We start from the raw sequence: 57,671 nt of genomic DNA, 5'->3' as shown, positions 1-57,671 counted from the left end.
CCAAGTTCGGCCTCGTCTCCCACACCGGCAGACCGGGAACGGACAGTACCCCCGCCAACATCCGCGTGGCGGTGAACGGCTCCCTACGGCGACTCGGCACCGATCACATCGACCTCTATTACCAGCACCGGGTAGACCGCGACACCCCCGTCGAGGACACGATAGGAGCGTTGCGGGAACTGGTGGTCGCGGGCAAGGTGCGCCACATCGGCCTGTCGGAGGCGTCCGCGACGACGATCCGCCGGGCCCACGCGGTGCATCCGGTGGCCGCCGTCCAGACGGAGTACTCGCTGTGGACCCGGGACCCCGAAGGCGACGTGCTGAGCACGCTGCGGGAACTCGGCATCGGCCTGGTGCCCTACTCGCCGCTCGGACACGGCTTCCTGACCGGTGACATCCGTTCCCTCGACGGCCTGGACGCCACCGACTGGCGGCGCACCAACCCCCGGTTCACCGGCGACAACCTCACCCACAACCTGCGCATCGTCGAGGAGGTCCGCGACGTCGCCGGCGAGGTGGGTGCCACGCCCGCGCAGATCGCGCTGGCCTGGCTACTCGCGCAGGGTGAGGGCATCGCGCCCATCCCGGGCACCAGGCGCGTCGACCGGCTAGAGGAGAACTGCGCCGCCGACAGCATCCGCCTCACCGCCGATCAGATCGCCCGGCTGAACAGCCTGACCCCGGCCTCCGGCGATCGCCACGCCGCAGCCGACATGGCCGCCATCGAAGGTTGAGCAGGCGTTGGTGGGCCTGGTCGAGGAAGGCGATGTAGTCGTCCTCGCTGAAGTTGCCCCGTTCGCCCGAGCGTCCGCGGTGCAGCCGGGTGCGCCACATCAACCGGCCTTGTTGTCCGGGCTTGAGGCAGACCAGGCCGGCGATCGAGACCCGGCCGGAGCCCTTGCCGCAGACCTCTACGAGGGGCGTGTGTCCACGGCCCGAGGCATCATTCGCTTGTCGAGCGATGACGTCGAGGACGGCTCCAGGCGTACGCCGTAGGTTTGGGATCCGGGGAAACCGCCTGGGCCTGGGGATCAGCCTTCCGGCTGGTAAGGCTCGGGCTGGGGCTTGTCCGTGGAGTCTGCTGCCAGGACTCCTCGGCGGCCCTGCGCGTCTTCCGCAGCAGATGCGGTAACGACCTCGCGGTCCCGGTGGTGAACGTCGGTGCCATACCGGGCGACCATGGTGCGGACGGCTTCGTCCACAACCGCCGTCGTGCGGGCAGGGGTCACCGACCAGTCCGGCAGCAGAAGACGCGGCCAGAACAGGTAGTTGGAGATCATCCCGAGGAAGTGCGTTGCGGCCATCTCCGGGTCGGCGATGTCTGCGGCTCCCGCGTCGCGCTCAGCCAGGAGGTAGATCCGAACGTTCTCGAAGTACGGCAGTTTGCCCTGCGAGAAGTGTGCCTTGGCCAGTTCGGGAAAGCGTGGCAGTTCGGCGATGACGATGCGGAACAGGTCGGTCATCTCAGGCTGGCTCAACAGCGTCGCGTAGTGCTGTCCGAGAACCGTCAGGCCGGTCGTCAGGTCGCCGGCGGGCGGCACGTCGGCGAGGTCGTTCTTGGCCCACGAGTCGACGACGATGGCATCGAACAATGCTGCCTTTGTCGGAAACTGCTTGAACAGCGTTGCTTTCGACACGCCAGCGCTGTCGGCGACACGCGCCAGGGATGCCCGGTCGTAGCCCAACTCGAGGAAGAGCTCGGTAGCGGCTTGCACGATGAGCGCGCGCTTCTCCTCCGCCACGCGCTGGTGATAGGCCGACGGCGCTGGGGTCATGCAGCCATCATAGCGAGGTGAGTGGGTTGACTCACCACTAGCGGGAGCGTAGCTTCGGCAAGGTGAGTCGCTCGACTCACCACCCGGTCTCGGGTTGTCGTCTCGCATACGTACTCGGAGGATCTGATGTCCCGTTTCGCCGATCAGACCGTTCTCGTGACCGGCGGCACCGGCGGGCAGGGGGCCAGCCATGTTCGCGCCCTGCACGCCGAAGGCGCCAACGTCGTCATCGGTGCCATCAATGCCGAGCGCGGGGCTGACCTCGCCGCCGAGTTGGGAGACCGGGCGCGTTTCGTCCGCCTCGACGTCTCCCAGGAGGAGTCGTGGGCCGCCGCCGTCGCGGAGACCGAGAAAGCCTTCGGCGCGCTCACGATCCTGGTCAACAACGCCGGGGTGCAGAACCCGCCGGCCCTCATCGAGTCCACCGACCGGGCTACCTGGGCTCGCATCCTCGACATCAACCTCACCGGCACGTTCCTCGGCATCAAGGCGGCCGCCCCGGCGCTGCGGCGCGCGGGAGGAGGAGCGATCATCAACATCGCCTCCACCATGAGCCTCGGCGGTACCGCCTTCTACGCGCCCTATGTCGCCAGCAAGTGGGCGATTCGAGGGCTCACCCAGACCGCTGCCCTCGAGTTGGGCCGCGACAACATCCGCGTCAATGCAATCCACCCCGGCGTAGTCGCCACCCCGTTCATCACCGAGCCGGCAGCCGGCGCCGATGCCCCGATCGCCGACTTCTACTCGCCCGAGCCGTTCGCCGTCCCGCGACTCGGGGAGCCCGCCGACATCACTGCGCTGCTGTTGTTCCTCACCTCGCCGCACGCGACCTTCATCACCGGCGCCGAGTATGTGATCGACGGGGGACTGCTCCTCGGCCCCGCACTCCGGAAGGAAGCCGCATGAACCCCGCAGACCAGCACGGTGTGCGCCGCGCGCGTGACCCGCTGGCGCACCTGCCGCCCGAGATCAGGAGCGCCATCACGATCACGCCTGCGGCCGGAACCCGCGAACGCTGCGGGGCCTGATCCATCACACGAGTCTGCCGTCGCCGCTGCAACCCGGCACGGCATTTGGCCCATCGACGTGCCCGGCCGTCGACCAGCCCGCCGACGGGGACCAGAACGAGGAGTTGCCGCAGGATTCGGTCCCCCGACCACTCGCCGAACACCACTGCGAGACGGGAACACTCGGCGGCATGACCGCCTGCCCGGTCCTGTGCCGGCGCCGCTCGGGGTCTCGGCCAGGCTGGTACGCCTGCGGCCGCTACAGGTCGCGCACGGTGAGCATGGGAGCCCGGCTCAATGCTCGTGATGAGGCGGCGTAGCGTCCTCGTCGTGGCAGGTCGTTGGCATCCGGAACACGGGCCCGAAGGCTTCCTGGCAGCAACTGCCGATCAGGCACGTCTTGTGCTCGATGCCGAAGAGGGCTGGCCCACCTACGACGCGGGTCTCGATTTCCAAGGGCTCGCCATGGGTGCAATGTCCCAGACCCCTGCAGGCGAGTATCTGCCCGACATACCGACCTCGCTCAACCTCATCTGGGGAGCGCTGACAGATGAGATGGACGCCCCTGGCAGGGGATCACCGGAGCAGGACGCCGCTGCAGTCCGACACATGAAGCAGGCGGCCGCCGAATGGCTCACCGTCGTCGATTCGCCCGTCAACAGGACGACCTACCTTGATCACTGGATGTACGAGGAATGCGGCTACCGACGGAGCCTCTAAACCATCGACATCCCACAACCGGCGAGAAGATCACCGGTCTGACGCCGTTGTGGACCAACCACCTGCAGCGGACCGTGACGCTCGCTCGGCGGCATGAGCGTCCGTTGTCGCCGTCGCCATAGTCTCTTGATGCAGGGGAGACAGAATTGCGGCTGCTGCGCGGAAGACGCTGAGTTACGGTGCTCCGATGCAGGCGTATGCGGCCCAGCGGGCGACACAGGCAGCCATGTCGATCGCCTCGTCGCTCGGCCTGACCGCCTACGACGCCGCCGTCCTGCACAACTCGAACAGACTCACCCTTCGCCTGCAACCCTGCGACATCCTGGCACAGGTGACACCGGCGGCGCACCAGAGCGCTCAACTCGAAGTGGACACCGCACAGCGACTGTTCGAGGTCGGGAGCCCGGTGGCCGCGCTGAAAGCACCCGAGGTCTTCGTCCGGGACGATTACGTCGTCACTTTGTGGACCTACTACGAACCGGTGACTACTCAAGCGATCCCACCCGCGGACTACGCCGGAGCACTCGAACGTCTGCACGCCGGAATGCGGCGGGTAGACCTGCCCACCCCGCACTTCACGGACCGGGTTTCCGAGGCCCACACGCTCGTGGCGGACCACGACCGGACGCCGAAGCTGGCCGACGCGGACCGGACCTTTCTCGCCAGCACGTTGGACCGCCTGCACCGCACGGTCAGCGATAGCGGCCGACCCGAACAGCTCCTGCACGGCGAACCTCACCCGGGCAACCTACTCTCGACCCCGACCGGCCTGCTCTTCATCGACTTCGAGACGTGCTGCCGGGGGCCGATCGAGTTCGACCTGGCCCACGCACCCGACGAAGTCGGGGACCTCTACCCCGGCGTCGACCACCACCTGCTCCGAGACTGCCGAACCCTCATGCTGGCGATGACCACCGCGTGGCGCTGGGACCGCGACGACCAATTCCCCGACGGCCACCGGCTCGGCATCCGGTGGCTGAGCGAACTCAAGAAGGCACCGGCTCGGTAGGTGACGAAGCACTGTCATCGGCCACGACCGGGACGGCTTCGGCGCTGCGGTCGGTTACTCAGCGCACCGCCGCTCGGTGGCAGAAGCGCGGGTCTCGTCGTTCATGTCGCGAAGAGCGTCTCTCGCTGCGGCGGGTCGAGGACATTCCGTAGCGCGATGATGTTCCGGCGCCATTGCTTTCCTTTCGCGGCATCGTTCCACTCGACGGCACGCCAGGAAGACGCTGCGAGGACGTTATCGAGGGCGTCGACGGCCAGCCCTTTCAGCGAGTTCGGGAACTGCGGCATCGGCGTGGACGGGCCGTACACGGGGCAGGCAGCTTCGCCTCCCGGGCATTGCGCAGCGATGAGGGCGGCTGCGGCTACGGCCTTCGGGATGCCCCTGTCGACGTCGTCGTTTGCCGTGACCACACGGTCGAGCACCCTGCCGACCATCTCGATGCGTACGTCCTCCGCCACGGCATCCAGGTCGCCGGCGAAGTCCGCGGCGTCGTCGTTGTCGAAGGGGCCTACGTCCCAGAAGCCCAAGGCCATTACCCCCAACTGATACTTTCGCGATCTTCGGCCAGCTCGATGCTGGTCGTCAACCCACACGGTCTTCGGCCAATCCGTAGGCCGAGGGAACGGCTTGGCCACGTAAGTCGTCCTTCCTGCGTCCGGCTCACTCGGGCGGGTTGCCGACTAACGTCTTCAGGTCGGCGGCGAGCCTTTTGAGCGGTCTCGACGGCTGCAGCAGGTGGATCGCGTTCGCGTCTCGGTAGAAGGCGCGGATCGGGACGATACGCCGCCGATGCTCGACGAGGATCTGTGGCAGCTGATCGCGTTTCTCGGTGAGCCGCTGGTCCTGCCCGATGGCGTCCTCGTCGAGCGTGATCTCGATAACGATGCCTGGCGCGTGGCCGTGTTCGTCGACTGGTTCGGCGTGCCGGCGTGTGCGTGGATAGCCGTACAGCACCCAGCCCTCTGGCGATCGGTTCAGCATGTCCGTGACGAACTCTGCCTGCACCTCGTCCGGTACCAGCGCACGTCGCGGTGCACTGCCGCGCCGGTGTCGGACGGGCATCACTGATCGCCGCAGCCTGCCTCGCCCGACTGGGCGTTCCCCTCGACGCCGCCTGGCAGGTCATCGGAGAGGCCCGAGGTGCGCCGGTCCCGGAGACCGACCAACAGCGACGCTGGCCGGAGAAACGCCAGCGGTAGCTCACCCGTCGCCGCGTACATCGCGCCCTGCACGCCCCAAGGGATAGGCGTGCTCCGAATGGGGTTCGGCGGTCGACTCCAGGTCGGAGGTCGCAGGACCGACGGCCGCATCGAGGTCGTGATCCGCGGCAACGACGAACACACACTCGCCGGCGAGCTCGCCGGGCTGGTCGAATGGGTCGAGGTGACCGGCCCTCCGGGTGTGCGAGCCTACCTGGCTTCGATCGGTGACACGCTCGTCGAGCGATACGGCGGAGACCGACACGACGACAACCGCGGTCATCAGGATCTACCGCACCGATGAACACCGACTTATCGCACGCCACCACGACGAGCGCCATCTACACGGCCCACCTCCTCAGTCTTCGTACGATTAGCCGTCAGCAACCCGTACTCGGCCTCAGGATTGACCCGGACACGGCGCCGCCGCGAGCGTCGGCGCCGTGTCCGGTCGGGCTAACCCTGCCGGTGGTGATCAGCTGGAGCGTGAGAGCAGGTGGTCGGCGGCGCGTTGGATGCTCTGGCTGAAATAGGCGACGTCGGTGTAGACGGGGACCGGTTCCTCACCGATGTCCCAGTCGCAGTCCGAGCCGGCGCTCACGATGCCGACCTGTTCCCAGGTGCCGTTGGGGAGCCGGTGCAGGGCGGGCCCACCGGAGTCGCCGGGGCAGTGGCTCTTCTGGTTCACCGACTTCGCACAGATCGTCGACCTCGGGTACTCGGGGTGTTCCTGCCACCAGGGGTCGTCGAAGCACTGCTCGTCCGGCAGGAACGGCAACTCCACCTTGTTGAGGAAGCGTTCCTGAGGGCCGCCCGACTTCTTCGTACCCCAGCCGGTCACGGTCAGCGTCTGCAACTGACGGGGCTCGGCGGCCAGCCGCACGACGGGCAGGTCAAGTGGCCGCTCCAACTTGATCACCGCCCAGTCCGGTCCATTCCACCACTCGGCTCCGCCGAGATGAGCGGTGGATCTGTTCATCGTCCGGCGTGGGTGCTTGAGGTCGACGGTGCCGGAGACGACGGTCACGCTGTCGCCGGGCTGCTCATCGACACAGTGCTGGGCGGTGAGCACCAGTTGCGGGTGAATGAGGGTTCCACCGCAACCCACCGGCAGGAGCCGGACCATCCAGGGGAACTCACCGGGCACGGCCCGTCCACCGCCGCTGATGGCGGCGGCCGGAGCGGCCGTCACCAGCACGGCGGCCAACGCCACCACGGCGATCAGGAGTCGTTTCAAGCGCATCTGACACCCTTCGAAGAACTACCGGTACGGAGGTAGAACGGAACCGGAGGGCCCTTTCGTTGCACCCCGGGAGCGATCCGTCCGCAGGAACCGGCAGAGCACTGCGCAACGCGAGAGCGGCTGGCTGACGATCTACAACGCGCTGGACCAGAACGGGATTGAGGAGGACGATTCCTCCCCGCGGTACCGCCGACACCGCTTGGGATGAGCCGCAACTGACCCACGACCACGCCGTCAGCGGCAGGTCCGGATGTTCGCGCTCCGTTGCCGCAGCCGGGCCATCCTGTTGGCCGCCGGGCCGGACCCCCTGGCGCTGTCTGAATGCTCGCCAGGTCGTTACGACGGTTCGACGGGCAGCCAGAGATCAGAGGTCACGGTGCCGACGTCACTCGTGGGCCCGTGCACCGCGACGATCTCGGGACCTGGCCGCTTGCGCCACGGGTTGAACGGAAACCACGCTGTTGCGGCCGTGGCCCAGGCCTTCTGCAGGGTCTGCGGATGCGGCCCCGTGGTCCGGATGACCAGCCATCTGCCGGCCGGAACGTCGATGATGTCGAGGTCGCCGGGGACCGGCGTACCCGTCGACACGGCGACCCCGTGAAGGTAGGTCAGCTCACACCCGACACAAGCGGTGCGGAATGTGTCGGGTGACCGGGACCGGCACCGCCGCACGATGGGGGTATGGATGACACGACCCTGGTATCCCGCTTTCTCCGCGACGGCTTCGTCAAGCTGGAGGGCGCCGTCGCGCCGCGCGTGGCAGCGGACTGCGCGCGGCTGCTGTGGCGGGAGACGGGCTGCGACCCGGACGATCCAGTGACGTGGACGCAGCCTGTGCACTGGGTGCCCGGCATGGCGCAGGGGCCGTTCGCCGCCGCTCCCAACTCGCCGTTCCTCCATCACGCGTACGACCTGCTCGTCGGCGCGGGCCGCTGGGAGCCGCGTTACTCGCTGGGCACGTTCCCGCTGCGCTTCCCGCACGAAGAGGAGCCGGCCGACGCGGGCTGGCACATCGAAGGCAGCTATCTCCCGGAGGGCGAGAGCTGGTACTTCACCAATGTGCGCTCCCGCGGCCGGGCACTGCTGATGCTGTTCCTGTTCAGTGAGGTCGGTGAGAAGGACGCCCCGACCCGGATCCGGGTCGGCTCCCACCTGGACGTGCCGAAAGTGCTGGAGAAGTACGGCGAGGACGGAGCGAGCGGACTGGCCCTCGCGCCCGACCTGGTGGCGGCGTCCGAGCACCGGCCGCTCGCCCTCGCCACCGGATCTCCGGGCGACGTCTTCCTGTGCCACCCGTTCCTGGTGCATGCGGCGCAACCACACCACGGCGCGCGGCCTCGCTTCATGGCCCAACCGCCGCTGATGCCAGCCGCACCATACGAGCTGGAGCGGGCTGATGGCGCATACTCACCCGTGGAGATCGCGATTCGTCGGGGTCTCGGACAGGATGCCCTCGGTCCGGACGGGGACGGCACCGACCGCGACGCCGTGGCGACTCGTTCCGTCCGTTCCTGAGCGCCTGGCCGAAGGTCTCCTCGGGGAGCCAGCGGCCGGTGACGTGTGGCAGGCAGGGCATGGGCGAGCACGGAGGCGGGGTTGGCAATGGTGCTGCGAGTGAGTGGCCGCAATGCGCGGTTCCAGCAGTGGGAAGCTCTCCTCGGCAACCGGACCAAGCGGCAGCGGCGTGGCGAGTTCCTCGTGCAGGGCGTGCGTCCGATCACCATGGCCGTCGAACACGGCTGGCAGATCCGGGAGCTGCTCTATGACACCAGCGCTCAACTGTCCGGCTGGGCACGCGAGACCCTGGACGCGGTCCGGGCCGAGAAGTTCGCCGTCTCCCACGACCTGATGCACGACCTGGGAGGCAAGGCGGACGCGGTTCCAGAGCTGCTGGCCGTGGTCGCGTTGCCGGAGGACGATCTGCGCCGTATCCCGGTCGGTCCGACCATGCTCACCGTCGTGTTCGATCGGCCCACCAGCCCCGGCAACATCGGGACCCTCGTGCGGTCGGCGGATGCCTTCGGCGCCGGCGGCGTCATCGTCACCGGCCACGCCGCAGACGTGTACGACCCGAAGGCGGTCCGGGCGAGTACCGGCTCGCTGTTCGCCCTGCCCGTGGTCCGGGTGCCCTCCCACCAGGCCGTCCTATCCTGGGTCGCTGACGTCCGAGCCGAGGGAATCGGCATGAGCATCATCGGAACCGATGAGCGCGGCATTCTGGACGCCGCCGAGTACGACTTCACACAACCCACCCTGGCGTTGATCGGCAACGAGACCACCGGCCTCAGCTCCGGCTGGCGCGAGGCAAGCGACCAGCTCGTCCGGATCCCCATGGTCGGGTCCGCCAGCTCCCTGAACGCGGCGACCGCCGCGACTGTCGTGCTGTACGAATCGGCACGCCAGCGGGCCGCCGCAGCCCGACGGTAGGGCACTGATCACGGGCGGCCTCGCCGTACGCGCAGTTCGGTGACGCGACCGGGTCAGGGGTTGGGTGTCACTCGCGGGTGAGTCCCGGTGGCAGCGCGTCCTCGTCGGGTCGGACCCGGCGGGCGTTGGCCAGGGGGTCGCGTTGGAGGGTGTTGATCAGCGGTTCCGGGCCGCCGACGCAGGTCCAGGTGTCGTCCCAGAGTGCGGAGACCAGCCATGATCGATCGGCGGGGAAGAACAGGTCGGGTAGCGATCCGTCACCGTGGCGCATATGACCGGTGCGCCAGGTGAGTGCCTGTTCGGGTCCGGCCTCGACCAGCACGTAGGACCAGTTCCAGTAGAGCGACACCCTGGGGGCACGGGGAAAGACGATGTCGTGGACGCCGGTGTCGAGGTAGGCCAGCCACCAGGGCTGGTCGGGGGTCTGTGTGATGAGATCCTCGACCAGTGCGTGTTCATAGGCGGCGACGGTGACGCCGTCGGCCTGGTGGGTGGTGGAGTACGCGTCGAAGACCGGCGGGATGGCGGTGGTGATCGACATGCCGGCAGTGGTGTGACCGGCGATCCACTCCACGTCGGCGGCGGCGCCGATCCGCCACTCCCGCCCGTCCTTGCTGACCTGCACACCGCTATTAAAGTCGCTGTGATGACCGTTGGCGCAGGAATCAGGCTGTCCTCGGCGTGGCCGACCGCCTTCCGTAGGATGCGCATCACGGCAGATCGTGCGCTGCTGATCGTCCGTCCTGCGCAGGGCGCGTTCGCTATGACGTGGCGTCCTCCCGCAGGTCGAGGAATGCCAACCGTGGGTCAGGTTCAACGACGGACGTGTTCGACTCGCAGGCCCGCGTGCAGCCGGCCCGGGTCGGCGGTTCCGATCAGCAGTGGTCGGGGTGTGCCGCTGATGAAGCGCTGAGCTGCAACTGCTCGCAGGGCCTGTCAGCTATGTCGGTGGGATGTCGAGGGCGGTGAGTTCGGCTGCGAGCTGAGTGGCTTCTGGGACACCGAGTGTCTGGTACACGTGCAGTGCTTGCCGAAGGTGGGTGGTGGCGGAGGCGACGTCGCCGAGGTCGGTGGCGGCCCTGCCCATACCTTCGAGCGCATGTGCCTTCTCAAGGCGGTAATCATGCTCGTCAGCGATGGTGAGGGCTTCTTGGTGCAGGGCCTGGGCTCGGCCGGGATGTCCGGCGAGTCGGCGCAGGGTCCCGAGGTGGTTGAGGGTTTCGACCTCATCGTCGAGTGCGCCGACGTCGCGTAGGGCGATGAGTGCCCGTGTGAGCAGATGTTCGCCGGCGATGTAGTCGCCGGCCAGGTATCGCACCACTCCGAGGTGGGTGCGGGCGTATGCCTGACCGTGCGGATGATCGAGTGCGTTGTACAGGCCAAGGGCTTGGTGCAGCAGCTCGTCCGCGTCCTGGTAGTTCCCCGTCTGCCAGCACACGATGCCCAGTTCTGCAAGGCAGCCGGCCTTGCCTAGCCGGTCGCCGAGTACGCGATAGAGGTCCAGCGCTTGGTGCAGCAGCTCCTGCGCGCTCTGGTGGTCCCCGACCAACCGACGCACACTGCCGAGTCGGTGAATGGTGTTGACCTGGCCGAGCTGGTTGCCCAATGCGCGATGCAGATCGAGAGCCTGGTGCAGCAGGTCGTCCGCGTCTCGGTAGTCACCGGCCAGCCGCCGCACAGCTCCCAGGGCGTACAGTGCGTTGGCTTGGCCGAGCCGGTGGTCGAGTGTGCGGTAAAGGTCCAGAGCTTGACGCAGCACTTCGGTCCCGCCTGGGTAGTCCCCAGTCCGCCACCGCACGACGCCGAGCTGAGTGAGGGCATGCGCCTGGCCACTCTCGTTGCTGAGAGCGCGGTAGAGGGCCAGCGCTTGACTCAGCAGGTCGGCCGCCTCCTGGTAGTCCTTGGAGACGAGCCGCCGCAGGATCCCCAGCTCGCTGAGCGCGTGGGCCTGGCCGATCTCGTTGTCGAGCGCGCGGTAGAGGTCAAGGGCTTGACGCAGCAGGCCGTCCGCGTCCTGGTAGTTCCCGGTCAGCCAGTGCATGGCCGCGTGGTCGGTGAGCGCGTTGGCCTGACCGATCCCGTCGTTGATCTGCGCCGCTCGGTCGGCGGCTTGGCGGTGCAGGTCCGCCGCAGTGGTCCAGGGCCCTTCGTTGCGCAGCAGATAGGCGAGGCCGGCGGTGAGCACGACCACGTGGTGGTGCTGGTCGCCGATTGTGGCGTGATGAAGGCAGGCGAGCAGGTTCGCCCGTTCGACACGGAGCCAGGTGGCGGCGGTGTCCCACCCAGCTAGGTCAGGCGCGGCCGCCGGTCTGGCGAGGGCCGTGGTGGCGGGGCGTGTGTTGTGGGCGGTCAGCCGGCTGGCTCTGCTGGCGGTGTGCTGGTAGTAGTCCAGCAGCCGCTCCACGGCCCCATCGCGTACCGCTGATGGCTCGACGGTGGCCGCGAGAGTGCGGGTGTAGGCACGGATGAGGTCGTGCATCCGGTAACGCCGGGGGGCGGTTTCGTCGAGCAGGTGGTCGTCGTACAGCTCGTCGAGGTGCTCTTCGGCCTGGTCGAGGGTGGTCCCGGTGAGGGCGGCCGCCGCGTAGGCGTCGATCTCGACGCCCGGGTGCAGCCCGAGGAGCCGGAAGAACCGCTGCCGCTCGGGATAGAGGTGGCGGTAGGAGAGGTCGAACGCGGCCCGCACGGTTGCGTTCTCACCTTTGATCGTCAGCACCCGCTCGCTCGTGCGTAGCTCTGCGAGGAGGTCCGCCATGGTCCACGTGGGCCGGCTGGCGAATCGGCTCGCGGTGATGGCGATCGCTAGTGGCAGAAATCCACACATCTCGACCAGCTCCGCGACCGCGTCGGGTTCGGCATGGGGAACCGTCCGAAGGAACAGTGCTGCTGCGTCGTCGGGGCTCAGGAGCTTGAGGTTGAGGTGAAGGGCCTCTCGCAGGTCAGCCAGACGGGCCCGGGAGGTGATGAGCACCAGGGCGCTGCTGGAGCCGGGCAGCAGAGGCCGCACCTGTGCGGTGGACCTCGCGTTGTCGAGCACGAGCAGGGCCCGTCTGCCGTTCATGCGGTCCCGCCACAGGGCCGAGCGAGCTTGAAGTCCGCCAGGGAGCTGACGGGGGTCGAGGCCGTCGGCGCGTAGCAGATCGGCGAGGGCGTCGGCCGGGTCGGTGGGTTCATGGCCAGGAGTGTGGCCATGAAGGTCGACGAACAACCGCCGGTCCGGGTAGCGACTGGCCAGGCGATGCGCTGCACGGACTGCGAGCGCGGTCTTGCCGATGCCAGGCATCCCATCAATGGCATGGATGGCCATTACGCCACTCGCTGAGGCTGTGCGGGTGACCGCTGCGGTGATCCGCTCCAGTTCCTCGTCCCGGCCGATGAACACCGTCTCTCCGGCCGGCAGCGTGTCCTGCATTGGTCCTCCATCACGGTGCGGGTCGGGTCTGAGTGCCTGGGACGGCCAGACCGTGGCCCGTGCGATGACGTATTGAATGTTGGTCGCATGCGGGCCGGTGGAGGCGATGCCCGGAATGGTGCCGCCGGCCGTGATTGCACCCGGCCCGTCCAATCCCACCATGGCGACGGGGAGGGCCGGTATCACCGGATCACCTTGCCCAGGGGTCGCCCGCCTACGCCGGGGCCGCCAGCTCACCGGCGCTGGATGTTCCTCGCGTGGTTACCGGTCGAAGCGATCCCCATGATGTCCCCACTGACATGTATCGCCCCTGCCTCGGACGCAGAGGCCACCGGGCCAGGACCTGGCACGGACGACCTCGGCGGCGGCAGCACCACCGCAACCACCGCGACTACCAGGCTGGCAGCCCCCGCCAGCCAACTGACGACCTCCAATCCCTGCCGACCGGATACCAACGTGATCACCACCAACCCGGCAGCCACCGCAGAACCCACCCCCGTGATCACCCAGCGTCGCGCCGTCATCACTCCATTATGGGTGGTGCCGCAACCCGCATTGACCCATTAGAGATCGCCGCAAATCGATCAAGCGCCTCTTGCGCCGCTAATGATCTGTGGATTTGACGGCTCCGTCCCACAATCGGTGATGACCGGGCCAGGCACGGAAAGGCCGCTAGATCCAGAGAGCCGTTTTCGACGGGGCCAGGCGCCGGACCACGGCCCGGCACCCGCCGGCACGGGCAGCCTGTGGGCGCCGCACCAGGACGCCTCCGACTCGTCGTGGAGCCCTATGAGCGGGACACGGCTCAGTAGCCGAGCAGGGCGATGATCAGGGAGGAGGCGGCGGCCGTGAGGAGCACGCTGCCGGTGCCGACCCCGGTGACCGCGCTGACCGGCAGGGCTCGGTTGCGGGCCACCGGGACGGCTGCGAGCGAGACCAACGTGATCAGCGCCGCCACCACGTGGATCAGTGGATAGCCGATCAGGGCGGCAACCGGGAACAGGTGTACGCCGACGACGAACGCGATCCAGGCCGGGATGATGTCGCGGCGGCGTACGGCGGCAAGGATGCCGGCTCCGAGCGCGGCGAGTCCGAATTCGATGCCGACCACGATGCCGAAGGTGCGGCTGGTCTCCGCAGTGAACGCCGTGCCATCCGACCAGTGCCGCCAGGTCACGAGCGCCCCGGCCAGCAGCACGAGCACGGACGCGATCGAGGCGGCGACGAGTGGCTTGCGCCAGCGCGGTGGCGGTGCTTCCTGTGCCCACCCGAACCAACTGGAGGCGAAGAATCCGAAGACGACAGCGGTGGCTGCCGCATCGCGGACGTACTCGGCGATCATCAATCTCCATCGGTGGGGCCGGCTTTGCCGTAGGAAGCTACCAGGCGGGCAGGCCCTGACCGGGCGGTCTACCCCGGGCAGCCTGGATGCATCGCCTCGCTCGCGGCCAGGAATCGTGAGGACGATACGACCACGTCTTGCGCCGCTGGCGTCTCGACCTCAAGGGCCAAGATCGAGCTGCCGTACGGTGCCGCGTCCTGCCGATCATGAAATGACCGGCTGCCGCCGTTAAGTTGTGACCGTGCTGGTGGTCAACCTGGTGGAGAAGTTCGGCGCGAACGACCTCCTGGAGCGGTCGTGGGTCCTGCCGCCGGATGTCGTGGAGCCACTTCGGGCGCACGTCGACATGACGCTCGATGGGGGGATCATGAACGTGTGGCCGATGACGTCGGACATCGCGGTCATCACGCAACCCTGGGTCGACGAGCCCGTCGATGTCGGGTCAGGTGCCTGGTTCGTCAGTTCCGTTGTAACAGCCGGGTAGGACGGCGGCACTATTGCCTGCACCCGGACAGCGGAGAGACAGTTCCGCGATCCGGTGCTCACGTACCGGCTCGTAGCTGCCGGGTCCGTAGGTTCCTGATCCGCGAGGCTCTACTCGTGGAGATCGGCGATCGCATCGGCAGGCGCACCGTGAAGCGGGCGCCTCGGGCCGGATGGCCCTCGGCCTCGATGGTGCCGTGGTGGCTCGTGACGACTTCCTGGAGCAGGGCCAGTCCGAGGCCGAATCGGCGGTCTCCGGAGCCTGGGCCGCGGTGGAACCGGTCGAAGATTCGTCTGGCGTCCGCCTGGTCGAACCCTTTGCCGGTGTCGGCGATGACGAGTTCGGCGCAGGTGCCGACGGTCCGCAGCGTCACGGTGATCCGGCCTCCTGCGGGGGTGTGGGTCAGCGCGTTCGCCAGAAGTTCGCCGACCACGCGTCGCAGGGCCGACTCGACACCGGGCACCGGCAGTGGGTCGGTGGGGGTGTCCAGGGTGAGGGTGATCTGTCGTTCGGCGGCGCGTTCGGTCTCGGCGGCGACCGTCGTGGTGATCAGTGAGGTGAGGTCGACTGGCGGGTCTGGTGGCCGGTCGGCGGGGGCGGCGGCAAGGCGGGCCGAGAGCAGCAGGTCGTCGACGACTTCGCCGAGTCGGCGGGTGGTGCCGATCAGCCGTTCCAGGTCGTCGAGGTTCGTGCTGGTGCCGCCGTTACGGGCTCGTCGGGCGATCAGTTGGGCTCGGGTGTGTACCTGGGCGATCGGGGTGCGCAGTTCGTGGCTGGCGTCGGCGACGAAGCGGCGTTGTCGGGTCAGTGCTTCGGCGAGTGGTGCGACGGCTCGGCGGCCGACGATGACACCGGTCAGCATGGCGGCGAGTAGTCCGACCGCTGCGGCGAGGCTGAGGGCGAGCAAAAGGTGTCGGCGGTCGGAGAGTTGGAAGCGGGCGTCGAACACCGCCTGGATCACGCGGTCGCCGCGGGCTTCGGTGCGGATGTGGTAGGTGGTGCCGTTGCGCATGAGCGTGGTGGTCTCGGTGGTCCGGGTGGTCGCCACGGTGTCCAGTGCGTCGGTCAACGGGAAGCCCGGTGGTGGTGGGTTGAGGCCCGTCTGCACGGTCATGCCGTCGTAGTGGAAGATCCAGCTACAGGCGGGTGGGCCGGCGATCGTGCCGTGTGCGGTGCCCCACGCCAGCTCGCGCTGGATCTGTGCTTCCTGGCTGTGGACCAGGAGTGCGTAGGAGATGCCGCCGGCCAGGAGCAGGAGGGCACCGATGGTCAGGCCGACGAACAGGCCGATGCGGAGTCGGGTCCGTCGGAGGATCGCGTGGTCGGTCGCGTCCATCATAGTGTGCCGAGGCGGTAGCCGAGGCCGTGCACGGTGCGTATGACCGCGCGGCCGAGTTTGCGTCGGAGGTAGTAGACGTAGGTGTCGACGATGGATGCGGCGGCGGCTTCTTCGAAGACCTTGCGGCGCAACGTGGTGCGTGGGTGGACGGTGGTCGGTTGGGCTGCCAGGACCCGCAGTAGTTCGAATTCGCGGGTGGACAGGGCTACCCGGGTGCCGTCGGGCAGGACCGCGTCGCGGGGTGCGAGGTCGAGGAGTCCGGCGCCGATGCGGAGTACGTGGGTCGGTTCGGTCGTGCGTCGGCACAGTGCCCGGACGCGGGCGCTGAGTTCGTCGAGGTCGAAGGGCTTGATCAGGTAGTCGTCGGCGCCTGCGTCCAGTCCGGCGATCCGGTCGCCGACGGTGCCGAGCGCGGTGAGCATCAGGGTCCGGGCGGGGATCGCACGGGCGCGGAGCCGGGTGACGAGGTCGAGGCCGTCGAGTGCGGGCAGCTTACGGTCGATGACCATCACGTCGTAGGGTCGGGTGAGCCCGAGATGGAGTCCGCGTTGGCCGTCGGAGGCCCGGTCGACGAGGTAGCCTTCGTGGCCCAGCGTCTCGGTGAGTAACTCGGTCAGGTCGTCGTCGTCCTCGACCAGCAGTAGCCGGTTCGATCTTTCCCCCCGCATGCGTCAACGATCCCATAGATTAGTGCCGATGCAATAACCAATAGTTGTCTCTTCAATTATGTGAAACCGCCATCGTGGGCGGGTGTGTGGTGTCGGAGCGTCGGGCTTCCCGGCGTGCGATCCAGCTCAGCATCGGCGTGGTCATCAGGGTGGTGACCAGCGCGACCAGGACCAGCACGGTGAACAGGGCCGGGTTCACGATGCCCGCCTCCAACCCGACGTTGAGCGCGATGAGCTGCATCAGGCCGCGGGCGTTCATCAGCGCGCCGACGCGTAACGCGACACCCGACGGCTCTCCGCGGAGTCTGGCCGCGGCCCAGCAGGCACCGAACTTGCCGACGATCGCCGCGGTCACGCAGGCCAGCGCGAAGAGCAGCACCGGCGGTGAGCCGAGGAGTCCGAATTCCGTGCGCAGTCCCGAGTAGGTGAAGAACAACGGGAGGAAGAGCGTCGCCGCGACGGGGGTGAGGGTGTTCACCACCGTGTCGGTGTTGTCGGTGCGGGGCATCACCACGCCGACGGCGAACGCGCCGAAGACCGCGTACAGCCCGATCTCGTCGGTGTACCAGGCGACCAGGAAGAGCAGGGCGACGGTGCCGAGCAGTCGGGCGCGGTCGTTGAGGCCACGGTGGGTCATCAGCGCGGTGGTGAGCGGACGTCCACCGAGCCAGAGCAGCAGTCCGAACAGGAGCGTGCCGCCGGCGGTGACGATCGCCGGGCCGGCTCGGCCGGAGACGACGGCCAGGACGGCGGCGAGCATGATCCAGGCGGCCATGTCGTCTATCGCGCCGCTGGCCAGGGAGAGTGTGCCGTGCCGGGTGCCGGCGTGGCCGTGTTCAGTGATGATGCGGGCCAGCATCGGGAACGCGGTGATGGCCAGGGCGACGCCGACGAACGCGGCGGAGACCCCGAGCGAGGTGCCGTCGGCTCTGATCGGGACGGCGTCGGCGGTCACCAGGACCAGCAGCACCCCCAGCAGGAGCGGCGCGGCGACCCCGGCCAGGGAGATCACTCCGGCAGTGCCGGCGAGGCCGGTGACGCGGTGGGCGCTGAAGGCGTAGCCGGCCTGGAACATGAACAGCACCAGGCCGACCTGACCGACGATGTAGAGGACCGGCAGCAGGGGGGCCGGGAACAGGGCGTTCTGCACGTCCGGCAGGAGGAGTCCGAGCAGCGACGGACCGAGGAGTACGCCGGCGAGCATCTCGCTGACCACGGCGGGCTGGCCGGCTTTGCCGAGGAGCCAGGCGACGCCTTTGCAGAAGATCAGGATCACCGTGACGGCGATGAAGAACCGTGGTGCCAGCTCTGTGGGGGTCATCGGACCGCCTTCTCGAAGTAGGTGGTGCACAAGCGTTTCCGGCGGGCGTCGACGACCATCCATGTGCCGAAGACCAGTTGTCGAAGACTGCGGCCCACGTCGGCCCACCGGTCCCGCAACCGCATGGCGACCAGCCGTGGCCGCCCCGGACCGGTGGACCCGGCCGGGGTCAGGTAGGCCGGTCCTCGGCTGGGCAGCGACCGGGTGTGGGAGGCCGAGGAGGTCAGGACGTACCGGCGCAGGACCTCGCGGGTCGCGGCGCGCATCATCACCGGCGCGGTGCCGCGGGCCGGGCAGGCCCGGTTGGCGGGGACGCCGAACGGGATGAAGTGTGCGTCGCCGCGGGCGAGCGTGCGCCACCGGTCCGGGGCGAACCGGCCGTCAGCGACGGCTCCCCCACGGTGGAAGGCCGGATAGTTGAACAGCAGCACCGACCCGGTGGGCAGGGACACCCCGGTGGGCAGGGTGATCGGCGCCGTAGTGATCCGGTGGGCGACGCCGAAGAGCGGGTACACCCGCAGTGTCTCGTCGATGATCCGGTCCAGCGCGTCGTCGTCGGGATCGTGTTGGAGTTCGGGATGGGTGGCCAGCGCCAGCAGCACGTGCGCCATCGCCTCGGACATCTGCACGATCGCGGTGTTGAAGAAGGCGCCCTGGAGGTACCAGGCGGTGTCCTGGGCGGAGAACGGGGGCGGCAGTGTCACCGGACACGTTCCCGCCTCGATCCGGTCGCGCAGGTATCGGGTCAACCGGTTGCGTCGGTGCATGTGTCGCGGCCCGAGGCACTTGAGCGCGGTGACCACGTCGTCGGCGTTGGCGACGATCAGCGCCCGGGCGCCGGGTGTGGCCACCTCGTCGAAGACCAGCTCGTGGTAGACCTCGGCCCACACCGGCATCATCAGGTCGCGCAGCCGGACGTGGCTGGTCCGGTCGGCGGGCAGTTCGTCGAGCGCCCGGCGGGTGGCGGCGGTGGCGAGGGCGTCGGCGCGTTCTCGGCGGATGGCGAGGACCCGTCTGGTGGTGGCGGCGACCGTCCGGTAGCGCTCGCCCGGCTCCAGGTGTTCCTGGTGCATGTGCGGCCCGGGTGCCAGCCAGTACCAGAACAGGTCCGACAGCCCGGCTCCCCGGCTGCGGCCGTCGGCGGCCGGGTCCGCGTACACCCGCTCGAAATGGTCCATGCCGACGATGGGGCCGGGGATCGGAATGCCCTCGCTGCCGTTGACTCTGGCGAAGACCCATTCCCGGAGCCGGACGACGGCCGGTGGCAGCCAGTGCGGGACGGTCCAGGCCGCGCCGCCCACCGCCAGGACGGTCAGGACGGTCGGGGTGCTCATCCGGGTGCCGCCGTGGTGACGAGGTCGGCGGTGAGGTCGCCGGGTCGCGCGGCGCCGGCCAGCGCCAGTGCCCGGTCGAGGTCGGCGTGCAGCAGGTCGAGGACGTGCCGTACGCCGGCGCTGCCACCCACCGCGAGTCCCCAGAGGGCCGGGCGTCCGATCAGCACCGCGGTCGCGCCGAGTGCGAGCGCCATCAGGATGTCGGTTCCTCGGCGGATGCCGCCGTCGAGCAGCACCGGTAGTCGGCCTTCGACGGCGGCCACGATCCCGGGCAACGCGTCGAGGGTGGCGACCGCTGCGTCGAGTTGTCGGCCGCCGTGGTTGGAGACCAGTACCCCGTCGACGCCGTGTGCGACGGCCAGCCGGGCGTCGGCCGGGTGCAGGACGCCCTTGAGCAGGATCGGCAGCGTCGTCAGCTCCCGCAGCCGGCCGATACGCTCCCAGTCCAGTGCGGCGTCCATCTCGATGTCGCGGACCCGGCCGCTCGGGTCGCGCATGTTCTCGCAGACCAGTCCGGTCGGCAGGTCGACGAAGCGGTGCCGCAGGTCGCGTTCGCGCCGGCCGAACACGGGCGAGTCGACCGTGACGACCAGGGCGCGGCAGCCGGCGGCCTCGGCCCGCCGGACCAGGGCTGCGGTGAACCCGAGATCCGACTGTGGATAGAGCTGGAACCACAGCGGCCCGCCGGCGGCGGCGATCTCCTCGACCGGCCGGGTGGCGGCCATACTGACCACCATGATCGTGCCGGCGTCGGCGGCGGCGCGCGCGGTGCCCACCTCTCCCTCGGGGTGGGCCAGCCGGTGGAAGGCGGTCGGCGCGATCAGCACCGGCATCGAGAGTCGACTACCGAGAAGCGAGATCCGCAGGTCGCGGTCGCGGGTCCCGCGCAGGATCCGGGGCAGGATCCAGCGTCGGGTGAAGGCGTCCTCGTTGGCGCGCAGCGTCCGTTCGTCGCCGGCCCCGCCGGCGACGAAGTCCCAGTGCACCGGGTCCAGGCGACGCCGCGCGCCGTCGGCCACGTCGGCCAGGTTGAGCTGCGTCCCGTCCAGCGTGAGCATGTCAGCCCTGTGCACTGCTCAGGCAGCGGTCGAGGAACGCGGTCAGCGGCGCGACGTGGACATCGGGCCGGTCCCACTGGTTCTCCAGGTTCTCCGCCAGGTGGTGGGTCGCCACGACCTGCCCGCCCTGGTGGTAGCGGACGACGGGGTGCAGGTAGGCGGCGGCGTGGGCCTGGCCGACGACGTTCTGGGCCACCCGGCTGACCGTGATGTCGAACGGATCGACCTGGTCGTGCTCGGGGCCGTATTCCAGGGTCACGACGAAGGCGTGCTGGTAGTCGTGGTCGGCGGTGCGCAGGCCGGTCTCGGTGAAGTAGTCGACCGGTACCTCGTCGTGGTAGCGGGCGTGCGGTCCGGCCACGGTGACCACGTCGGCGAGGAAGCCGAACTGCTGCCACAGGGCGGAGGTGCGGTTGACCCGGGCGATGACGGCGTCGGTGATCGACTCCGCGGTGGCGTCGAGCGTGGTCGCCGGCCAGGGCGTGTCGTCGTACCGTCGTTCGAGGATCTTGTGCAGGGCGCGGACGGCGTACCGGAAGCCGTGGATGAAGCCGCTGGTGGAGCGTTTGAAGTCGCGTTGCTGGGTGAGGGTGCCGGCGAAGTACAGGTCGGGGACGTTCACCGATTCCCAGGCGGGGGTCTGGGCCGGGAAGCGGTCCTTGATCGTCAGTTCCGGGCGGCAGGTGTCGTCGAAGATCGACGGGTCGAAGGCGAATCCGGTGCAGGCGAGCACCCGGTCGTACCAGAGTTCCTTGGTCACCTCGTCGGCGCGGGAGAACGCGAACGTGACCCGGAAACCGGTGCCGTCGCGCGCGATGCGTCGGACGTCGCCGTCCAGGATCGCGTTGGCGGACTTCAGTTGGTAGGTGTCCAGGAAGTTGTTGTTGACCGCGCGCAGATGCCCCACGTAGTGGGTCCGCCAGGCCATCCGGACCGAACTCGGCCCGGCGAGATGGATCAGGGTGGTGGTCTCCATCAGGTTGTCCGCCGTCTCGAACGCGGAGTTTCCCTTGCCGATGATCAGCACCTTCTGGTCGAGGTAGTCGTGCGGGTCGACGGACATGTCCGCGTACTGTTCGGCGAGTTCCACGCCCGGGATCGGCGGGGTGTAGGGCCGGGAGACACCGGTGGCGACGATGAGGCGCCGCGCCCGGTAGGTCTGCCCGGCCTGGACCTCGAAGATGCCGTCGACCTTGGCGACCGAGGTCACCCGGGAGTCGTAGCGGACCTGCACGCCCGTCTTCGCGGCGAAGTCGGCCAGGTAGCGCAGCATCACGTCGGCGTCCGGGAAGTACCGCTCGGTGTAGCCGGTGAACCGCAGCGCGGGATCGTCGCTGAGCAGCGAGTTCCAGTCCAGCCGCAGGTTCGCCTCGGGGTCGTCCGAGCCGGTGTGCGGCTTGTTGATGGAGATCAGTTGCCGGTGGCGGGGATAGCGGGCGAAGAACGCCCCGGGGATGTCCGCGCCCTCCAGCACCAGATAGTCGTGCTTACCGTCGGCCTCCAGCAGGGCGGCGAGCTGCAGGCCGGCCGGCCCGGCCCCGATGATCAGGTAGTCAAGCGTCACAGCGGCCACCTCACACGAGAGAGTTCGGAGAAACGTCGACAGTCGCGATGACGTCGGCGGCGCGCCGTACGTCACCGTCCAACGGCCGGTCCGGGTCGACCGGCGGTACGGCCGCGACCAGCGCGGCCAGCACCTTGGCGCAGCCGGGCGCGGTGGGTGCACGCGCACCGACGTACGCGGCCTGGCGCAGGCCCACCGCGAGCGACCCGACGAGCAGGTGCAGCAGCCGGGCCTGGTCCAGCGCCCGCAGTGCGGCCTGGGTGCCCAGCGGAATGACGTCCTGGTTGTGCAGGTTGGTCGGCAGGCTCTGCATGCTCGCGGGCACGGCGTCGCGGCGGATCTCGGCGACCATCGCGGTCGAGGCCAGTTGCACGCCCTGTAGTCCGTGCTGCTGTCCTGGTCCGGCGGCCAGCATCGGTGGCAGGCCGCCGTTGCGGTGCGGGTCGACGAGCAGGTCGAGTTGACGTTCGGCGAGGTTGCCGACCTGTGCCACGACCATCGACAGCAGGTCGGCGGCGAACGCGGCCGGCTGGCCGAAGAAGTTGCCGCCGTGCACGACGAGGTCCTCGTCGGGAAAGAACAACGGATTGTCGCTGACGCCGTCGAGGTCGGCGGTGACGACGGAGTCGACGTAGCGCAGGGCGTCCTCGGCCGCGCCGAGCAGTTGCGGTGCACAGCGGATGCTGTAGGGCTCCTGCAGCGGGCGCTTGCCGGACGGCACGAGCCCGGCGCTGACCCGGCGCAGGTACGCGCCCACGTCGATCGCGCCCGGATGGCCGTAGGCCCGGAGGAGTCGGGCGTCGAGAAACTGCGGGTCGCTGCCGAGCAGGTCGGCGAGCAGGCAGGTGAGCACCTGGACCGCCCGGTGCGAGGCGCGCACCGAGTCCAGGGCGAGCGCCGCCGCCGCGGTGGTCAGCGACGTGCCGTTGACCAGGGCCAGGGCGTCGCGGCCGTCCAGGGGCAGTGGTGTCAGACCTGCCTTCTCCAGCGCCTCGGCGGCGGGCAGTCGTACCCCGTCGAGATAGGCGTACCCGCGGCCGCGCAGGGCCTGGGCGGCCGCGCCGAGTGGGATCAGGTCGCCGCTGGCGCCGACCGACCCCAGCCGGGGCACCGCAGGGACGAACGTGGTCGCGAGCATCGCGATGAGGGCGTCGATGACGTGCGGGGACACCCCCGAGGCGCCCCGGGCCAGCGACCGGGCCCGGATCAGCAGGGTCGCGCGGACGACCTCCGGTCCGAGGTCGGGGCCTTGCCCCGCACCGAGGTGCGCCAGCGTGTTGTCGGCCTGGTCGCGCAACTCGGCCCGGCCCGCGTACCCGACCAGGGCACCGAAGCCGGTGGTGGCGCCGTACACCGCGCGGTCGTCGCCGAGCACCTTGGACAGGAACGTTCGGGCGGTCGCGACCCGGTGCCGGACCTGCGGCCCGACCACGACCGTGACCGGGTCGCGCGCGGCGCTCAGGTCGGCGATCCGCAGCGGGGCGGCGAGATCTACCTCTCTCGTCATGCGACCGGACCCTAGAGACGGAATCTCAGAACGCTCTGAGATCGGGTAGTTACGGTGCGCTGCATGCCGCTCGATTACCTGATCATCGGAGCCGGACCGGCAGGACTCCAGCTCGCCGCCCTGCTGGAACGCGACGGTCGCGACTATCTGGTGCTGGAGGCCGGCCGGGCACCGGGCACCTTCTTCGCCACCTATCCCCGGCACCGGCAGCTCATCTCGATCAACAAGATCTGGACCGGTTCCGAGGATCCGGAGTTCAACCTGCGCGCGGACTGGAACTCGTTGCTCACCGACGACCCGGCGCTACTGTTCAAGAACTACAGTCGGCGCTACTTTCCCGACGCGGACGACCTGCTGCGATACCTCGCCGACTTCGCCCGCGGCCTACGGGTCAGATACGACACCCGGGTCACCCGGGTCGGGCACGACGGTGAGCTGTTCACCGTCGCCACCGACGGGGACACCCTGACCGCCCACCGGGTCGTGGTCGCCACCGGCGTCTCCCAGCTCTACGTTCCGCCGATCGAGGGCGCCGCACTCGCCGAACGGTACGACACCGTCAGCGTCGACCCCGACGACTTCGTCAACCAGCGCGTGCTCATCATCGGCAAGGGCAACTCGGCCTTCGAGACCGCCGACGCGCTCGTCGAGACCGCCGCGGTCATCCACGTCGCCGGCCCCCACTCGATCAAACTGGCGTGGCAGTCCCACTATGTCGGGCACCTGCGCGCGGTGAACAACAACTTCCTCGACACCTACCAACTCAAGTCGCAGAACGCGGTACTCGACGGCACCGTCGAACGGATCACCCGACGCGACGACGGCGGCTACCGCATCGACTTCCGCTACGCCCGCACCGTCGAGTCGACCCGGCACCTCGACTACGACCGGATCATCCTCTGCACCGGATTCCGGTTCGACGCGAGCATCTTCGCCCCCTCCGCCCGACCGCGACTCGTGCACAACGACCGCTTCCCCGAACAGACCTCCGCCTACGAGTCGGTGAACGTCCCCGGCCTGCACTTCGCCGGCACCCTCACCCAACAACGCGACTTCAAACGCTCCACCAGCGGATTCATCCACGGCTTCCGGTACGGCGTCCGCGCCCTGCACCGGATCCTCACCGCCCGCCACCACGACACGCCCTGGCCGTCCACCCTGCTGGACAGCACCCCCGAGGCGATCGCCGACGCCGTCATCACCCGACTCAACCGGACCTCGGCGCTGTGGCAGCAGTTCGCCGTGCTCGGCGACGTCGTCACCGTCTCCGGCGACACCGCGCGCTACCACGAGGAGGTACCGGTCGACTACCTGCACGACGGCGGCCTGGGGCCCGCACCGTTCGCCATCGTGGCCACCCTCGAATACGGACCGGACCACGACCAGGTCGACCCCTTCGACGTCACGGTCCCCCGGATCGCCGAGAACGACGCCGAACACGCCCACGACGCCAGCTATCTACACCCGGTCATCCGGGTCCACCGCGGTGGCCGGCTCGTCGCGGTGCACCACCTCGCCGAGAACCTCGAGAACCACTGGGACCTTCCCGCCGTCCACCATCAGCCACTCGTGCTCTTCCTCAAGGGCGTCCTGTCCGATGCCGACTGAGATCTGGCCACAGCCCGTCCTGGACCTGCTCGCCACCGGCGGCGACCGGCCGGTCTTCTGCGACGGCGACCGGACGGTCACCGCCGCGCAGATGTCCGGACTGGTCCACCGGATCGCCGCCGGACTACGCGCCGCCGGAGCCGGCCCCGGCGTCGGAGTGGCCCTGCAACTCGGGGTCGCCGCCGAGGCCTTCGCGGCGGTCATCGCGGCCTTCGCCGTCGGCGCCCGGGTCTCCGGAATCCGCCCCGACCTGCCTGCGGCACAGCTCGCCCACCAACTCCACGACAACCCGCTGCTCGTCACCGACGCCCACGTCGCCGACCTGACGGCCACACCCGACCCCGGGACCCGGCTGGTCGCCGCCGGACGCCTGCGCGACATCGCCCGGATCACCTGGACCAGCGGCAGCACCGGCACCCCGAAGGGCTGCGCACAGACGTACGCGGCGATGAGCGCGGCCTGGGTCCCGTACCCGGACCGCTGGCCCCCGGCGGTCGCCGACCTCGCCCCCCGCCTCCAGCGCTACCTTGTCTTCGGCTCGCTGAGCAGCCAGGTGATGCTGGAGTACGCCATCCTCGCCCTGACCGCAGGTGGCACCCTGATCGCGGACCGGTCCCCCGCCTTCCCCGACATGATCAGCCGCAACCGGGCGACCGCGAGCGTGATCACCGTCGGCAAACTGCACCAGCTCGTTCAGGACCACGGCGCCGACCCGACCGACCTGAGCAGCCTGCAGGCGCTGCTGGTCTCCGGTTCCCCCCTTACGCCGGGCCGGCTCGCCGAAGCACTCGACGTCCTCGGCCCGGTGATCTTCCACGGTTACGGCCAGACCGAGACCGGCATGATCACCATGGTGACGCCGGCCGAGATGCTGGCCTCCCCCACCGCGCTCGCCTCGGTCGGCCGACCACCTCCGGTGACCGACCTGTCCATCCGCGACGCCGACGGCCGCCCCGCCACCGAAGGGGAACTCTTCGTGCGCACACCGGCGCAGGCCGCCGCCTACTGGAACGACCCAGTCGAGACCGCCGACGTCTTCGTCGACGGCTGGGTCCGTACCCGTGACCTGGCCCGCCTGGACAGCGACGGCTACCTGCACCTGCTCGGCCGCATCCGGGACGTCATCATCGTGCACGCCACCCTCGTGTACGCCGGGCCGATCGAGCGAGTCCTCGCCGCCGACCCCACCGTGGCCGAGGCCTACGTCGTCGGCCGTCCCGACGACCGCACCGGGGAGGCGGTGCACGCCTACGTGGTGCCGGCCGACGGCCACACACCCGACGCGGCACGGCTGCGTGACCTGGTGGCGCAGACCCTCGGGGCACCCTCCGCCCCGCAGACGATCCAGACGATCGAGCGGGTGCCGGTGGGGCCGAGCGGTAAGCCGGACAAGCGCACCCTGGCACGTAGGACCAGCTAACCCTTCAGTGCCGCGCAATGCCTTCGCCGATCTGAGCGACAGTGACAGCCCTGGTGCGGATGTCGCGGATTTCGGCTGCCATGGATCGGCCATGCTGCGCAGCGCGGCGGCGCAACTTCCTCCGCACCGCGTCGTCGAGATCTTCGATGCCGAGGGTTGCCATCGCTTCTCCTCACCTGAGGCAATGAGAGCACCCAGAGCGGATGGCCGGGTGACGACCTTACCCTCGTGGTCAAGGCGTGGCGGAGAGCTCGGCACGGCGTAACGCTTTGCTCGTCAGAGCGGTGAGCCCCGCCAGGGCCGCGAGAGCGGTGCCGCCCAGGAAGGCCGCCGACGGTCCCCATAACCCGGCGACCAACCCGGTGAGCGCGTAGCTGACCGGGATCCCGCCGAAGCCGGCCAGGCTGCTCAAGCTCATCACTCGGCCCAGGTACTGCGGCGGCGTGTTGGCCTGCAGCAGGGCCGTCCCGAGCGCGCCGGCCAGTCCGACGCTGACACCGAGCAGCGCCGCCGCGGCAACCGCCCACAGCCTGCCCGGGGCGGATCCGATGCCGGCGAGCGCGCCACCCGTCACGACGGCGAGGAGACCGACGAGCAGGCCGGCGCGCGGTATCCGGCCGAGCACGGCCACGGTTACGGCCGCCAGCGCCGCACCGACGCCGAACCCGCCGACGATCAGCCCTACCCCGGTGGCGCCCCAGCCGCCCTCCTGTGCCAGCAGCGCGATGCCCACGTTGAACGGTCCGGTGAAGCCCAACTCGGCGAGCGCCGAGACGAGCAGGAGAGTACGCAACAACGGCGAACGCGCGGCCACACCCAGCCCGGCACGTACCTCGGCGCCCATACCCCGGGCACGGTCGGCTCCGACGGCGGCCGTGTCGGTGCGGACCCGGACCGTGGCGAGGGCGAGTACCGAGACGGCGAAGGTGAACGCGTTGACCGCGAACGCCGCCGCGATCCCGTACGCTGCCACGACCGCACCGCCGAGCGGGGCCCCTGCCACGATGGCACCCCGCGCCATCGCGATCCGCATACCCTGCAGCCGGGCAAGATGCTCGGACGCCACCAGATACGGCGGCAGTGCCCCGACAGCGGGCAGGAACACCGCGTCGACGGCGCCGAACACCAGCGCCACCACGATCAGCACCGCGAGGGCAGGTTCGGTGGCAGCGGTGATCACCGCCGCGGTGGCCATCACTGCGCAGCGCAGCGCGTCGCTGCCGACCATCAGCCGCCGGGCACCCCACCGGTCGACCACAGCTCCACCCACCAGGAGCAGCACCAGCCGGGATACCGATGCGGTGGCCAGGACCAACCCAGCCCCTCCCGCGCCAGCAACCTCGGCGGCAGTCCAGGCTAACGCCACGTAGTAGATCTGGTCGCCTATCAGTGACACGCCGAAGCCGGCGAGCCAGCGCAGGACGTTTCCGTCCCGTTGAGGTGGCGGTTGGTGGACGGCGATCGCTTGCCGTGTCATGGCCGGAAGGGAAACGCATGGATGAACATCAGGACGTGTTCCCGGTCAGGCTCGCCCGGCCGGGCCTCGGCGCCGGCTCGCCCACGTTCGGCCCACTTGTGCAGTACCGCGGTCAGTTCGGCGCTCAGCTCGGCCAGCTCGGGCGCGGTGAGCCGGAGCAAGGAGTCGCTGGAGAACGCCGCGTCGGTCCACGCCTCGCCCCAGGCGTGGTCCTCGTCGATCCACCGTTCGAGCCGGCTGATCTGATGGGCCAGCATGTGACGTTTGGCTGCAACCGCGACGGCCCGAGTTTGAGGGTCGTCGGTGAACTCCGACCCCGCGAAGCTGAAGCCCTCGTGGGCCTTACGCCACCACCGCTCCCGCTGGTCACCGGAGCGAGACGGCACCTCCTCGATGAAGCCGTGCGCGGCCAACTCCCGCAGGTGATAGCTGACAAGTGAGATCGACTCGCCGACCAACTCGGCGAGTCGGGACGCGGTCGCCTCGCCCTCCACGGTCAGGGCATAGAACAACCGCAGCCGCAGTGGATGGGCGAGCATCCGCAGCTCGGCAACGTTCTTCAGTCGCCGGTTCGATCCGGGTGGCATCCATTCACGGTAGTAGCTCAAAGGTTTTTGAGCAAATCTTTGTTCTAATTCCATGCCGAACGGGGCTCACGCAGGCCCGACCCCGCATTCTGATCCGCTCGGTCGCCGGGTCTCGGGTATGGGCCGATGGGCTGAGCCCGCCGCCCGCCCCGGCTCTCGCCGACCGGCCGACGCCGGGCAGCCGCCAGCCGGTGGACGAGTCACCAGATCGTCGACGGCACTCCGACCAGAACCGCCGACTACCGTCCCGCCCGGCCGAGCGAGATCGATCTCCGGCGAGGGCCTTCGATCCCGATGGTGATTGCCTAGACCTCGAACAGCGCCACACGCGCTGGCCCACGCCACCTGCCACCACAATTCATGCATGATGAGCGACTCGCAGCGACCCACCCCCGGCTCCGCGCGCTTCATCTCGCCGCGGCGACCTGAATCGGCACTGTCGGGAACGGATGCTGCACGAGAGTTGCCGCTGTGGCGCAACCGGATCACCCTTAGCTAACAGCAGATTCTGCCGCCTGTTAATCGGCGGTAGACGCCGCGTTCGGGCAGTGGCATCGGGGCCTCACCGCCGGCAAGTCCGATGCCATCGAAGATCTCGTGCGAATCGTCGGCGGCGTGTCCTTCCGCTGCTGTCGTGACGGCCGGTTCGCACCGACTCAGCAGCAGACCCTCGTCCGCGATCGCAGGAAAGCCGCCCCGGGGCATGGTCAACGCCGCCGCCGGTTGCGAGACTGCTTCAATCTGCGTCAACGCGGGCAATCGGGGCTCTCGACACATCGGCAACCATGCGTACCGACCGGGCGACACCACGTGCCCAACGGTGGGCCGAGGACGGATCCCGGGGCCGGCCCGGCGTCGGCACGACCCGGACGGAGGAAGGAATGTCCAGCACGCCGCTGTCCCTGCCGCAGCCAGCCGCGCGGGCGCCCGAGTTCGGCCGGGACGCGCTCATCGTCTGCGAGAACCTGGTGCGGATCTATCAGACCGGTTCCATCGAGGTGCAGGCACTTCAGGGACTGGACCTGGCCGTGGACAGCGGGGAGATGGTCGCCGTCGTCGGTGCCTCCGGGTCGGGCAAGTCGACACTGCTGTCCATCCTGGCCGGCATCGACGCCCCGACCGCCGGGCGGGTCCGGGTCGACCGGTGGAACCTGCTCAGCATGTCCCGCGCGGACCGGGTGCACTACCGGCGGCGCACCGTCGGGTTCGTCCGGCAGCAGACGGCGAGCAACCTGATCCCGTACCTCACCGCGCGGGAGATGGTGGACCTGCCGATGACGGCGGCGCGTACCGCGAAGGCGGAGCGCCGGGACCGCGCGGCCGAGTTGCTGGACGGCCTCGGTGTCGCCGACTGCGCCGACCGGCGACCCGGGCAACTCTCCGGCGGGCAGCAGATGCGGGTCGCGATCGCGGTTGCGCTGGCCAACCAGCCGCGGGTGCTGCTCGCCGACGAACCGACCGGTGAGTTGGACGCCGCCACGTCCGCGGAGGTCTTCGGCGTGCTGCGGGACGTCAACCGGCGCTACGGCGTCACCGTGGTCGTGGTGACCCACGACCCGCAGGTCAGCGGCCAGGTCGAACGGACCGTCGCGATCCGGGACGGGCGCACCAGCAGCGAGGTGCTGCGCCGCGCCACCACCGACGCGGTGGGCGACACGCACATGATCGCCGAGGAGTACGCCGTGATGGACCGCGCCGGGCGGGTGCAGGTGCCCCGCGACTTCCGTCAGGCGCTGGCGCTGACCCGACGGGTCAGGCTGGCCCTGGAACCCGACCACATCACGATCCGCCCCTCGGGAGACGACGAATGAGCGGTGAGCCGCTGCTGCGCGTACGCGACGTGCACCGGCGCTTCCGCACCGGGCCGGGCGTCGTACACGCCCTGCGCGGCGTGTCGTTCGACGTGGCCGCCGGGTCCATGGTGGCGCTGGTCGGCCGGTCCGGGTCGGGCAAGACGACCCTGCTCAACACCATCGGCGGTCTGGACCGCCCGGACTCCGGCACCGTGCACGTCGACGGCAGCGACGTCACCGCGCTCGACGAGGACGGTCTGTCCCGGCTTCGGCGCGAGAAGGTGTCGTACATCTTCCAGAGCTTCGGGTTGATCCCGGTGTTGTCGGCCGCGGAGAACGTCGCCGCCCCGCTGCGGCTGGCCCGCGTCGCCCCGGCCGAGCGCGAGCGGCGGGTCGCGTTGCTGCTGGAGCTGGTCGGGCTGGGCGATCACGCCCGGCAGCGGCCGGCCGAGCTGTCCGGCGGCCAGCAGCAGCGGGTGGCGATCGCCCGCGCGCTGGCCGCCTCGCCCCGGCTCCTGATCGCCGACGAGCCGACCGGGCAACTGGACGCGGAGACGGGCCTGTCGGTGATGGCCCTGCTGCGCGGCGTGGTCGAGTCCGAAGGCGTCACCGCCCTGGTGTCCACCCACGATCCGGTGATGATGGCGTTGGCCGACCGGGTGATCCGGATCCACGACGGGCAGCTCCACGACGAGGCGGCCGGGCAGCCGGACGAGCCTGTGCCGGACGCCGGGTGACGCGCCGATGCTGAGGCTGGTCAGCCGGCGCGCCCGCGCGCAGTGGCCGTTGCTGGCAGCCCTGATCGGGGTCGTCACGGTCGGCGCGACCCTGCTGGGCACCTGCACCCTGCTGAGCACCCGCACCACCGAGCGGGCGCTGGAGGTCGCCATGGCCCGCGCCGCCCCCGCCGACGTCGACGTGACCGTCTACACCGGCACCGTCGAGGGTCCGGACGCGCGGTCCGTCGCCGCCGACACCCGCACCGTGGTGACCGCCGCGCTCGCCCCGTTCCCGGTGACCACCACCGCGCGAGCGTCGACGGTGCTGCGGGCGCTGCCGCCCGGGCTCGCCCCGGGCACCACCGTGCCGGCCCAGGCGTACCTGTCGGGGCTCGACGACCTGCCGACCCGCGCCGAGCTGGTCACCGGGCGCTGGCCGCGCGAGCGTGGGGACGCGGTGGTGCTGGAGTCCACCGCACAGTTGCTCGGCCTCACCCCCGGTCGCCGGGTGCGTCTCGGCGCCGAGCTGGCCCACGATCCCGTCCCGGCCGTCGACGTGACCGTCGTCGGTGTGGTGCGCCCGGTGCCGGGGCGTGGCTGGGACCGCGATCCGCTGGCTGCGGCAGGCGCCGCGACCGGCTACCAGGACGGCCGGTTCCGGCAGCCGGTCAACGCCTACGGCCCCTTCCTCGTCGACCTCGGCGACCTGCTCACCACCGGTGCCACCGTCGACCGGATGGAGGTCACCGCCCATCCGGACCTGTCCCACGCCACCCGCCGTGACCTGGAGATCGTGGCCGGGGCCGTCCGCAGTGCCGACGGTCGGCTGGCCGGCACCCTCGGCGACCGCGTCCGGCTCGCCCGGGTCGCCTCCGACCTGCCGCTGACCCTGCGCTCCGCCGACGCGCAACGGCACGCCACCGCCGCTCTCGTGCTCGCCATCGCCGTCCTCGGCGGTGTCCTGACCGCGACGGCACTCGTCCTCGCCGGCCGGCTGACCGCCGGCATACGCGCCGACGAGACCGCCCTGCGGACCGCCCTCGGCACCAGCCGCCGCCAGCTCGCCGCCACCGCGACACTCGACGCCGGGTTCGTCGCCGCCGTCGCCGCTGTGCTCGCGATCCCGGCCTCGTCGGCCCTGCACGCCCGCATGACCCACCTGCCTGCCCTGGACGCCGCCGGCCTGACCGCCCGGCCCGCCGTCACCGGCACCCAGGTTCTCGCTGTCGCCGGCGGTGCGCTGGCGCTCGCCGCCGTCCTCACCGTCCTGGCGATCCGGCCCGGCCCGGCACCCGGCGACCGACGCACCCGCCGTGAACTGCTGGCCCGATCGGGTGCCGACCTGATGCTCGCGGCCCTCGCCGCGACCGCCTGGTGGCAGCTGTACTCGCAGCCCACCACCGCCAGCCCCCGCGCCGACGCGGTCCGGATGCTCGCACCGGCGCTGCTGCTCGCCACCGGCGCCGCCCTGGCGCTGCGGGTGGTCCTGCCCGCCCTGCGCGGCGCCGACCGGCTGGCGTACCGCGCCCGTGGGCTGGCCGTGGTGCTGGCGGTCGCCGAGGCCGCCCGCCGACCCCAGGCGGTCGCCGCCGGGCTCCTCGTCGGGCTGGCCTGCGCGGCGGCGACCTTCGGCCTCGCCTTCGACACCACGTGGCACCAGTCGCAGCGCGACCAGGCCGCGCTCTCCGTCGGCACCGACCTGGCACTGTCCCTCAGTGCGACGCCGTCGCCCGGAGACGGCGCGGACGTCGTCGCGGCCACCTCAGGGGCGGTGAGTCCCGTCCTCGACCGGGGTACCGCCGTCGGTCAGTGGCTCGGCACCGCCGGCGACGCGCCGCGCCTGGTCTCCGTCGACACCACCCGCGCCGACACGCTGCTACGCGGACGACTCGACCACGACCGCACCTGGACCGACGTCGGCGCAGAACTCGCCCCGCCGACCCGCGCCACCGGCCTCCCCCTCGCCGCCGGTGCCCCGCTGCTGCTGAGCGGCACCGCGACCGGCGACACTCCTCTCGCCGTGACACCGCAGCTGCTGCTGCAGGACGCCACCGGTCTGCGCCTGCCCTGCACCGGTCCCCCTGTGCCGCTCGACGGCCGGGCGCACCGGCTGCCCGCGTGCGCGACCGCCGACGGACTGCACCTCGTCGCGGTGTCCCTGCCGATCGCGGCCGACCCCGACGCCGCAGTCGGCAACCGCATCGCCATCGCCGTCACCCTCACCGTGCCGTCCACCGGATCGGCGCAGGGACCGGAGTGGACCGCCACGTCCGCGCCGCCGATCCCGACCAAGCTGCGCGACCCGACCGTCGTGCTCGCCGCCACGCCGACGCAGACCGCACTGCGGCTGGCGGCGACCGTCGACCTCAGCGGCGCGGACGCCGCCCGCACCCTGGTTGCCACCGCCTTCCCCGACCCCGGTCCGGTGCCCGTCGCCGTCTCCGCCCGCTTCGCCGACGCGGTCGGTGACATCGGCAGCCGGCTCAGCGTCACGGTCGGCACCACGCCGGTCCCGATCGTCGTCACCGAGGTCGTGCCGACCGTGCCGTCCGCCCCCGGCGCCGTCGCCGTCCTGGCCGACCTGGACATGCTGTCGCGCGCCCGTGCCGTCACCGGTGACCTGACGTTCCCGGTCGACGCCTGGTGGGTCGGTCACCCCGCCGGTCCCGATGTCGCCGAGCGGGCCGCCGCCCTGCACCTGGGCACCGTCACGACCCGCGAGGCGGAGACGACCCGTCTCACCGGCGGCCCGCTGCAGGCCGCGCTGCCCGCCGCGCTGCGGCTCCTCGTCGGGGCCTCGGCGCTGCTGCTGCTCGCCGGTGTCGTGCTGCACGTGACCTGCGATCTGCAGGTCCGCGCCGTGGAGGTGGCGCGGTTGCGGGGCCTGGGGATGACCCGGCGCAGCATCCGGGTGGTGCTCCTGGGTCAGCACACCGTCATCCTGCTGCCCCTGCTCGCGGTGGGCGCGGCCGTCGGCGCGCTCGGCACCGGCCTCGTCGCTCCCCTGCTGGTCCGCTCCGACACCGGCGCCGCGCCGATCCCGGCCGTCCAGCCATACTGGCCGTGGCCGGCCGAGGCCGCGCTGCTCGCCGTCCTGCTGGCCGGCTGCCTGCTGGCGGTCGCCGCGGTGGTCAGCGTCCAGGTCCGGCGGGCCGACGCCGCGCACCTGCGGGTGGCACCGTGAACCGGTGGCTGACCCGCCGGCGGCCGGCGCCGCACTGGCCCAGCGTCCGTGGCCGGGGCCGTACCGACGCCGGGGCGCTGCTGCTCACCGCTGCCGTCATCGCGGCCGTCGCGCTGCTCGCCGGGGCCGTACCGGCGCTGGTACGTGCCGCCGCCGACGACGCCGTCCAGGACACGGTCCGCCGCGCCGGCACCGGCTCCACCGTCCTCGTCCACGCCGACTGGGAACGCGACGACGGGCCGACCGGCGGACGGTTCCGGATGTCCCGCCTCGCCGAGGACGTCGACGACTTCCGCGCCCGGGCGGCCTCCGCGCTCGGGCCCGACCTGGACGCGGCGCTCCTGCCGCCCATCGCCGTGGTCAACGGCCCGATCCTGGGCATCACCGATGGCAACCTGCCGCGTACCTTCCAGCTCACCTACCTGGCCGATGACCGCGGCGGCCCGGACGTGACCTGGATCGCCGGCAGCGCTCCTGGCCCCACGGTCCCCGAACGGTCCATCGAGATCCCCTACGACGGACCGCCCTGGCCGGTGCAGGTCGGCCTCTCCGAGGTCGACGCCGCCGCGCTCCGCCTCGGCCCCGGCGATCGCCTCCCGGCCCAGGACGGCCAGGGCAACGACAAGGACGTCCGGATCAGCGGGATCTACCGACCCACCGACAGCGCCGACCCCGCCTGGCGACTCGCCCCGGCGCTGCTGCGTCCCCTGCCCGGTGCCGATGGGGTGGGCACCACCCGGTTCGCCGGACTGCTGTCGCGCGAGTCGCTGCCGGACGCCCGGCTCGCCTTCGACCAGGACCAGCTGCGGCGCGCCGTCCACTTCGCCCCCGAGCCCGAGGCGCTCACGTGGGGCACCACCGCGACGCTCGCCCGCCAGGTGGTCAAGCTCAAGGCGGCCTCCGGCTCGTCAGCCGTACGCGACGATTCTCTGAAGTGGGAGTCGCAGCTCGACAGCGTCCTGCGCGACACGCGTACCCAGATCAGCGCCGCTTCCGTCCAGGCCGCCGTCCTGCTCGCCGGCGTCCTGACCGCCACGGTACTGGTCCTGCTGCTCGCCGCCGACCTGCTGGTCCGCCGCCGTACCCCGGCGCTGGCCGCTGCCCGGCAGCGCGGTGCGGCGCTCCCCGACCTCGGTACGGAACTGATCGTGGAGTCCACCGTGGTGTCCGTATCGGCCGCCGCCGTCGGGCTCGCACTCGCCGGCGCGGCCGTACCGGGTGTGTCCTGGACGTGGGCCATCCCTGTGGTCCTGGCCGGTGCCGTCGCGGGGCCGGTGTTCGGCATCCTCGCCGCTGCCCGCGCCAGCCGCGACCGGCGCCAACCTGCCAACCCGGCCGCGCGGCGTTGGATCCTGGCCACCGGCCGGCTGCGCCGCGCCGTCGTGGAGGCCGCCGTGGTGATCGCCGCGCTCGCCGCCGTCGTGACACTGCACCAGCGCGGGCTCCTGCCCGTCGCCGCCGACGGCGAGGCCGGTGAGCTGACCGGCGACTTGGTCCTCCCGATCAGCGCCGTCGCGCTGGGCGCGCTCGCCGGCGCACTCGTCGTGCTGCGGCTGGTGCCGGTCGGAGCGCGGTTCGGGCTCCGACAGGCCCTGCGTTCACGCCGCCCGCTGGCCGTGTTCGCCGCCGCCCGGGCGGCCACCACTGCTGGTCGGGCGCTGCCGCTGCTGGTGCTGGTCAGCGCCACGGCGCTGGCGTCGTTCGCGCTTGTCGTCGGCACCACCATTTCCCGGGGCCTGACCGACGGCGCGTGGAGCACCGTCGGTGCCGACGCCCGCCTCGACGTCGGCGCCGACGTCGAGGCCGCGACCCCCGTACTCGCCGAACGCATCGCGGCCGCACCCGGGGTCGATCAGGTCGTCGTCGCGCAGGTGACCGACTCGGCACGCGTCTTCACCGAATCGACTCCACTCACTCCACGCCTGGTCATCGTGGACGCCGCCGCGTTCCAGCGTCTGCTGGCCTCCACCCCGCTGCCCGACGCGCCCGCGCTGGCCCGGCTCACGACATCCGAGGCCGGCCCCACGGGCGTCCCCGCGCTGGTCCGATCGGGCACCGGCGACGTGCCCACCGGAACCCGGCTGCAGTTGTCACGCGAGGATGCTCCGACGATCCATCTCACCGCGGTCGGTACCGCTCCCCCCGTCGGCGGTGCCGGCGACGTCATCATCGTCGACGCCGCTGCTCTCGCCGAGGCGGGACTGTCCGCCGTTCCCAACACCGTCTGGGTGACCGGCCCCGGTGCGGTGCAGGCCGTGTCGAACAGCGGCGTCGCCGCCGACGTCGTCCTGCGCACGGACGTGCAGCGTGCGCAGCGAGTGGCGCCGCTGACCGCAGGGACACTACGGCTGGCGTGGACGGCTGCGGTTGTGGTGCTGGCGCTGGGGCTGCTCGGCCTCACGCTCGCCGCCGCCGCGGGTGCAGCGGAGCGGTGGCAGACCCTGAGTCGGCTGCGGACCCTCGGCCTGCGGCCACGCGACGCCCGCTGGGTCGCCGCCGGAGAGGTGCTACCGCCGGTCGTGGTCGCCGCGGTGTCCGGCCCGCTACTCGGGGCCCTGCTCGCGCACCTGATGCTCGGCCCGCTCGAACTGCGGATGCTCACCGGTCAAGCCGCCGACCCGGCGACGGTCCTGCCGTGGTGGCTGCTCGGCATGGTGGGTGTGGCGCTGGTGGCGGCGGCCGCCGCAGTCGTACCCGTCGAGGCGGCGCTTCGGCGACGCGACCGGCTGAGCGAGGTGCTCCGCGCCGGCGAGTGACCGGCTGGGCCAGCACGTCGAACCCCCGATCCTGGTCGACCGTGGTGCCGTGGTTCATCGTCGCGTGGTGGAACATGAACACACCCCGTTGAACGATAGACTTCAATATATACCGCAAGTAGCATCACCTTCACCCACGGTGTGGCAGCGGGTGCGACACCGGCCTCGCGGCACACCGCAGCCGGATGCGGAGGTCGGAGATGCAGGATGAACAGCACCGTCGTCGGTCGGTGAGTCGCCGGGACGTGATGCGGGGCGCGGCCGTGCTCGGCGGTGCCGCCGCAACGGTCGGGTTGGCCGCACCGGGCAGCGCGGCGGCGGCTCCCGGCTCCGCAGCGGTGCAGCCGGCACGGGCCAGCCTGGCCGGGCTCGACGACTGGCTGGGCTCCCTGGTGCAGGTGGCGAGCGTGGCGGCGAACGTCCTGCCGATGCTCGTGCTGGCGCAGCGGGGGCAGACCTCCGACCCGTACCAGACCGGTGGCGTGCAGTTCGAGGTGATCAACATTGATGGTGAACCGAACCTGTACGCGCACAACGTCTCCGGTGACGACGTGGGACTCTCCTACACGTTGACCCAGTCGGAGCCGGCGACGAACACGAGCGTATACCAGCCGCTGCCCAAGGGTGGCGCGTACAAGTGCGAGTCCGACCTGCACGCATTCACCGACGGCCAGGTCTTCGTGGCCCCCAACCCGGCCTCCACCGGGTTTACCGGAGGGCTGGCCCGCACGCTGAGTTTCGCGGTGCGCGGCCTGACGATCGGGGCCGTGGTGCAGGTCGTCGGTGGCGTCAAGCTCTCGGTGACCAAGGACCCCGCGACCGGATCGTTCACCGCGGTCATCGAGGCCACCGGCACCCCGAAGACGCTGCGGGCCCAGGTCGAGGCGACCGGCCCGGACGGCAACGTAGTCCGCGCGGTGTGGGACGCCTCCGGCTCACCGAATCGGCCCAACAACGACACCATCAACCTTCCGCTCCCGGCCGGGGTCAACCTCGACCCGGTGGTGCAACTGCTCCAGCTCTACGTGGACCTCGACGCGCCCGGACTGGACGCGGTCACCGCCGACCGCCGCAGCCGGGTGGTCTACCTCTGATCGATGGGCTGCGCCGACCCTCGCCACGCGGGCTCGGCCGCTCGGAAACGGACAGACGGTACGGCGCAGGCGCCTCAACAGCTGGCGAGCGTTTCGGTCAGCACCTCCAGCAGTTGCCCATGTGCCGGCGCCGGACCGTCGATCCACCCAGGAATACCGTTCACCGAGACCAGGTCACGCAACTCGTCCATCCGGGGAATCCAGTACATCCGGTGTTCCGGGTTCGCCTCGCAGCAGGCCACATCCTCCAACGCCTTCCCCCAGGAACCCACGGGCCGTGGCTTCTCGGCCTGCTCCACGGTCATTCCCAGCGCCGTGGTCACCGCACCGAACACGGTCGCGTTCCACCGGCCGTCATCGACTCGCCCCCGCTGCTCACCGAGCACCCCCGCAGCCAGGAGCCCTGCCCGATCACGAGCTCGCGGGTCCAGATACATCAGCCGCAGCAAACGGTCATCCCAAGGCTTGCGGTGCAACGGATCAGGCTTCGGCTCCAGATAGTCAAGAGCGAAGGTCACCGACAACGGCCCCCGCACCCCGCCGAACGGCTCCACCGCGTACGGCCCCGGAGCGCGATACCGGGAGTCGGCCGGATCGACCGCGCGGCCGTTCTCCCCCACCAGGTCAAGAATGGTCTTGAAGACCGGCAGCAACCGGTTGGCCGGATCCTGTTCACTCAAATGCACCAACTCTTGCCGGATCTGCGGATGCAGCAGATCGCTGGTGTTCTCCCGGAGGAAACTCTCCGCCGCCGGCCAGTCGGGCTGCGCCAACCACTGCGTCAGCACCTCGGAATCGGCACGCTGAACCGCACTCGACGACACCTCACCGGCGGCCGCGAACGAGGCCATGCTGAACGCCCGGGCCGACGAGTGCACCACTCCATCCGGAGCGACAACCTGCCACCTCGCACCGGGACCCGCACCATCCGGACCGATCACCGGCAACCCGTAACGACCCACCACCGTCGCTACCTCGAACACCAGCCCCGTCGCCACCACCAACGGCTGCACTCGACGACGACTGAACTGCAACAACACCATGCCGAGGGCAGACAGCACCGCACTGCGTGGCCCCAGGCCCTCGCCCACATCGACCACCACCACCGGACGAACCGTCGACCGCGCCGCCACCACCGCCGAAGTCTCCGACCACGCCCGCCACCGAGCCATCTCACCCACCACCAACACACCCCGGTCGTCGGCTACCCCACGGCGGCCATAGGCGACCGGCAGCTCGGCGACAGCGGCACCCTCGTGAACGGCTACCGTCGTCTGAGCACTCACGGTCGGGCCGAGCGAGACTGGCAACTCGCGAGGATCCGCTGGGCTGCCGTCGAGCTCAGGCCAGTCGTCGGAGACCATCAGGTAGTTGGGATCACGCCAACCATCCACCACCACCGGACCTACGGCAGCCGGGACAAGAGCCGGATACGGGTACGTGACCATCGCCTTCCGACCATCACGCCACCGCACCCACACCGTCGTCGCGTCGAACCGGTAGGCCACCACGGCCCGTGGCGATCTTCCACCGATCCGCTGCCCGAAATACACGATCAGCTTGTCGACTGACATCTGACCCGCGGCACTGATCGTGCCGAGCCGGGCCGGCGTCGCCTGCTCACTCGGCTCCTGCGGCCAGCCCTCCATGACCACCGGCTTCCGTGCCGCCGGATCGAAGACCGGGTACGGGTACGTGACCGTGGCCTTCCGACCATCGGGCCACCGCACCCACACCGTCGTCGCATCCACCGTGTAATCGACCGTGGCATCGGGATAGCGCTCCCCGATACGCACGTTGCGGTTGTGCGCCTTCAGAACTCTGTGCTGCAGGGCGGCGCGGACGAACCGCGCCGACGGGCCCGGTTGGCGTGACCAGCCGTCCTCCACCACCGGCCCGGCAGCAGCCGGATCGAAGACCGGGAACGAATAGGAAGCCATGACCTCTGTGCCACCACCCGGTGAACGCGCCCACACCGTCGTCGCGTCGTACCGGTACTCGATCTCACCCCCGGCCGCGAAGTGTGCGCCCAGCGACACGCGGCGGCCGTCGAGACGCAGCTGGCCACCGCTGTCCGGCTTGCCGGACCGAGTTGCCGCCGCCAGGTCACCCGGCTGCTGCGGCCAGCCCTGCACCAGGGTCGGCGTGGCACCACTCGTGCCGAAAGTCGGGGTCGGGTAAACGACCATGGCCTCGGTGCCATCCGGAAGCCGTACCCATACCGTCTTGTCGTCAGTCCAGTACTCGACGGTGCCGCTGCCGTGCCTCGACCTCAGCTGCACGACGCGACCCTGGATTATCAATTTTCCGTTGCGGAGTTCGCCGGTGGACGCTGCCTCCTCGGGAGGTGGCAAGCCTGCCCAGTTCGACGCCGGCCGGACGGTCGCGTTCAGCGGCTCGTCCAGATCCATCGGAACGGGCAGCGATGTCGCCGGACCACCGTCCCACTCGGGCGAGCGGTCAGAGGACATCAATGAGTTGGGATCACGCCAACCATCCACCAGCACGGGGCCGGCAGCGGCCGGATCGAGGACCGGGTACGGCAACGTGACCATGGCCCTCCGACCATCACGCCACCGCACCCACACCGTCGTCGCATCGAATCGCAAGCCGACCGGGCCCTCGGTCGACTTGCCATCGTTTGTCTCTCCCAGCGCAATCGTGCGCTCGTCCACGGACAGTTGACCGCCGTGCGTCACGGTGCCGCGCCGGGCCGTCGCTGCCCCTGGGCCCGGTTCCCGCGGCCAGCCCTGCACCACCACCGGCTCCGCGCCGGGCGGATAGAAGACCGGGTACGGGAAGGTGGCCATCGCCTGTTTGCCATCCGGCAGAGTCAGCCACACCGTCGTCGCGTCGAACGCGTACAGGACCTCAGCATCGGGGTACTTGTCGTCCCCGAACTTGACCCGCCGGTCGTTGACCCACAGTTCTCCTCGTGACAGCTTGCCGATGCTCCACTCCGTCGTCGCGTCCGGCTGTCGTGGCCAGCCATCCTCCACAGAAGGTCCGGCAGCAGCCGGGATGAGAGCCGAGTACGGATAGGTGGCCATGGCCCTTTCGCCACCCGGCAGAGCGAACCACACCGTGGTCGCGTCATACCGGTACTCCACCTCGGTATGGCGGTATCTACCCACCGACACCTTGCGGCCGTCGATAACAAGTCGACCCGCACTATTCGTCAAGCCGCGCCGAGCCGCCGTCGCCTGCGTGCTCGGCTCCCGTGGCCAATCCTGAACAAACGTCGATCTAACGCCGGGCGGGCCGAACACCGATTGTGGGTAGACGACCATGACTCGATCACCGTCCGGCAGAAGCAGCCACACGGTGGTGTCGTCGGTCCAGTACTCGACCCAGACGTTGGCGTACCTCGACCTCGTCCGCACCTCACGGCCCATCACCATCAAGGTGCCGGCAGAGAGCCTGCCAGCGGACGCCGTCTCCTTCGGCGGCTGCCACCGCTCCTCACTCAGCTGACTCGGCTCGCCGACCACTGTTTCCGCGTCGCCCACACCCACAGCCGACACTGCCGGGGCGTCCGCCATCGATAGATCAGCCGGACTCACCACGGACATGGCGACCGGGTCCATCGTGCCGCCCGGACCCGTAGGGGCGGAGGACGCGGTCTCACCGCCCTGCCACATACGGTCCCAGTAGTCGTCGTCCTGGCGAAGCACGTCGAGCGACACCGGGTCCTCAGCCGGATCCACCGGACTTCCGTCCCACTCCAGCAGACCGTCCGGGCCCTCCGGGTCGTCCATCAGATGGTTGGGATCGCGCCAGCCCTGCACCAGCACAGGACCCGCTGTACCCGGATCGAAGGCCGCGTAGGGGTAGGTCACCTGGGCCTTCTTGCCGTTGCGCCCACGCACCCACACCGTCGTCGCGTCATATCGGTAGGCGACCAGACCCGGGGACAGCTCGCTACCGATCCGCCGCAGTTCTACCCGACGCCCACCGACCTGGAGCCGCCCGTTGTGCTCCAACGTAGTGAGCCGGGCCATCGTCGCCTGCCCGCTCGGCTCGCGCGGCCAGCCTTGCACGACCACTGGCCGCCCGGCGGTCGGGTCGAAGACCGGATACGGATACGTGGCCATGACCTTTCTGCCATCGGTCCAACGCACCCACAACGTATTCCCATCAGACCAAAGATCGACTGCCGCATCCGGGTAGGTCGTCCCTATCCGCACTACGCGGTTGTCCACCCACAGTCGTCCCTTCGACAGCCGGCCCGAGCTGAGCTTCGCCGTCGCACTGGGCTCCCACAGCCAGCCATCCACCACCGCCCGTCCTGAATCAGCCGGATCGAAGATCGGAGATGGGGACGTGGCCATGGCGGTGCTGCCGTCCGGCCAACGCACCCACACCGTCGTCGCGTCATACGTGTACTCGACCTCGACATCCGGAAATCTCTTCGATCCCAGATCCACCCGTCGGTTGTTCACCCAGAGGCGTCCTCCCGACAGCTTGGTGGTGTCGAACTCCGCCGTCGGGCTCGGTTGCCGGGGCCAACCTGCCACCACCTCCGGCCCGACGGCAGCCGGGTCGAACGTCGGGTACGGATACGCGACCATGGCCTCACGGCCATCCTGCGAACGCACCCACACCGTCGTCGCGTCATACCGATACTCGACCTCGGCCCTGGCCGCGATGTGTCCGCGCAGCGTTACCCGGCGATTGTCGACGACCAGGTCTTGCTGGGCGGTCACCGTGCCGGTCCGGACCGCCGCCAGCTCACTCGGTTGCCACCGCCAGCCCTGCAGCACTCTCGGTTTGGCGCTACTCGGGCTGAAGATCGGGTTCGGGTAGACGACCATGACCCGTGTGTCACCCGGCAGCCGTACCCACACCGTCGTGCCGTCGGCCCAGTAGTCGACTGTGGCACCTGCGTGACTCGACCTCAACCGCACGTCGCGACCCTTGACCGCCAAGTTCCGGTTGCGGATCTTGCCGGTGGACGGTGCGCTCTGCGGCGGCTGCCACGGATCCTCGCTCAGTTGACTCGGCTCGTCATCGCTGGCTTCCGCGTCGCTCACACTCGCCGCGGGTGTTGCGGAGGCATCCACCATCGACGTGTCGGCCGGATCCACCACTGGCACGGCATCGTCGTCAGCCGTTCCGCCCAGGTCCATCGGGGCGGGCAGTAACTCCTCCTCATTGTCGTGCCACATGTCCACCCGAAACTCCTCGTCCTGGCGAAGCACATCGAGCGAGACCGGATTCTCACCCCGATCCACCGGACCACCGGACCAGTCGGGCCAGTCGTCAGAGACCATCAGGTAGTTGGGATCGCGCCAGCCATCCACCACCACCGGACCTGCAGCAGCCGGGGCAGCAGCCGGATAGGGAAAAGTGACCATGGCTTTCCGGCCATCACGCCACCGCACCCACACCGTCGTCTCGTCAAACCGGTACGCGACCGCACCCTTGGTCGATGTCCCACCGATCTTCGCCCCGAAGTACAGGAGGAGCCGGTCGACTGAGATCTGACCGACGGCACTGACTGTGCCGAGCCGGGCCATCGCCGCCTGCGCGCTCGGTTCCCGTGGCCAGCCCTCCTCCACCTCCGGCTTACGGTCAGCCGGGTCGAAGACGGGATAGGGATAGGTGATCATGACTTTTCGACCATTGGCTGAACGCACCCATACGGTCGTCGCGTCATACGCGTAGTCGAGCGGGCTGTCGGGGTACTTCCTCCCCAGCTGCACGACACGGTTGTTGATACGTACCTGTCCCTGCACCAGCTTGCTGCTTCTGAACTCCGCCATCGCGTTCGGCTGCTGGGGCCAGCCCTCCACCATCAGCGGTCCCGCAGCCGCCGGGTCGAAGATCGGATACGGATAGGTGACCATGGTTTCCCGGCCGTCCTGCGAACGCACCCACACCGTCGTCGCGTCATACCGGTACTCGACCTCGGCCTTGGCCTCGAGGTGACCGGCCAGCAGCACGACGCGGCCGTCGACGGCGAGCCGCTTCTGCCTGTCCAGAGTGCCGGGACGAGCCGCCGACACGAGCCCACTCGGCTGCCGCTCCCAGCTTCCGATCACCGTCGATTGATCGTAACCGGAGCCGAAGACTGGATTCGGATAGACGACCATGGCCTTTCTGCCATCCGGCAGAAGGACCCACAGCCTCGTATCGTCAGCCCAGTACGTGACCTCGGTATCGCCGTACTTGGTTGGCAGCCGGACCGAGCGACCCTTCACGGTCATCTTGCCGCTATGGAGCATTGCGGAGGACGCCGCCTCCTGCGGAGGTATCCAGCCATCGCCCCTCAGCCGACTCGACTCGCCACTGCCCACCGCCACGCCGGTGGATCCCGCCACCGGCACCACCGTCGCCTGCAGTGATTCGTCCAGCTCCATCGGACCGCCGCCCGGCTCGGGCCAGTTGTCAGAGACCATCAGGTAGTTGGGATCACGCCAACCATCCACCACCACCCGACCCGCTGCCGCCGGACCGAAGACCGGATGCGGGTAGGTGACCATGACCTTCCGGCCATCACGCCACCGCACCCACACCGTCGTCTCGTCAAACCGGTACGCGACCTGACTTCTGATGGAGCTCCCATCGTGTATCGGCCACAACGGAACCTCCCGCCCGTCGACATCCAGACCGCTGTCACCGGCGGTCCCGAGCCGGGCCATTGCCGCCTTGCCGCTCGGTTCCCGCGGCCAACCCTCCTCCACCACCGGACTGGCACCAGCCGGGTGGAAGGCCGGGTATGGATAGGTGACCATGATTTGCTGTCCACTCGGCAAGATCAGCCACACCGTCGTCGCGTCATACGCGTACCGGACATCGGCATCGGCATCGGCATCGGCATCGGCATCGGAGTAAACGTCGGACCCGAAAACCACTCGTCGGTGGTTCACCCAGAGTCGACTCCCCGACATCTTGCCGCTGTGCCACGTGGTCGTCTCGCCCGGCTCGCGTGACCAGCCCGCCTCCGTCACCGGCCCGGCCGCCGCCGGGTCGAAGACCGGATGTTGAATGGGTAGCCATGATCTTTCTGCCATCGGGCAACAGCAGCCACACCGTCGTCGCGTCGTACCGGTACTCGACCTCAGTCCCGCCGAGGCCGGTCAGCGTTATCCGGCGACCGTCCACAGAGAGCCGACTCTTACTGTCCGGAATGCCTCGCCGAGCGGCCGTCGCCTCCACTCCGGGCACCCGCCGCCAGCCCTCCGTTATTCTCGTTCTGGTGCCACGCAGACCAAAGACCGGGTGCGGGTAGACGACCATGACCCGACCGCCATCCAGCAGCTGAACCCACACCCTCGTGTCGTCGGTCCAGTATCCGACCGTGGTGCTACGGCTCACCGGCCTCAGCTTCACGAGGCGGCCCATCACCGCCAGTTTCCCGGTGGTGGAGAGCGTGCCGACAAACGCCGCTCTCTGCGGGGGCTGCCAGTGCTTGTCCGAGTCGAGGACCGGCAGCAGGACCGGATCGACCACCGGCAGAAGTGCCGGATCCACCGTCGCGTCCACGTCCATCGGGACTGGCAGCGAGGCCCGGTCGCCGACCCACATACCCTCCCAGAATTCGTCGTCCTGACGAAAGTCGTCGCCCGGCATCCCGCTGCCCCCAAACAGGCGAGCCCGCCATTCACCGTCGACCAGACGAAAGTCCCCGGTCCGCTCGTTGGTCTCCGGATGCAGGCCGTGGACGCCCGTCCCATCGACAAGCACCGGCACATTGACCCAACCCGGACCACCGTCTCTCCACTGCCGCACCCTGATCTGACTGACCAGACCGATCTCGGTCGCCTCGACCCGGAAGTCAGTCGCGATCCTGGTGAGCTCGGTGATACGGGCGCGCAGCCGGGCGATCTCCGCCTGCAGAGTTCGCTCCCGCCCGGCCAGAACGGCAGCCTCAACCGACGCTGCCGCAGTCCCCGCGTCCCTGTCCGCTCCGGTTGTCACCATCTCAGTGCGCAACGTCGTCAGCTCACCGGAGCGCTCGATCAACATCCGACGCAACTCGGCGAGACGAGGTCGCACCACGTCGGAGACCTGCCCGGACGCCGGAGCGGATCGGGCCTGCGCGATGATCGATTCTGTCGCCCTGGCTGGTCGAAGGCGCACACCACCGCTGTCCAGCAGCACCGCCGTGAGGCCGCCGCGCAGCGCGGTCAACCTTCGGTCGTCGATCGATCCGATGAGGGTTCCCGCACCCTGCGACTCCAACGCCCCGATCCACCGCACCTCCGCGCCGTCCCCGAGCAGCCACGCCACCGTCGGTGCCCCACCGGGCTGCCGCAACCACGTCAGGGCGACCGAACCCGGGTTGTCTCGCAGGGCGTCGAGCAACACGGTGGCGTCCACCGCCTCCGGAGCCTCACCGACCACCTCCGGCAACTCCGAGACGGCGACCGGCAGCACCCGCCGCACCAGCTCCGCCGCCTGCGTTTGAGTGCCGGCCCACGCGAGGTGGACGGCGGCCGCCAGAGACCCTGGCGGAATCGCTACCCGCAAGCCCTGCTGAATCCTCGCCAGATCGGCCAACACGCCGTCCAGCCGCCGCCGACCCGCTTCTTCGCCCGCCACGACACGGGCGTACGCCGCCTGCACCACCGCCCGTCCCGCGACCTGCGACCACGGCAACACCCGTACCGCGTCGGCGTCCGTCCACGACGACTCCCGACCATCCACGCTGACCGGAACGATCTGAGGCGAACGGGCACTGCCCACCGGCACCTGCACCTGCATCCGGTACAGATCGGCCAGGCCGCCCAGCGCCTCCGGGTCATCCGGAAGCGGGCGTGGTCCCGTCGCCCAACGATCGATGTCCCCCGGGACCAGCACCATCGCATCGGTAAAGGGCTGACTGCGCAGATGGTCCAACCCCACCGCCGAACGCGGCGACTCCTCGATGAGATGCACCAGCGTGCCCTCGGCCGGTGGTGGCGTGGCAATCGACACGGCCAACGCGTTCGAGTGGCGTTCCTGGGTCATCGCTCCGGTCAACACGAACCGGCCAGGAACGACCATGATCTCTTTGCAGACGATCCCGCCGCGCACCAGGTACCTCGCCTCATCACCGTCATCACCGGAGCGGCGTGACGCCGGTACGCCTCCCCACCGACCAACATGACATCCCTGGGGACCTGCGGCTCAGCTAGATCGCCGTGCGGGCGGTGCCGTGGACCGTTCGAGCCGCCGGTGGGTGCCGACATCGGTGGCGGTCGTCAGGGTGCGTCGGTGCGCTGCCAGCGCAGTGGGTCGTCCTCCAACCCGGCGCGGTCCCAGTGGCCGAGGTTCGCGGCGGCCTCGTAGCTGGTGCGCAGGAACTCGGCGACCGCGCGGTCGGGGTCCGGTGCGGTCCGGGCGGCCTCGTAGGGCAGCAGGAACTGCTGGAACTCGGTGCTGAAGTAGGCGCCGTCGGGGCCGACCGGCTGTTCGGCGAACCCGTCAGGTGTGGGATAGGCGTACGAGTAGAAGGCGCCTTCGGCACCGCCGCCGGGCCAGAACCCGCAGCTGGACAGCTCGCGGGAGTAGCCCTCGACCATGACCCAGTCCCCGCAGTTGGGCACTCCCCCGGGGTGCGGCGGGGCCGAGCGGCCGGAGAAGCGGGTGCAGGCGAGATCCATCCCGCCCCAGAAGAAGTGCACCGGACTGACCTTGCCCACGAAGTGCGACCGGAACTCGCCGATCACCCGGTTCGCCTGCACCAGCTGTCGCCAGAACAGGGCCGCCGCCTCCCCCTCGTAGGAGGCGTGCTGGTGGTCCTCGGCGAACGGGATCGCCGGGTCGACCTCGTTGGGGCGCGGTCGGATCGGTGCCTCGATCCCGAGCTCGTCGAGCATGGCCATGACCCGCGAGTAGAACTCGGCGACCGGCATCGGCCGGAGCGGAAGGCTCCGCGTGCCGCCGTCGCTGCTGCGTACGTCGAGCCGGTGGCCGATGAAGTCGAACTCGATCTCGAAGGCTCCCGTCCCGTACGGGATGGCGGACGTCGTCAACCCGCGCGGGCTCACGTACAGCGTCACCTGCCACCAGTGATTCAGCAACGGGGCATGCGCCATGCGGATCTTGCCCACGATCTGGGTCCACATGTGCAGGGTGTCGCGGGTGGCGGTCCAGTCCGAGACCCGCAGGCTCGGCCAGCTCGTCGTGTGCGGGCTTGTCATCGCTACTCACATCCTTGGTGCTGTCACGAGAGGGTGACGGTCGTCGTGGTCGGGTCCTCGGTTCGGCCGGCCGCACCCGTCGAGCGCACCCCGAGCGTAGGCGTGTCCGGTGGGTTCCACGGGGCGAACGCTGCGGCCTGCTCCGGATACCCGGTCGAACCAGGTGCACGGTCGGGCTAGCGCGGCAGGTCGAGCAGAACGACCACGCCGATCTCCACGACCTGGGCCCGGGAGCGCCAGTTCCACGACCCCGGAGGTGCCTCGCCGGACCGGAGTTCCCGGAGTTGGGCGAGGTCCGGCGTTAGACTCGCCGGCCATGGGACTGCTCGTCTTCAGCCTCAACCTCACCCTGGACGGTTGCGTCGACCACCGGGAGGGGATCGCCGACGATGAGACGCACGCCTTCTTCACCCGTCTCATGGACGACGCCGGAGCCATGTTGTGGGGTCGCGTCACCTACGAGATGATGGAGAGTTCCTGGCCGGCCGTCGCCCGCGGCGACGAGCAGGCACCGCCGGCCCTGCGCGAGTGGGCGGTCAAGCTGGAGGCCAAACCCAAGTACGTGGTGTCGTCGACGCGCAACGACTTCCCGTGGGCCAACAGCCACCACATCGCCGGCGATCTACGCGAGGGCGTGCAGAGGCTCAAGGACACGACCCCGGCCGGGGTCCTGCTCGGAAGCGGAAAGCTCGCGACCGAACTCGACCGGCTGGACCTGATCGACGAGTACAAGCTGCTCATCCATCCCAGGATCGCCGGTCACGGCCCGACGCTGTACGAGGGCGGGCTGCCCGGCACCCGCCGGCTCGAGCTGGTCTCGGCGGAGCCGCTCCGCAGCGGCGTGGTGGCCGTGCACTACCGTCGCGCGCACTGAGTCACACGGAGTCCATCGCCGCCAGGTCGCCGGTAGCGCGGCGTCCTCCTCGCGCTCGCCGTGCGGGGTGAACGGCTCCTCGAAGGCGAGGACGGTGTGATTTCGACGGTCTCCGGGCTGGTGGACAGGCGCGGGGATGCGTCGGAGGCCGCGCGGTGCGTACAGTTCCGGGTCGGACTTGGGGTGGGCCGGATAGATCCGGCGCAGGGAACGGGACGAGCAGCGACGGCATGACGGCAGACAAAGATACGGAAAACGGTCAGTACCGCATTGACCCGTCCCGGCTGGAGACCTGTCTCAGCGTCTTCGAGGCGTTGGAGGACCTGCCTTCCGATCACCCCGACGTGGTGCGGGTGCAGCGGGCCACCGCGAGGCTCTACAAGACGATCAAGCAGCGGCGGCGCGAGGAACGGCGGGACGCCATCGCGGCGGCCGACCGCGCGGTGACGGCGGCCACCGCCACCGGCGCCCCGGGCCGGATCGACGATGAGACCCAGGGCAACCCGCTCGTCTCCCCCACCGCGGGTGCCACGGCCGGCGTGCTGCACAAACCGCGCGGCTGCTACATCTGCAAGCAGCGCTACCGCGATGTGGATGCCTTCTACCACCAGCTCTGCCCGCCCTGCGCCGCGCTGAACCGGGAGCGCCGGGACGCCCGTACCGACCTGACCGGCCGACGCGCGCTGCTCACCGGCGGCCGGGCGAAGATCGGCATGTACATCGCGCTGCGGCTGCTGCGCGACGGCGCGCACACCACGGTGACCACACGGTTTCCCCACGACGCGGTCCGCCGATTCGCCGCGATGCCCGACAGCGGGGAGTGGCTCCACCGCCTGCGGATCGTCGGGATCGATCTGCGCGACCCCGCCCAGGTGATCGCCCTCGCCGACTCGGTCAGCGACCAGGGACCACTCGACATCCTGATCAACAACGCGGCGCAGACCGTCCGCCGTACGCCCGCCGCGTACGCGCACCTCGTCGCGGCGGAGGCGGCGGCCCTGCCGGACGGCCCACTCCCGGAGATGATCACGTTCGCCAAACCGGCCGGCCGGGGCGACCCGGCGGGCAGTCTGATCGCCCCACCGAACTCGCCCACCATCACCCCGCACGCGCTCACCGCACTGGCGCTCACCAGCGGCTCCGCCTCGCCGGAACGGATCGCGACAGCCAGCGCCATCGACGCCGGCGGTCTGGTGCCGGACCTCGACCCGGTCAACAGTTGGGTGCAACGGGTGCACGAGGTGAACCCGGTCGAACTGCTCGAAGTGCAACTGTGCAACGTGACCGCGCCGTTCGTGCTGGTCAGCCGACTGCGACCGGCGATGGCCGCAGCGACCGCCCGCCGCAAGTACGTGGTGAACGTGTCGGCGATGGAGGGCCAGTTCGGCCGTGGCTACAAGGGGCCAGGGCACCCGCACACCAACATGGCCAAGGCCGCGCTGAACATGCTGACCCGGACCAGCGCCCAGGAGATGCTGGCCGACGGCATCCTCATGACCAGCGTCGACACCGGCTGGATCACCGACGAGCGGCCTCACCCGACGAAGATGCGGCTGGCGGAGGACGGCTTCCACGCCCCGCTGGACCTGGTCGACGGCGCGGCCCGGGTCTACGATCCGATCGTCCGTGGCGAACAGGGCGAAGACCTGTACGGCTGCTTCCTCAAGGACTACGCGCCCTGCGCCTGGTGATCCGTTGCTGCCCCTGCCGACGCACCCGTTGCCGACGTTCTCCTGCTCCGACGCTGGTCGTCGAGGGACCGACCGGTTCCGCGACGACCACGCCCTCGTCCCGTCAGCGGCGGCCCGCGTCGAGGCGGCCGTCGAGCCGTCGCGGGATCTCGGTGTAACCGTCGCGTAGTTCCTCGGGCAGCAGCCACTCCGGCGCGTTCTGCCAGGCCAACGGGCGCAGGAATCGGCGGATCGCGGTGGCGCCGACCGGGACGAGCATCCGCCGGACGTCCAGTGCCGGGCCGAGCGCCGGCTCGGCGGCACGGTCGACGGCGGCTTCCAGGTACCCGCCGTCGCGGAGCACGTCGGCGAACATCCGGAACTGGACGGCCGAGCGGGTGAGCTCGCCGTCGAGCCGGGCCGCACCAGCGAGTGCAAATAGTGCGTCGAGCGGTGTTCCGGTCGGCGCGCACGGCCGCCACCGCCACACATGCCTGTGCTCTGGCCCCGTCGCGGCGAACGACGATCTCCGCCAGACCCAGGCTCATCGCGGGCACGGCACCTCCGTTGCCTGAGCGCGGAACCGGGTGTCAGGGCGCGTCGACCTGGCCCGACCGCAGGGCCCCGGCGACCTCACGCTTCTCCTGCGGCTCGGAGGTCTCCCGATCCTGGGATCGGGAGACCATTGTTGTCCCCTCCACGATGGTCCAGCCTCGATCGCAACGAACGACCCGAGACCCGGACCGGCGGCAGTCCATGACCCAGTGAATGGCGACGCCTCCAGCCGGTTCAGCTCCCGAGCGATAGTGGGCAACACCTGTGTCATTTCTTCTCGAGTTCCTGCGCAGCCCTCTGACTGTCGGAGCGATCCGGCCGAGCGGTCCGGCACTGGCCGAGCTGGCCACAGCCTCGGTGCCGGCGACGGGCTGTCCCGTTGTCCTAGAACTCGGCCCTGGAACCGGCGCCTTCACCGCGCCCATCCAGCAGCGCCTGGCCGGATCGGGCCGACACCTCGCGATCGAGATCAACCCTCGCTTCGCCGAGCGACTGGCCATGCTTCATCCCGCTGTCGAAATCGCGGTCGCGGACGCCGCGTCCCTCCGCGAGGTGCTCGTGCAACGCGGCGTCGACCGGGTCGACGTCGTGGTCAGTGGCCTGCCATGGGCGGCTTTCGACGAAGAACTGCAACGGAACGTACTGTCTGAGGTGGTAACCGTGCTGCAGCCGGCCGGCGTCTTCACCACATTCGCCTACGTTCACGCCCGGTGGGCCCCATCGGCCCAGCGATTGCTGGCGTCTCTCCGGTCGCGGTTCGAGGAAGTGGTCATCAGCCGGACGGTGTGGACCAACCTGCCACCCGCCCTGGTCTATTTCTGCCGACGTCCAATCACGGTTGTCGACGAAAGCTTCGGAGGGCGTTCGATTCTCGGCCCCAGACGAGCCGAATGGCCAGTCCTGCAGGCTGCATCCCGATGCGCGGACGGCAGATCCCTGGAATGGAAGCGACTTCAGGTCCGTGGCTGCCGATCCGCCGGGCCGGTGGAGACGAGGCGGCTCGATCGAAGGGAACGCACACGGCAGAGCACTGGTGGCCGCACCCCTTGATCGACACCTTGACCCTGGCACCTGCGAACGCGTCGGTGCCGTCTCAGGCGCGTCGCCTCGTCGACCGGCGCGCGACGTCACCACCGCGCCGATCTGAAGCGGCGCCCCCGTCCGGTGCCGGAAACTCCTTATCGGCCTCAGGGGGCGTCTGGGATGACGTCGGTCAGCGGGTCTTCTTCGTTGCGCGTTTGCGGGGTGGGGTCAACAGGTCGGCGACCGCAGCGATGGCAGACGGCACGAGACGGTAATACGCCCAGACACCACGCTTGTCCCGCTCAAGCAGACCAGCCTCGGTGAGAATCCGCAGATGATGACTCACGGTCGGCTGGGAGAGTCCGAGAGGCTCAGTCAGATCACTGACCGACGCCTCCCCCTCCGGAGCCGACTGGATCAAGCTGAGCAATCGCAGCCGAGCCGGATCAGCGAACGCCTTCAACACCCCCGCAAGCCGCTCGGCATCAGCACGCTCGAACGGCTCACCGGCAAGGGGCGAGATGGCGGGCGTCACAGTCTTCACAGTTGCCACGCCCTGCATCGTTGCAGGAAAACCCATCAATCCGCTGGTGAACGAGGGCAGGATCACCCGGAGCTCGTGTGGGAGCTCATCGCTTCTGCCGTATCTCGGCATGATGATCTACGTACCACCGGACGCGTCCAGCACGGCGTCACGATCGCCGAACCCGGCGACCGGCCACCTACGCTTCAATCCTCTGACCGGCATCACCACCCGGGACTGGCTGTTGCCGACCAGGCCGGAGCCGCCGGATCGGGCGGGCGGCGGCGGGCCGCGCCGGACAGGTGCCCGACGCGGCCCGGAGATCGGTGCCGACCGACACCGGGTGTCAGCAGGCCAGGGTGGAGATCGGTACGCCCGTCAGGCCGTCACCGCGGACGAAGCCGGTGACGCCGGTGCTGTTGTTCCTGACGTAGTACCAGCCCCAGCCGTCGTCACCCACCGCGCCGCACCGCAGGGTCGCGCTCTGGCCCGCGTAGCCCAGGCCCAGCACGGTGCAGGTCGTCGACGGGCCGGTCCGCAGGCGGATACCGGCGCCCGAGAAGCCGACGCTGTACGGTTCGTTGGCGCCGGGCAGCCAACCACAACGCGGCGCCATCGCCGTGGTCGATTCGGTCGAGGTCTGCGGGGCGGTCTGCGCGATCGCCGGGCCGGCGGCCACGACCGGTAGGCCGAGGGCCACGGCGCACGCGGTAAGGCGTGCGGCGGTGGTGAGTTTCATCTACCACTCCCTGTCTCGTAGTCGTCCCCGCCGATGCGGCGCTGCCCGGAGCAGCGAGAACGGTGGCGGAATATCGAGTGACTTCACCCTAGGGCGCACATCGACATCGATCACAGTCATTTCTTTCTGGCGGCGAAGAGGTGAACAGTGACCTCGTTGCCGACGGCCAGCGCGTCGAAGCGAGTGGCCCACCGCACGGTTGCGTTCGAGCCGGTTGACGCCGCGCTCCACAGCGTGGCGATGCTTGTACCGCTCAGGTCACAGGCCGTGACCGGCGGACGTTCCCGACGAGCTCCAGCTCGTCCAGGACATCGCGGATGCTATCGGCCCGTCCGAAGCGAGCAGGCCGTCTCCCGGCTTGAACGGTTCGCCCTTGGCTAGGGGGTGGCGAGACCTCTGACGAAGCGGGTCTTGGACGCGTGTCGGTTGGCTCGTGCTGTGGATCAGGGCTGGGACGCCGGGGTGAGCTTTGCGATGTCTGGGGCGTAGACGGTCATCCAGTGCGGATGCAGCCGGTAGTAGACCACGTCGTTGTCCCAGTCGAAGGGGTCGTCGCCGTAGAAGTCCTTCAGGTACGCGAGTACGTCCGGCCAGTCCGTGGCCTGGTCGCCGTTGCGGGGGTTGAGGATCTCCACCGTGCCGTGCGTGAAGACGCCGAGGTCCTCACCGCGCATGTGTGCGGCGCTGGCGGCGGGTCGCGCCGCGAGATGGCGCGCCTTGGCGGCGTCGCGCGCCGTGCCGAAGTACCACTTGCCTCGCAGGAAGTGCCCGTCCACACCGCTGATCCGCGGCTCGCCCTTCGCCGTCACGCTCGACAGAGCGAGGGTGCACATGCCGGTGAGGACCTGGGTGAGCTGCTCCGCGTTCAGTGTGCGTGCGGCGTTGATGATCGAGCGGAGGTGGGAGGTGGAGCCGGCGAGGGAGGCGTTAAGGAGGGCTTGGAGCTTTTCGATATCTTCCGGGGTTTCGCGCATGGAGGTCCCTGTCTCTCCGTATCAATCTGTGCCCTGGTCCGCGCCCATCACCGGCGCCGACCGATGAACCTATGCTCCACCGAGAGCCTGACACCTTGTGTCATATTTCTTCTACTGGCGTGCGGACGCCAGGTGAATGTCATCGCGTGTCGAGCACGACGAGGCGGGTGTGTTCGGAGAGTAGCCTGCTCGCGGTCAGTCCGAACATGGCGTGGAAGCTGTCGCTGAAGTGCCCCGGCGAGGCGAACCCGGCCTCGATGGACGCCCGGGTCAGGTCCATACCTTCGCCGACCGCGAGCGCGACGTGCAGCATCCGTGCCCACAACCGGTACCGGCGGAAGCTGGTGTGGGCGTTCGCCGAGAACAGGTGCAGAAACCGTGACGTCGACAGGTGCACCTCGGCAGCGAGCTGCGCCGCGCTCATCTTCTGGTCAGGCTGAGCACGCATGATGCCGATCGCGGTGCGAATCCGCTCGTCCATCGCGCCAGGGTTCGGAGGGTCGACGAATTCCCGTAGTCGGGCCGGATCGGGGAACGAGGTTTCCTGTACGTGACGAATCAGCGACGATTCGTGCTGATAGTCAAGCCCGACCGAGGAGGTGCGTTCGGTCATCCGAGCGCGAACACCCTCCGCCAGGCCCGAGCCAGGGTCGAGGTAGAAGAACAGCATCCGGCCGTCGTCCGCGATGACCCGGTGTCGTGTTCGCGCCGGAATGAGGGCGCTGCGGGTACGCCGTTCACCGATGTCGTCGGCTTGTAGCGTGAACGGTGCGTCGACGCCCAACGCGAAGCAGTGCACGGAACCGGAGTGCGCATTCAGCCTCAGCGAGGGCCCCAGATAGGCCGCCTGTCCGAGCCAGATCCAGATCCTCGCCTGCTCGGCACGACACGTTTCTGGAAGCGGGACATCGGCCACGTGGCCGATGATCGCATGTGTGCTCATAACCGCAGAGGAACGGCCAACGCGCGTGCTGCGCCCGCCAGGACGAATCAGGCGGCGACTGGGGCAAGGGCTCCTTGTGGCGGCCGGATTGCTCAACGTACTGCCCGGCGCTGGTGCCGTATCGCCGGCCTGGGCCCGTTCGGCCTACGGCGTGGACGTCACGGGCGCGGACCTGGAGACACTCATGCGGCATCGGGCGATCCTGCTCGCCCTGGTCGGCGTCACCGTGATCGTTTCGGCGTTCCGCCCGCACCTGCGCCCCGCCGCGGTGGCCACCAACGCGGCCAGCTTCGGCACCTTCCTGCTTCTCGTGCTGACCACCCCATCGCTGAACCAGCAGGTAGTCCGGGTGGCGCAGGTCGACGCCGTCGCGTTGCTCGTCCTGTCGGCGGGGACGGCCCTGCTCGCGTCCGGCCCCTGCGGGCGCCGCACGACGCCAGCGGTTCGAGGGCGCGAATGACGACAACGGTCATCATCATCGTCGGGATGTTCTTCTTCGGCATGGGCGTCTACGCGCTCGCCGCGCCTGCGGCACTTGCCCGTCCCTTCCGCATCGTCATCGATTCAGCAGAAAGCCGATCCGAGATCCGTGCGGTCTACGGCGGGTTCGGCCTGGCGATCGCCGCCGTACTGGCTGCCGCAGCGCTCGACATCGGCGATATCCGGACCGGCGCGGTCATCACCGTCGCAGCGGCCCTTGCCGGAATGGCCCTCGGCCGGTTGTTCTCCCGGATCGCCGACAAGGCCACTGCGTTTTATCCAATCTGGTGGTACTTCTGGATCGAGACCATCGGTGCCGCCCTGCTGTTCGGCGTCGCCCGACCCTGATCCTGACGAGTCGTATGGCAGACAGGGAAGGCACCGCAGCGTCGCTGGTCGCCGTGCTTAATGAGGCATTATGCCGATCGTGGTGAGGTGGCCTTTGCCGATGGCGTGTGCCAGAGATCCACCATCGTTAAGCAGCCGGTCGATGCGTGCTGGTAGTCGCACGCGAGCGCTGATCTCCCCGGCCGGGTTCACCATGATGATGTGATGACCGGCGCGGGCGAAGAGTGCACCTCCGGACACGGGGACGCCCTCACTGGCAGCACCGGGCGGGAGAGGCGGCACCCTTGTACAGGCACTGCGGTCGAGATCGATGAGCGTGACGCCGGTCTCTTCGGCCAGCCACAGCCTTCGACCGGTGAGGAGCGGTGGCAGCGACGGCAGGTCACGGTCGTGCCGCCACAGGATCTCCACGCCGCCGGTGGGACGCAGGGCCATGACGGTGCGCCTGCCGCTGAGAAAGATGATGCGGCCGTCGTCGCCGACGGTGAAGGCGATGCCGGAGTCGGGAAAACGCACCGGCGCCGGCAGCGACCACTCACCCCTGGCAACGCCGGTCCGCGCGTCCAACAGCAGCAGTGCCGCCTGTTCGGCAGTGGCGATGAGGATCGCGTCTCCTGCGAAGGTCCGCTCCGAATCCCACCGCAGGGGCAGCGGCCAGGCCAAGCTGCTGCCCGGCGCGGGTCCCGGGAACCGGCCCGGAAGAGGCTCGCCGGTTACCAGATCCACCCGTGTCAGCGGAGAGTAGCCACGCCACCCGCCGAGGAAGGCGACGGCCCCACTGACACTGATGTAGCGGCGCAGGCGCAGCTTCGGTGTCGACCACGCCCGCTGCCCACTGTGCGCGTCGAAACAATGCAGGACACCAGCCTGACTCAGATAGAGACAGCGATCGCCCGCGACGACGGTCGTGCCCCAGCAGTCCTCCACCTCCTGCTCCCATAACGGCACCCCGGTCTGACGGTCCAACCCCACCAGACGCGAGTGCCGCTCCGCCACGACAAGGACCCCGGACCCCACCGCCAACGCCACCGGGCTCGAGCGCACGTGCAGAAGCCGCGACCACAACACCTCCAGCGCTTGATCCACGAGCCCAGTGTCACGCACGAACCCGAGGACGAGGCGGCACGCCGTCGTCAGACGGGAACGGCAAGGAGATCGCTACCGGTTCGACCCGGAAGGCACGCCATCCGGCGCACCCGGTGCCCAGCAGGCCCCCCGGCCGCGGTGATGGTGAAGGACTCCCGGCCGGCCTCGATCGGCGCCCTGCCGATCGCGCCGAGTAGCCGCATCGGCGCCGACGATGCGAGAGTCCCGTTCCCTGCGGATGGGTGTTCTTCGACCTCAGCCCGTGCTCGGAGTTCTCGG

48 protein-coding genes (1 of these 48 only partly in view) are annotated in these 57,671 nt (G+C 69.7%); 21 read left to right on the top strand and 27 right to left on the bottom strand.

Annotated features, from left to right (window positions below):
• Positions 1-734, top strand: partial view of an aldo/keto reductase gene (locus tag ABT008_RS22570; RefSeq protein ID WP_350698201.1) — the 3' portion only. It extends 238 nt beyond the left edge of the window; 734 of the gene's 972 nt are visible here — the last part of the coding sequence; its start codon lies off the left edge, out of view; the stop codon is at positions 732-734.
• Positions 735-1,031: 297 nt separating this feature from the next.
• Here ABT008_RS22570 and ABT008_RS22565 read toward each other — a convergent pair whose 3' ends face one another.
• The gene (locus tag ABT008_RS22565; protein WP_350698200.1) at positions 1,032-1,775 is read right to left on the bottom strand and encodes a TetR/AcrR family transcriptional regulator; all 744 of its coding nucleotides are present in this window, start codon (positions 1,773-1,775) and stop codon (positions 1,032-1,034) included.
• Positions 1,776-1,901: 126 nt separating this feature from the next.
• Here ABT008_RS22565 and ABT008_RS22560 point away from each other — a divergent pair, with 126 nt between their 5' ends.
• The 4 genes from ABT008_RS22560 to ABT008_RS22545 all read left to right on the top strand — a co-directional run bounded on the left by ABT008_RS22560 (position 1,902) and on the right by ABT008_RS22545 (position 4,511).
• Complete coding sequence (locus tag ABT008_RS22560) at positions 1,902-2,681, top strand: SDR family NAD(P)-dependent oxidoreductase (protein ID WP_350698199.1); 780 nt, start codon at positions 1,902-1,904, stop codon at positions 2,679-2,681.
• Positions 2,678-2,803, top strand: coding sequence for a hypothetical protein (locus ABT008_RS22555; protein WP_350698198.1), 126 nt, complete (start codon positions 2,678-2,680; stop codon positions 2,801-2,803). The genes ABT008_RS22560 and ABT008_RS22555 overlap by 4 nt, the downstream gene beginning before the upstream one ends.
• A gap of 309 nt (positions 2,804-3,112) precedes the next feature.
• The gene (locus ABT008_RS22550) at positions 3,113-3,502 is read left to right on the top strand and encodes a hypothetical protein (protein WP_350698197.1); all 390 of its coding nucleotides are present in this window, start codon (positions 3,113-3,115) and stop codon (positions 3,500-3,502) included.
• 187 nt (positions 3,503-3,689) lie between these two features.
• Positions 3,690-4,511 (top strand): phosphotransferase family protein, encoded by an 822-nt coding sequence (locus tag ABT008_RS22545; RefSeq protein ID WP_350698196.1) that lies wholly within the window; start codon positions 3,690-3,692, stop codon positions 4,509-4,511.
• Positions 4,512-4,612: 101 nt separating this feature from the next.
• Here ABT008_RS22545 and ABT008_RS22540 read toward each other — a convergent pair whose 3' ends face one another.
• Complete coding sequence (locus ABT008_RS22540; protein WP_350698195.1) at positions 4,613-5,146, bottom strand: DUF4259 domain-containing protein; 534 nt, start codon at positions 5,144-5,146, stop codon at positions 4,613-4,615.
• Between the two features lie 25 nt (positions 5,147-5,171).
• A complete protein-coding gene (locus tag ABT008_RS22535; protein ID WP_350698194.1) occupies positions 5,172-5,516 on the bottom strand; it encodes a nucleoside/nucleotide kinase family protein in 345 nt (114 codons plus the stop codon).
• Positions 5,517-5,768: 252 nt separating this feature from the next.
• Here ABT008_RS22535 and ABT008_RS30505 point away from each other — a divergent pair, with 252 nt between their 5' ends.
• A complete protein-coding gene (locus ABT008_RS30505; RefSeq protein WP_502890487.1) occupies positions 5,769-6,014 on the top strand; it encodes a WCX domain-containing protein in 246 nt (81 codons plus the stop codon).
• A gap of 171 nt (positions 6,015-6,185) precedes the next feature.
• On the opposite strand, the gene ABT008_RS22525 is transcribed toward ABT008_RS30505, so the two are convergent.
• Positions 6,186-6,953 carry a S1 family peptidase gene (locus ABT008_RS22525; protein ID WP_350698192.1) on the bottom strand — a complete coding sequence of 256 codons (768 nt, stop codon included), beginning with the start codon at positions 6,951-6,953 and terminating at the stop codon, positions 6,186-6,188.
• 336 nt (positions 6,954-7,289) lie between these two features.
• Entirely contained in the window at positions 7,290-7,625 is a 336-nt protein-coding gene (locus tag ABT008_RS22520) for a GyrI-like domain-containing protein (protein WP_350698191.1), read from the bottom strand.
• A gap of 9 nt (positions 7,626-7,634) precedes the next feature.
• Between ABT008_RS22520 and ABT008_RS22515 the strand changes: the two genes are divergently transcribed.
• Positions 7,635-8,468, top strand: a complete 834-nt coding sequence (locus ABT008_RS22515) for a phytanoyl-CoA dioxygenase family protein (RefSeq protein ID WP_350698190.1) — start codon at positions 7,635-7,637, stop codon at positions 8,466-8,468.
• An 81-nt stretch (positions 8,469-8,549) separates the two neighbouring features.
• Positions 8,550-9,380: a TrmH family RNA methyltransferase gene (locus ABT008_RS22510; RefSeq protein WP_350698189.1), complete on the top strand. Its 831-nt coding sequence runs from the start codon at positions 8,550-8,552 to the stop codon at positions 9,378-9,380.
• 67 nt (positions 9,381-9,447) lie between these two features.
• On the opposite strand, the gene ABT008_RS22505 is transcribed toward ABT008_RS22510, so the two are convergent.
• The 3 genes from ABT008_RS22505 to ABT008_RS22495 all read right to left on the bottom strand — a co-directional run bounded on the left by ABT008_RS22505 (position 9,448) and on the right by ABT008_RS22495 (position 14,134).
• A complete protein-coding gene (locus ABT008_RS22505) occupies positions 9,448-10,005 on the bottom strand; it encodes a hypothetical protein (RefSeq protein ID WP_350698188.1) in 558 nt (185 codons plus the stop codon).
• Positions 10,006-10,320: 315 nt separating this feature from the next.
• On the bottom strand, positions 10,321-12,792 hold the full coding sequence (locus ABT008_RS22500; protein WP_350698187.1) for an ATP-binding protein: 2,472 nt from the start codon (positions 12,790-12,792) through the stop codon (positions 10,321-10,323).
• 805 nt (positions 12,793-13,597) lie between these two features.
• On the bottom strand, positions 13,598-14,134 hold the full coding sequence (locus ABT008_RS22495) for a hypothetical protein (protein ID WP_350698186.1): 537 nt from the start codon (positions 14,132-14,134) through the stop codon (positions 13,598-13,600).
• Between the two features lie 241 nt (positions 14,135-14,375).
• Here ABT008_RS22495 and ABT008_RS22490 point away from each other — a divergent pair, with 241 nt between their 5' ends.
• The gene (locus tag ABT008_RS22490) at positions 14,376-14,618 is read left to right on the top strand and encodes a hypothetical protein (protein WP_350698185.1); all 243 of its coding nucleotides are present in this window, start codon (positions 14,376-14,378) and stop codon (positions 14,616-14,618) included.
• Positions 14,619-14,676: 58 nt separating this feature from the next.
• On the opposite strand, the gene ABT008_RS22485 is transcribed toward ABT008_RS22490, so the two are convergent.
• Genes ABT008_RS22485 through ABT008_RS22455 form a run of 7 tightly spaced genes read right to left on the bottom strand, consistent with a single transcriptional unit; the run spans position 14,677 to position 23,409 of the window.
• The gene (locus ABT008_RS22485) at positions 14,677-15,954 is read right to left on the bottom strand and encodes a sensor histidine kinase (RefSeq protein WP_350698184.1); all 1,278 of its coding nucleotides are present in this window, start codon (positions 15,952-15,954) and stop codon (positions 14,677-14,679) included.
• Entirely contained in the window at positions 15,954-16,625 is a 672-nt protein-coding gene (locus tag ABT008_RS22480) for a response regulator transcription factor (protein WP_350698183.1), read from the bottom strand. Before ABT008_RS22480 ends, ABT008_RS22485 begins: the two co-directional genes overlap by 1 nt.
• 52 nt (positions 16,626-16,677) lie before the next feature.
• Entirely contained in the window at positions 16,678-17,946 is a 1,269-nt protein-coding gene (locus ABT008_RS22475) for a cation:proton antiporter (RefSeq protein WP_350698182.1), read from the bottom strand.
• Entirely contained in the window at positions 17,943-19,280 is a 1,338-nt protein-coding gene (locus tag ABT008_RS22470; RefSeq protein ID WP_350698181.1) for a cytochrome P450, read from the bottom strand. The genes ABT008_RS22475 and ABT008_RS22470 overlap by 4 nt, the downstream gene beginning before the upstream one ends.
• Positions 19,277-20,338, bottom strand: coding sequence for an alpha-hydroxy acid oxidase (locus tag ABT008_RS22465; RefSeq protein WP_350698180.1), 1,062 nt, complete (start codon positions 20,336-20,338; stop codon positions 19,277-19,279). The genes ABT008_RS22470 and ABT008_RS22465 overlap by 4 nt, the downstream gene beginning before the upstream one ends.
• A gap of 1 nt (position 20,339) precedes the next feature.
• Positions 20,340-21,902: an NAD(P)-binding domain-containing protein gene (locus ABT008_RS22460; RefSeq protein ID WP_350698179.1), complete on the bottom strand. Its 1,563-nt coding sequence runs from the start codon at positions 21,900-21,902 to the stop codon at positions 20,340-20,342.
• A gap of 10 nt (positions 21,903-21,912) precedes the next feature.
• Positions 21,913-23,409 (bottom strand): aromatic amino acid ammonia-lyase, encoded by a 1,497-nt coding sequence (locus ABT008_RS22455; protein WP_350698178.1) that lies wholly within the window; start codon positions 23,407-23,409, stop codon positions 21,913-21,915.
• Positions 23,410-23,472: 63 nt separating this feature from the next.
• Here ABT008_RS22455 and ABT008_RS22450 point away from each other — a divergent pair, with 63 nt between their 5' ends.
• Positions 23,473-25,017, top strand: coding sequence for an NAD(P)-binding domain-containing protein (locus ABT008_RS22450; protein ID WP_350698177.1), 1,545 nt, complete (start codon positions 23,473-23,475; stop codon positions 25,015-25,017).
• Entirely contained in the window at positions 25,007-26,437 is a 1,431-nt protein-coding gene (locus ABT008_RS22445) for a class I adenylate-forming enzyme family protein (RefSeq protein ID WP_350698176.1), read from the top strand. The genes ABT008_RS22450 and ABT008_RS22445 overlap by 11 nt, the downstream gene beginning before the upstream one ends.
• A gap of 4 nt (positions 26,438-26,441) precedes the next feature.
• Here the strand turns inward: ABT008_RS22445 and ABT008_RS22440 are convergent, their stop codons facing one another.
• The 3 genes from ABT008_RS22440 to ABT008_RS22430 all read right to left on the bottom strand — a co-directional run bounded on the left by ABT008_RS22440 (position 26,442) and on the right by ABT008_RS22430 (position 28,501).
• The gene (locus ABT008_RS22440) at positions 26,442-26,600 is read right to left on the bottom strand and encodes a FitA-like ribbon-helix-helix domain-containing protein (RefSeq protein ID WP_350698175.1); all 159 of its coding nucleotides are present in this window, start codon (positions 26,598-26,600) and stop codon (positions 26,442-26,444) included.
• A gap of 69 nt (positions 26,601-26,669) precedes the next feature.
• Positions 26,670-27,914 carry an MFS transporter gene (locus ABT008_RS22435; RefSeq protein WP_350698174.1) on the bottom strand — a complete coding sequence of 415 codons (1,245 nt, stop codon included), beginning with the start codon at positions 27,912-27,914 and terminating at the stop codon, positions 26,670-26,672.
• Positions 27,911-28,501 carry a helix-turn-helix domain-containing protein gene (locus tag ABT008_RS22430; RefSeq protein WP_350698173.1) on the bottom strand — a complete coding sequence of 197 codons (591 nt, stop codon included), beginning with the start codon at positions 28,499-28,501 and terminating at the stop codon, positions 27,911-27,913. Before ABT008_RS22430 ends, ABT008_RS22435 begins: the two co-directional genes overlap by 4 nt.
• 881 nt (positions 28,502-29,382) lie before the next feature.
• Between ABT008_RS22430 and ABT008_RS22425 the strand changes: the two genes are divergently transcribed.
• The 5 genes from ABT008_RS22425 to ABT008_RS22405 all read left to right on the top strand — a co-directional run bounded on the left by ABT008_RS22425 (position 29,383) and on the right by ABT008_RS22405 (position 38,047).
• Entirely contained in the window at positions 29,383-30,312 is a 930-nt protein-coding gene (locus tag ABT008_RS22425) for an ABC transporter ATP-binding protein (RefSeq protein ID WP_350698172.1), read from the top strand.
• A complete protein-coding gene (locus tag ABT008_RS22420) occupies positions 30,309-31,031 on the top strand; it encodes an ABC transporter ATP-binding protein (protein WP_350698171.1) in 723 nt (240 codons plus the stop codon). The genes ABT008_RS22425 and ABT008_RS22420 overlap by 4 nt, the downstream gene beginning before the upstream one ends.
• A 7-nt stretch (positions 31,032-31,038) precedes the next feature.
• Entirely contained in the window at positions 31,039-34,197 is a 3,159-nt protein-coding gene (locus ABT008_RS22415) for an FtsX-like permease family protein (RefSeq protein ID WP_350698170.1), read from the top strand.
• Positions 34,194-36,953, top strand: coding sequence for an FtsX-like permease family protein (locus ABT008_RS22410; RefSeq protein ID WP_350698169.1), 2,760 nt, complete (start codon positions 34,194-34,196; stop codon positions 36,951-36,953). Before ABT008_RS22415 ends, ABT008_RS22410 begins: the two co-directional genes overlap by 4 nt.
• A 200-nt stretch (positions 36,954-37,153) precedes the next feature.
• The gene (locus ABT008_RS22405) at positions 37,154-38,047 is read left to right on the top strand and encodes a hypothetical protein (RefSeq protein WP_350698168.1); all 894 of its coding nucleotides are present in this window, start codon (positions 37,154-37,156) and stop codon (positions 38,045-38,047) included.
• A gap of 74 nt (positions 38,048-38,121) precedes the next feature.
• On the opposite strand, the gene ABT008_RS22400 is transcribed toward ABT008_RS22405, so the two are convergent.
• The 3 genes from ABT008_RS22400 to ABT008_RS22390 form a co-directional block, all read right to left on the bottom strand.
• Positions 38,122-44,919 carry a hypothetical protein gene (locus tag ABT008_RS22400; protein ID WP_350698167.1) on the bottom strand — a complete coding sequence of 2,266 codons (6,798 nt, stop codon included), beginning with the start codon at positions 44,917-44,919 and terminating at the stop codon, positions 38,122-38,124.
• Positions 44,828-47,068, bottom strand: coding sequence for a coiled-coil domain-containing protein (locus tag ABT008_RS22395; RefSeq protein ID WP_350698166.1), 2,241 nt, complete (start codon positions 47,066-47,068; stop codon positions 44,828-44,830). The genes ABT008_RS22400 and ABT008_RS22395 overlap by 92 nt, the downstream gene beginning before the upstream one ends.
• 167 nt (positions 47,069-47,235) lie before the next feature.
• On the bottom strand, positions 47,236-48,177 hold the full coding sequence (locus ABT008_RS22390; RefSeq protein ID WP_350698165.1) for a DUF5996 family protein: 942 nt from the start codon (positions 48,175-48,177) through the stop codon (positions 47,236-47,238).
• 316 nt (positions 48,178-48,493) lie between these two features.
• Here ABT008_RS22390 and ABT008_RS22385 point away from each other — a divergent pair, with 316 nt between their 5' ends.
• Both ABT008_RS22385 and ABT008_RS22380 read left to right on the top strand, forming a co-directional pair.
• Positions 48,494-49,051: a dihydrofolate reductase family protein gene (locus ABT008_RS22385; RefSeq protein ID WP_350698164.1), complete on the top strand. Its 558-nt coding sequence runs from the start codon at positions 48,494-48,496 to the stop codon at positions 49,049-49,051.
• Between the two features lie 230 nt (positions 49,052-49,281).
• The gene (locus tag ABT008_RS22380) at positions 49,282-50,742 is read left to right on the top strand and encodes an SDR family NAD(P)-dependent oxidoreductase (RefSeq protein WP_350698163.1); all 1,461 of its coding nucleotides are present in this window, start codon (positions 49,282-49,284) and stop codon (positions 50,740-50,742) included.
• Between the two features lie 103 nt (positions 50,743-50,845).
• Here the strand turns inward: ABT008_RS22380 and ABT008_RS22375 are convergent, their stop codons facing one another.
• Positions 50,846-51,211: a hypothetical protein gene (locus tag ABT008_RS22375; RefSeq protein WP_350698162.1), complete on the bottom strand. Its 366-nt coding sequence runs from the start codon at positions 51,209-51,211 to the stop codon at positions 50,846-50,848.
• 329 nt (positions 51,212-51,540) lie between these two features.
• On the opposite strand from ABT008_RS22375, the gene ABT008_RS22370 reads away from it, so the two are divergent.
• Complete coding sequence (locus ABT008_RS22370) at positions 51,541-52,326, top strand: class I SAM-dependent methyltransferase (protein ID WP_350698161.1); 786 nt, start codon at positions 51,541-51,543, stop codon at positions 52,324-52,326.
• A gap of 163 nt (positions 52,327-52,489) precedes the next feature.
• Here ABT008_RS22370 and ABT008_RS22365 read toward each other — a convergent pair whose 3' ends face one another.
• The 4 genes from ABT008_RS22365 to ABT008_RS22350 all read right to left on the bottom strand — a co-directional run bounded on the left by ABT008_RS22365 (position 52,490) and on the right by ABT008_RS22350 (position 55,478).
• Positions 52,490-52,861, bottom strand: a complete 372-nt coding sequence (locus tag ABT008_RS22365; RefSeq protein WP_350698278.1) for an ArsR/SmtB family transcription factor — start codon at positions 52,859-52,861, stop codon at positions 52,490-52,492.
• Between the two features lie 307 nt (positions 52,862-53,168).
• Positions 53,169-53,561, bottom strand: a complete 393-nt coding sequence (locus ABT008_RS22360) for an SH3 domain-containing protein (RefSeq protein ID WP_350698160.1) — start codon at positions 53,559-53,561, stop codon at positions 53,169-53,171.
• A 443-nt stretch (positions 53,562-54,004) separates the two neighbouring features.
• Complete coding sequence (locus ABT008_RS22355; protein ID WP_350698159.1) at positions 54,005-54,535, bottom strand: pyridoxamine 5'-phosphate oxidase family protein; 531 nt, start codon at positions 54,533-54,535, stop codon at positions 54,005-54,007.
• A gap of 139 nt (positions 54,536-54,674) precedes the next feature.
• Positions 54,675-55,478, bottom strand: coding sequence for a helix-turn-helix domain-containing protein (locus tag ABT008_RS22350; RefSeq protein WP_350698158.1), 804 nt, complete (start codon positions 55,476-55,478; stop codon positions 54,675-54,677).
• Positions 55,479-55,554: 76 nt separating this feature from the next.
• On the opposite strand from ABT008_RS22350, the gene ABT008_RS22345 reads away from it, so the two are divergent.
• Together ABT008_RS22345 and ABT008_RS22340 are read left to right on the top strand one after the other, a co-directional pair.
• Positions 55,555-55,938 (top strand): hypothetical protein, encoded by a 384-nt coding sequence (locus ABT008_RS22345; RefSeq protein WP_350698157.1) that lies wholly within the window; start codon positions 55,555-55,557, stop codon positions 55,936-55,938.
• The gene (locus ABT008_RS22340; RefSeq protein WP_350698156.1) at positions 55,935-56,306 is read left to right on the top strand and encodes a DUF4345 family protein; all 372 of its coding nucleotides are present in this window, start codon (positions 55,935-55,937) and stop codon (positions 56,304-56,306) included. Before ABT008_RS22345 ends, ABT008_RS22340 begins: the two co-directional genes overlap by 4 nt.
• Before the next feature lie 57 nt (positions 56,307-56,363).
• Here the strand turns inward: ABT008_RS22340 and ABT008_RS22335 are convergent, their stop codons facing one another.
• Complete coding sequence (locus ABT008_RS22335; RefSeq protein ID WP_350698155.1) at positions 56,364-57,392, bottom strand: outer membrane protein assembly factor BamB family protein; 1,029 nt, start codon at positions 57,390-57,392, stop codon at positions 56,364-56,366.
• Positions 57,393-57,671 lie beyond the last annotated feature (279 nt).

Source organism: Micromonospora sp. NPDC002389 (genome assembly GCF_040296095.1).
In the GTDB taxonomy this organism is placed as follows: Bacteria; Actinomycetota; Actinomycetes; order Mycobacteriales; family Micromonosporaceae; genus Micromonospora.
This window is presented reverse-complemented; position numbering and strand designations above follow the sequence as displayed.

What these genes read in the sequence shown, in the direction of transcription:
- ABT008_RS22485 (WP_350698184.1), bottom strand. Translation starts at nt 15,954, where the DNA reads ATGGACGCGACCGACCACGCGATCCTCCGACGGACCCGACTCCGCATC.
- ABT008_RS22360 (WP_350698160.1), bottom strand. Translation starts at nt 53,561, where the DNA reads ATGAAACTCACCACCGCCGCACGCCTTACCGCGTGCGCCGTGGCCCTC.
- ABT008_RS22350 (WP_350698158.1), bottom strand. Translation starts at nt 55,478, where the DNA reads ATGAGCACACATGCGATCATCGGCCACGTGGCCGATGTCCCGCTTCCA.
- ABT008_RS22555 (WP_350698198.1), top strand. Translation starts at nt 2,678, where the DNA reads ATGAACCCCGCAGACCAGCACGGTGTGCGCCGCGCGCGTGACCCGCTG.
- ABT008_RS22500 (WP_350698187.1), bottom strand. Translation starts at nt 12,792, where the DNA reads ATGCAGGACACGCTGCCGGCCGGAGAGACGGTGTTCATCGGCCGGGAC.
- ABT008_RS22420 (WP_350698171.1), top strand. Translation starts at nt 30,309, where the DNA reads ATGAGCGGTGAGCCGCTGCTGCGCGTACGCGACGTGCACCGGCGCTTC.
- ABT008_RS22425 (WP_350698172.1), top strand. Translation starts at nt 29,383, where the DNA reads ATGTCCAGCACGCCGCTGTCCCTGCCGCAGCCAGCCGCGCGGGCGCCC.
- ABT008_RS22480 (WP_350698183.1), bottom strand. Translation starts at nt 16,625, where the DNA reads ATGCGGGGGGAAAGATCGAACCGGCTACTGCTGGTCGAGGACGACGAC.
- ABT008_RS22545 (WP_350698196.1), top strand. Translation starts at nt 3,690, where the DNA reads ATGCAGGCGTATGCGGCCCAGCGGGCGACACAGGCAGCCATGTCGATC.
- ABT008_RS22455 (WP_350698178.1), bottom strand. Translation starts at nt 23,409, where the DNA reads ATGACGAGAGAGGTAGATCTCGCCGCCCCGCTGCGGATCGCCGACCTG.
- ABT008_RS22405 (WP_350698168.1), top strand. Translation starts at nt 37,154, where the DNA reads ATGCAGGATGAACAGCACCGTCGTCGGTCGGTGAGTCGCCGGGACGTG.
- ABT008_RS22440 (WP_350698175.1), bottom strand. Translation starts at nt 26,600, where the DNA reads ATGGCAACCCTCGGCATCGAAGATCTCGACGACGCGGTGCGGAGGAAG.
- ABT008_RS22465 (WP_350698180.1), bottom strand. Translation starts at nt 20,338, where the DNA reads ATGCTCACGCTGGACGGGACGCAGCTCAACCTGGCCGACGTGGCCGAC.
- ABT008_RS22475 (WP_350698182.1), bottom strand. Translation starts at nt 17,946, where the DNA reads ATGACCCCCACAGAGCTGGCACCACGGTTCTTCATCGCCGTCACGGTG.
- ABT008_RS22415 (WP_350698170.1), top strand. Translation starts at nt 31,039, where the DNA reads ATGCTGAGGCTGGTCAGCCGGCGCGCCCGCGCGCAGTGGCCGTTGCTG.
- ABT008_RS30505 (WP_502890487.1), top strand. Translation starts at nt 5,769, where the DNA reads ATGGGGTTCGGCGGTCGACTCCAGGTCGGAGGTCGCAGGACCGACGGC.
- ABT008_RS22495 (WP_350698186.1), bottom strand. Translation starts at nt 14,134, where the DNA reads ATGATCGCCGAGTACGTCCGCGATGCGGCAGCCACCGCTGTCGTCTTC.
- ABT008_RS22435 (WP_350698174.1), bottom strand. Translation starts at nt 27,914, where the DNA reads ATGACACGGCAAGCGATCGCCGTCCACCAACCGCCACCTCAACGGGAC.
- ABT008_RS22365 (WP_350698278.1), bottom strand. Translation starts at nt 52,861, where the DNA reads ATGCAGGGCGTGGCAACTGTGAAGACTGTGACGCCCGCCATCTCGCCC.
- ABT008_RS22445 (WP_350698176.1), top strand. Translation starts at nt 25,007, where the DNA reads ATGCCGACTGAGATCTGGCCACAGCCCGTCCTGGACCTGCTCGCCACC.
- ABT008_RS22450 (WP_350698177.1), top strand. Translation starts at nt 23,473, where the DNA reads ATGCCGCTCGATTACCTGATCATCGGAGCCGGACCGGCAGGACTCCAG.
- ABT008_RS22470 (WP_350698181.1), bottom strand. Translation starts at nt 19,280, where the DNA reads ATGAGCACCCCGACCGTCCTGACCGTCCTGGCGGTGGGCGGCGCGGCC.
- ABT008_RS22565 (WP_350698200.1), bottom strand. Translation starts at nt 1,775, where the DNA reads ATGACCCCAGCGCCGTCGGCCTATCACCAGCGCGTGGCGGAGGAGAAG.
- ABT008_RS22355 (WP_350698159.1), bottom strand. Translation starts at nt 54,535, where the DNA reads ATGCGCGAAACCCCGGAAGATATCGAAAAGCTCCAAGCCCTCCTTAAC.
- ABT008_RS22340 (WP_350698156.1), top strand. Translation starts at nt 55,935, where the DNA reads ATGACGACAACGGTCATCATCATCGTCGGGATGTTCTTCTTCGGCATG.
- ABT008_RS22380 (WP_350698163.1), top strand. Translation starts at nt 49,282, where the DNA reads ATGACGGCAGACAAAGATACGGAAAACGGTCAGTACCGCATTGACCCG.
- ABT008_RS22515 (WP_350698190.1), top strand. Translation starts at nt 7,635, where the DNA reads ATGGATGACACGACCCTGGTATCCCGCTTTCTCCGCGACGGCTTCGTC.
- ABT008_RS22430 (WP_350698173.1), bottom strand. Translation starts at nt 28,501, where the DNA reads ATGCCACCCGGATCGAACCGGCGACTGAAGAACGTTGCCGAGCTGCGG.
- ABT008_RS22385 (WP_350698164.1), top strand. Translation starts at nt 48,494, where the DNA reads ATGGGACTGCTCGTCTTCAGCCTCAACCTCACCCTGGACGGTTGCGTC.
- ABT008_RS22525 (WP_350698192.1), bottom strand. Translation starts at nt 6,953, where the DNA reads ATGCGCTTGAAACGACTCCTGATCGCCGTGGTGGCGTTGGCCGCCGTG.
- ABT008_RS22390 (WP_350698165.1), bottom strand. Translation starts at nt 48,177, where the DNA reads ATGACAAGCCCGCACACGACGAGCTGGCCGAGCCTGCGGGTCTCGGAC.
- ABT008_RS22560 (WP_350698199.1), top strand. Translation starts at nt 1,902, where the DNA reads ATGTCCCGTTTCGCCGATCAGACCGTTCTCGTGACCGGCGGCACCGGC.